This is a genomic window from Lapidilactobacillus salsurivasis (assembly GCF_054785215.1).
In genome coordinates this window covers 1-56413 of sequence record NZ_BAAABI010000014.1, presented here as the reverse complement: position 1 = coordinate 56413, position 56413 = coordinate 1, and the positions used below count along the sequence as shown (strand labels likewise).

Below are 56413 nucleotides of genomic sequence, written 5' to 3'. Positions count from 1 at the left end.
CGACCTGGGTAGCTCCTGAGCATTAGCCTAGCAACTATTTTGGAGGCCGGTCTATGCCTCCAGAATAGTTGCGTAGCTAAGCGGAAGAAGCTAGGTCGGCGAACACGTTTCAACGCCACGCTCCGCTTCAGCCGCTCAACGTTTTAACAGCCGTTTGAGCACTCCCGCCGACTGGTAAGCTATGGTCAATTAATGGGGAACCACGCAGTTGACGACCGTGGTTAGTGGTCACAAGCTTTAAGTTGGTGACACCAGCATAGTTTGTCTGATGAACTAAGGCAAGTTCTTGATGAATCGGCTGAATCGGTCGGTTGCCAACCTAAACCCACTTAGGTGCGTGAGATAAAATTGGCGGCACTATCCGAAATGTGCCGACCTACTAATCCAAATCCGTTGACATTGCCGTACCACCAAAACAGTTGGCGATTGTTTGACCGCTCGCTTGCAAAATCACTTCGTCAAATCCTTCGCTTCAATTGCAGATAGGCGCAATTCTGCCTAGCAACCGCCTCAGGACGTGTGGCTCAGCGGTGAGATTATTCTTAGCGATTTATCGCTTAGAATAAGGCCTGATTTTGAGACAAGCCGCCGGGCTTGCGGATTGGCTCAAAACAGTGCCCACCGCGTTCCAGCCACGACAAACGTCCTGAGGCGGTTGCGTCCCCAACCAAACCCACCAGTTCTGCAATCAAGCGCGAAAACAAAAAAAGCCATTATTTTCCCGCCAGAAAATAATGACCCGCAAAAACCTCAATCTTCAGAATGACGCCAAAAATCATCAAAAACCGTGACCGGCAAATGCCGCTTGTGCTGCGTTTTCAAGAACCACTGCTCAATTTTCTCAGCAGCGGCAACCGGCACCTCGCGACCTTCGAGATAATCATCGATCTGATCATAGGTCACACCCAAGGCCACCTCATCAGGTAAAGCTGGCCGGTTCTCTTCCAAATCGGCGGTGGGGATTTTCTCATAAAGATGACGTGGCGCCTGCAAGTAGGCCAGCATTTGCTTGCCCTGCCGCTTATTCAGCCGATATAACGGCGTGACATCGGCGCCACCATCACCAAATTTGGTGTAGAAACCGGTAATGTTTTCCGCGGCGTGATCGGTGCCAACAACGACACCGGCATGGGCGCCGGCGATCGCATATTGCGCCAACATCCGTTGCCGCGCCTTGATATTACCCTTGTTGAAATCAGAAATCGTTTGGCCCGCCGTGGTTAATTCAACCAGCATCGCCTCGGTCGCCGGCTGAATATCGATTCGCACGACCTGATCCGCCTGCATCCACGCGATCGCCGCCATCGCGTCACTTTCGTCGGCCTGCACGCCAAACGGCAAACGCACCGCGTAGAATTGATAAGCCGCATCCCCGGTTTCCGCGCGCAATTCAGTGATGGCGATTTGCGCCAACTTGCCGGCCAAGGTGGAGTCTTGACCACCTGAAATACCTAAAACATAACTCTTCAAGAAAGGCTGTTCGCGCAAGTAATCTTTCAAAAACTCAACGGAACGGCGAATTTCAAACGCTGGATCGATCTCAGGTTCCGTCCGCTCGATCGCAATGATTTTCTTTTGTAGGGGCCGCATGCGCCCACTCCCTTTCTAACTTAACCTGCTTAACTTACTCAAGCTCCTTTAACCGGTCGCCCAGTCTACAGATGCTTCTGGTCACCCTGCGGATTCAAATTTTTGACCATTTGCCGCATCCGTTCGATGTGATTCATTTTATGATCGTAAAGCTTCTGGGATAAATCGACTGGATATTCCTGCGGGTTCAGATCCCGTTTATATTCTTCCCACAAGGAATCCAGATTCTTGCCCGTCCGCGCCTTGATCGTCTCCAAGCTAGGCAAATCGTAAACCAAATGACCGTCCACGAAAATATCTTTCAAAATCGGCACCGCGTCAAAATCGGCGATGGTTTTATTGATGTAAGTATATTTCGGATGGAACATGAATAATTCTTCATGAGCCAACGGACTTTCATCCCACAATGTAATGTAGTCGCCCTCGGACTTATCGTGCTTTTGCCGGTTCGTGATCCGCCACACCTGCTTCTTACCTGGTGTGCTGACCTTCTCGGCATTACTGGACAACTTGATCGTATCGACCATGTTTCCTTGCGTATCCTCGATGGAAACCAACTTGTAAACCGCGCCCAACGCTGGCTGATCAAAAGCGGTGATCACTTTGGTCCCCACGCCCCAAACGTCGATCTTAGCGCCTTGCATTTTCAAGTTCTGAATGGTTTTCTCATCTAAGTCGTTGGAGGCATAAATCTTCGCCGCGGTGAAGCCGGCCGCGTCCAATTGTTGGCGCACCCGCTTGGAAATATAAGCCATATCCCCCGAATCGATTCGCACGCCTAAAAAGTTGATTTGGTCGCCCATTTCTTTGGCAACCCGAATCGCGCTAGGAACACCGGATTTCAAGGTGTCATAAGTATCCACCAGAAAAACGCAATCATGATGAGTTTCAGCGTAAGTTTTGAAAGCTTGATAATCGTTTTGATAGACCTGAACCAGTGAATGCGCGTGCGTCCCGCTGATCGGGATCCCGAAAATTTTCCCGGCGCGGACATTGCTGGTCGCGTCAAAACCGCCGATATAGGCAGCCCGCGTGCCCCACAAGGCCGCGTCCATTTCCTGCGCTCGCCGAGTACCAAATTCCATGACCGGATCGCCATTGGCCGCCGACTTGACCCGAGCCGCTTTGGTCGCGACCAAAATCTGGAAGTTGATGATATTCAGCAACGCCGTTTCCACCAATTGGCACTGATCCAATGGGCCTTCCACTTGAATCACCGGTTCTTCATTGAAGACCAAATCGCCTTCCTGAGCGGAACGAATCGTGCATTCAAACTTCATGTCTTTCAGATAAGCCAAGTACGCCTCTGGAAAATTCGTTTGTTCGCGCAAATAGTCCAAATCCGTTTCTGAAAAACGGAAGCCTTGTAAGTAGCGGACCATGCGCTCCAGCCCGGCGAAAATCGCGTAGCCATTTTCAAACGGGATCTTGCGGAAATAGCCTTCAAAAACGGCGTGGCGCTTGTGGATGCCCTTCTTCCAATATGAATACATCATGTTGATTTCGTAGAAATCGGTATGGAGCATTAAGCTATCATCAGGATATGTTTTTTGCATTTCTGCACCTCGAAAATTGTTTATGGGTCTAATGATACCACATTTAAGTACAAATGGACTTTTAATCACTTTCCGCAGTTGCTTGGCCCGGCGTTTTAATCCTGACCGCGGCTTGCGCTACACGGCACTGGCCAGATGAAAGTATGTTGGCCGCAGCTTGCGCTGCGAAATTCGGGGTGAGCTCGCTGTGGGCGTCACTTTGAGCTTCGCAAAGTGCGCGAATCTCAAAGCTGAGCCTTATTCTAAGCGGCAAAGCCGCTAAGAATAACGACACGGCGATCTCACCCCGAATTTCTCCGCTCCAGCCGCTTAACGTTTTAACAGCCGTTTGAGCACTCACGCCATCTGGCAAGCTATCGCCAGTTGATGTGGAACCACGCAATTGACGACCGTGGTTAGTGGTTGCCAGTTTTGAATTGGTGACACCAGGACAGTCTACCTGATGAACAGCGGCAAGGTCTTGATGAATCAGCCGAATCGGTCGGTTTTCAACCAAGGATTGTCTAGTAAGTAGATAAAGACGTCCAACCAAAGCAAAATATCCCAACCTCCTAATCCAAATCCGTTGGCATTGCTGTACCACCTCAAAAACGGCGATTGGTTGACCTCTGGCTCGCAAAAGTACTTCGTCGAATCCTTAGCTTCAATTGCAGATAAGCTCGATTCTGTTCAGCAACCGGCTGGGACTGCGCGGCTCAGTGGTGAAATTGTCCTTGGCGGCTTTGCCGCTTAGGACAAGGCTCGATTTGAAGACAATTCCCGCTTTTGGAATTGGCTTCAAACGATGCCCACCACGTTCCAGTCCGCAACAGCAGTCCCAGCCGGTTGCGCTTACGCGCAACACCCACCCACACCTGCAATCAAATACAGGTTCAAAAATAGGAACCAATCATTTCCAAGCAATTCAAACCGATGCCCAGCAACCAACAAAATCAGCGCTGCTCACGGGCAACCCGTTTGACGACGCGCAAGAACTTCGGCAAGACCAGCATCCGGCGCCAGCGCGAAGGTTCTTTCAATAAACGGTAGAACCATTCCAAATGTAAATTTTGCATCCACTGAGGCGCTCGCTTGCTCTTGCCGGAGAAGACATCAAAGCTCCCTCCAATGCCCATCAAATAGGCAGCTGGTAAACTTTGCTTCAATTCAACGAGAAATCGTTCTTGTTTTTTGGCACCGAGGCCGGCGAAGACCATTTGTGGTGCGGCGGCGATAATGTCGGCTTGAACGGCGGCAGTGTCGGTGAAGTAACCATTGCGGCACCCAACCAGCTCAATGTTGGGGAAATCAGCTCGCAAACGCTTTTGGGCTTGTTGGATCACGTCTGCCTGCGCGCCAATCAAATAGACACGGTAATGTTGCTGGTTAGCTAACGTTAGCAGGGCCATAAATAAATCAAACCCCGTGACCCGTTCTTTCAACGGTGTTCCCAGGATCTGGGCGCCTTTGACCACACCGATCCCGTCGGCGGTAATGAAGTCAGCCTGCGCTAAATAGCCTTGAAACTCAGCATCGTCGCGGGCGGCCATGACGATTTCCGGGTTGGCTGTGACCACGAAAGTTCCTTGTTGCTGGGCTAGCCGTTGGGCAAAGAGCGCCATAAATTCAGTTTGGGTATAGTTATCAAATCCAACCCCTAATACATCGACTTTTGTCACTTTTTCATCCTCCATTTACGCTGAATCAACGCGCGCGCCGCTTCGCCACGAACTGGTGGACGCGGCCAGTCAGGTCTTTGATCATCTGATCTTTCAAAACAATCAGCAGAAGCAGATAAACAAGACTGCCCATGATCGTTTGTAACACCAAGTTAACAAATAGCGAGCCCCAATTGATCGGTACGAGCAGCCCCAGCGCCAGCGTCACCCCGGCCGCCAACAAGGGGCGCCATTGGTTTTGGAAAACTTGACGCAAAGGGAGCTCCCGGCGAATCAGCCAGATGCGCAAGAAACAGACCAAGCCCTCGGTGGCCACGATCGTCAGCGCCCCACCGATTGCTTTCAGGTTAGGGACCAACAAGAGGTTCAACGTCACGGAGAAAATCGCGCCGGCATAATAAGGAATCGAGAACTCGCGATAAAGTCCGCGGGACAAGGTGTACTGATTGGCGTAAACACCGCCGTAACTGACGAGGACAATGATCAAGCTGGTGATCAACATCACGGGGCCCATGGGTTCGTACTTGCTTCCCCAATACCAAACAACGAATTTATTGGCATTGATCATAAACATGATGGTGAAATACAAGCTGATGACCAAAGTATAATCCAGAACTGTTTTAAGCAGCTTGACGACCTGTTGCTGCCCGTTTTTCTGGAGTAACATTTGGGCCATCTTGGGCATCAGAATCGTGCTGATCGAGCCGACCATGGTGATGATCGCCCGGGAAAGCTGTTGCGACTGGGAATAGAAGGCCAGCTGGGTGCTGCTGGTCAACCACTTCATGATCGTTTGATCGAAACTAACGTAAAATTGGACCGCGATCGAAGGTAAGACAATCTTCAGCGCGTCGAAAAAGTACTGGCGTTGAAAGCCGAAATCGACTTTGGTCAGCTTGCGGCCCAATTGCTTGCGCATGCCAAACCAGAAGACGATATTGGCCAAATAAGTGATGGAATTGATCAACAAGTATTTCCATAGATCATCCGTGCTATGAACAAAAATAAAAATGCTGGCGAAAATTGCCAATTTAATGATCGAATTTCGGGTGACCACGGTTTTGATTTGACCTAAACCGATGTAAAACCAAGAAATATCCAGCACATAGCCAATCAGAAAGGGGATTTCCAGCAAAAAGAAGAACTTATAATCTAAGAAAAAGAACACGGCAACCAAGTAAACCAGGATAGTGGCTAACCCCACCATCAATTGGATTTGCCACAACCGGGCAAACCGTTGCGGTAAGTCCTTCTCTTCGGTCTGGGCGATCACTTTGGCGCCATATTGGTTCATCCCAAACAGAATGATCACACTGAGGAATACCGGAATCGAATTGACGTATGCGTTGATCCCCAAGGATTTCTGACTCAGGGTCCGCGCCAAATACGGCACGGAGAACAGCGGTAGCACTAAGATCAGCAGCTGGTACAACCCGTTATAAACAATGTTAACAAAAGTTTTGCGCACGTTTGATTCCTCCTGTGCCTATGATTGAATGTGCTTAGGTTGGCGCGCGGAGGCTGGCGGTGGCGTCATGTAATCCCCGTACATCCGCGTGAGGATCGCGTCGTAGCCTTGGGCAATCGGAAAGTCTTCCTGTTCAAAAACAGCCGGCACCGCCGCCGCAACCTCATCGCGGCGATACATCTCCCGATCCCACGCGTAGGGACTGCCAAAGTTATAAAATAAATAACCGTGACGCAACCCGGCAAACTTCGCGATATCGTGGCAATAACGCGCCGCTAATTGTGTTGGCGTGTGCCGGGCGGCCTGGCGCACGGACCAGCGGCGGAACGGTCCCAAGTGGTTGCCAGTCGCTTCATCGCCGCGAGCAATGTCTAACGCGACTTGATCCAGCCGAACTTGCAACTGATGGACCCGCCGCAGCGGTTTCCAAGCAAATGTCTTATCCAGCGGGAAAATGTCGATGAAAGCGCCGCGCAAGCCGGTCCCCGCATCCACATTATCTGCCAAGGGGCCCCGCTGATCCAAGACTTTATAGGTAGGAAAGTAATAATCTGGTTCTTGGCCGGGAATGACCAGATGATACGGTCGCGCCAAGGGTGACGCGGCGAACGCGGCGACAAAGGCGGGGATCTGTTCCCGTTTGATGCCCACATCGATATCATCATCCCACGGAATCATGCCTTGATGCCGCACCGCACCAATAGCTGAACCCCCGATCAAGAAAAATTGGATCTCCGCGGCCTCAAGAATTTTCTTCAAATCTTGACACATTGCGATCAACGCTTGGTGATTATCTGGTTCCATCTGTTTCCCCTTGCCTTCGATTTAACGAATCATTATATTGCGGATGTTATTTTGATATACTATACTTAGAACTGATTGTTGGTCGCCGGCACTATTGGTGGCAACCATGTACCTACTATTTTAGCATAACTTGAACGTAACTAAATAGGGCAAATATACAATCAAAATAACGGGCAAGACCGCTTGGGTCCTTTCCTTAATTAGCGTTGGAGGTTCCACGTTTGGATTCGAAATTTAAAACATATTTAAAGAAAAGTATCTTACTCTTTGTGATCTTACAGCCATTTCTAGATATTTTCTGGCTCTATCAACCACCGATCGCCGATTTCTTAGGGATGTCGCCGGCAACGATCATTCGTTTGTTATTCATCGCCGCAATCGGGATTTTATATTTGATTGCCAGTTCGAACAAGAAGACCAACCTCTTTTTGGCTGGTTACGGCGTTTTACTGATTGTTTACTTCGTCTTTCATCAAATGAACGCTAGCAAATTCACGTCCTACTCGCCCACCAATTTCGCTTATTCCACGATGGGCGAGCTCTTCTATCTTGTCCGGATGGTCATTCCTATTTTCTTGATCATCGTGACCGAACAAACTACTTTCTCCAACTCCCAAATCGAACGCGTTGTCGACTGGCTGGTTGGTTTGGTTGCCGGTTCGATCGTGGTGAGCAACTTACTGGTCATCAGTTTGGGTTCTTACCTGCATCAATGGGGCAAAGGCAATCTGATCCAACAATACTCACACCAGAGGATCACCGGCAACATTTTCATGTGGTTTGTGCCCAATCAAAGCGCGGGCACTTACTATGGCCTAGCTTCGAAAGGCTTCTTCAATCATGCCAACACAACCGGTGTGGTTCTGGCCATGTTGACGCCGCTGATCTGCTACTACTTGGTCAAGAAACTCAACGCTAAGAACATTATTTTGGTGACCGTCCAGATTCTGGCTTGTTTCGAGATCGGCACAAAAGTCGCAGCTTATGGCGCCTTAGCCACGGTTTTCATCTATTTGGGCTTGTATTTATTCTTCGCGCTGGCCAAACACGAACTGCACTTCAATTGGAAAGTTCTCATGGTCTTGGGCATCTTCTTGGTGGGCAGCCTGGGTCTGCGCCAATTTGCGCCAGGAGTCAACCGCCAATTCTCCGAAGAAGAGGTGGTCGAGCAACGCAAGGAACAGAAGAAAGAGAAGAAAATCAACTGGAAGAAAGAACTGAAGCGCTTAGAAACCGCCTCTAAGAAAGAAAAAGTTGCCTTTATCACCAAGCACAAAGATAGTTTGGCGGTTACTTCAGACTTTGTTTTCAAATATTATCCGGTCAAATATGATCCGGATTTCTGGTTGGATGTTTTCAGTTGGCCAATCAGCCAGCAGATGAACTATCGTCTGTTGCACAAGTCGATCTGGGCGCATGTCAGTGCCATCAACAATAATCCTAAGGACAAGTGGTTGGGCTTTGGTTACACCCGTTTGAGCAACCTGGGGCTGATCGAGACCGATTTCGTCTCCCATTTCTATTCATTAGGGATTTTGGGCATGTTGCTTCTGGTTGTCCCTTACGTTGGCTGTCTCCTTTACGCGATCATTTACATGCTGTTCCATTTCAAGCGCACGGTCACCTTGTTCAATACCAGTCTGGTCTTGAGCATCGCCCTGTGCCTGGGTGCCTCGCTCGTTTCAGGGTATGTGATGGATTATCTGACTGCCACGATTATTCTATCCTTCTTGGTGGGGTTGCTCTTCAATCGCATCAAGCCCACCAAGCCTAAGGTGATCTACTATGCCACAAATTAGCGTTGTCATGGCTGTTTACAATGAACAGCCCCGGGAATTACACGCGGCTCTTGATTCGATTCGCCAGCAAACTTTCCCAGATTTCGAACTGATCGTGATTCTGGATAATCCGACCAACACGACCTTGAAACAGTTGCTGGTGACTACGCAACAAGCAGAACCGCGACTTCGTTTATTGATCAATCCTCATAATTTAGGTCTGGCCCCTAGCCTGCAAAAGGGGTGCGCACAGGCCCAAGGGACTTGGATCGCGCGCATGGACGCCGATGACATTGCCCTGCCCGACCGTTTGGCGACCCAGCTTCAAGCAATCCAAGCCCAGGACTTGGATGTGCTATCGGGAAATGCCGCGTTGATCGATGAAACGGACCAAGTGATCGGTCAACACGCACCGATTCCTGCCACAGCCGCGCAACAAGCGCAACTTCTGCCCCTGGCCTCGACTTTGATCCACCCAGCGGTCCTGATGAAACGAGCCAGTTATCTTGCCGTGGGCGGCTATCAGAATATTCCCACTTCGGAAGATTACGAATTGTGGTTGCGTTTCTTGAGTCACGGCTATCGCCTGGGCGCCTTGAATCAGAACGTGCTCCACTATCGAATTCGTCCCAATAGCATGACTCAAGGAGATTTCTACAAAATTTTCCTAACCAGTCAGTTTCTCCGGCAACGCTACCGCCTGGATCCCCGGCAGTTCCAACAGCCGTTCGATCGGGCTGCCTTAGATGCCTACTATCAAGCGCACCATTTGGACGATCAGCAGCTCAAGGCCCGCTTCCGCCAACGGACGCAACGATTGAGCCAGACACTGCAACGTCTACCCCGCGCCAATCCGGTGCACCTGAGTCAAGTGGCTTGGTATTATCTAACTGACCCAGAGATCCGCCAATACGCGCAACACTCCCTGCGCGTCAAGAAACTGGTCAAATCCTTTGGGCCCCTGACCTGATTTGAATGAGAATCAAGAATTGTTGAGACTGATCAAGCTTGATCGGTCTTATTTTTTAGAGAAGAGGTTGCTTTGCAATGACAACGAAACCGAAGATCCTGTTTGTCAACGCCGGTCTAGAAGATGGCGGTGGTTTGACCCATATCATTCTCCTGCTGACCAAACTGCGGTCGCTGGGCTACCAAGCAGACCTGCTGGTTTTCAGTGACGGTCCAGTGGCGGCAGCGGCCCGCCAAGCGAACATTCCCGTCCAATCCTTAGCCAGCACCGGGCGACTAGACCTACACTTGAAAAATCGCCTGTACCAGGCAATCCAGCAAGGTGGCTACACCATCGTTCATACCCACGGACCACGAGCGAATTTGTACGCCTCACTACTGGCCAAGCGGCTTAAGCGTGCGCAAATCACTTGGGCGATCACGGTCCACAGCGACCCTTATCTGGACTTCATGAATCGCGGTCTTGCCGGCAAATTGTTCACCACGCTGAACCTCCACGCCTTGAAAAAGGCCCCGGGCATCTTCGCTGTTTCTGATCGATTCACCCAGATCATCCATGACCGCGTCGGTGTTCCCACCACGCGGATCCAAACCATTTACAATGGTCTGGATTTCCGGCCGACCACTACTTTTGCGACCCAACCCCACCAAACCTTCAATTTGATCGACGTGGCCCGACTGACCCCGGTCAAGGACCATGCCCTCTTGCTGAACGCGTTTAAGGCGGCCCAATTAGAGAACGCCCATCTCTACGTGGTTGGTGATGGTGAATTGCGCGCCACGATCACGCAGCAAATCCAGGACTTGGGATTGAGCCAGCAAGTGACCTTGACCGGTTTTTACGACCATCAAGAACTGGATCACCTTTACCAGCGCATGGATCTGGCTGTCCTCTCCTCCCGATCAGAAAGTTTCCCCTTGGTCATTTTAGAGGCAGCCGAGCATAGTCTGCCCGTTCTAACCACCGCCGTTGGTGATGTTGCCAAAATGGTCACTCCAGAACAAACTGGTTGGATCGTCCCGGTGGGTGATGTGGCGGCTTTCAGCACGAAATTGCAACTGGCGGCGCAGAAATTTGCTGACGGTGAGCTGGCTGTGATGGGGGCGGCAATGCGGCGAGATGCCAGTGCGCATTTTTCCCTCGATCGGCAAGCTCAGCAGGTTCTTCAGGGTTATCATAATTTCCAGCAACACGTCTGAGCGGCACTCGCCAGATAACAGTAGATTGGCCGCGGCTTGCGCTGCGAAATTCGGGGTGAGCTCGCTGTGGGCGCTGTTTTGAGCCAATCCGCAAAGTGCGCGGCTTGTCTCAAAATCAGGCCTTGGTCTAAGTGGCAGAGCCACTAAGACCAATTTCACGGCGATCTCACCCCGAATTTCTCCGCTCCAGCCGCTCAACGTTTTAACAGACGTTTGAGCGCTCACGCCGACTGATAAGCTATCGTCAATTGATGGGGAACCACGCAGTTGACGGCTGTGGTTAGTGGTCACAATCCTTGAATTGGCGACACCAGCGCAGTCTGTCTGATGAACTGGGTCAAGTTCTGGATGGATCAGCCGAATCAGTTGGTTTCCATCCATGAATTATGACGAAAACACGCAGAGATGTTCGACCTACACAAAATGGTCCCGACCTTCTAATCCAAATCCGTTGGTATTGCCGTACCACCCAACAAAAGTAGGATGGCCGCGGCTTGCGCTGCAAAATTCGGGGTGAGCTCGCTGTGGGCGCTGTTTTGAGCCAATCCGCAAAGTGCGCGGCTTGTCTCAAAATCAGGCCTTGGTCTAAGTGGCAGAGCCACTAAGACCAATTTCACGGCGATCTCACCCCGAATTTCTCCGCTCCAGCCGCTCAACGTTATAACAACCGTTTGAGCAATCACGCCATTTTGCAAGCTATTGTCAATTGATTGGGAACCACGCAATTGACGGCCGTGGTTAGTGGTTACCAGCTTTAAGTTGGTGACACCAGTACAGCCGGTCTGATGAACTGGGGCAAGTTCTCAGTGAAGCAACTGAATCGGTCGGTTTTCAACCAAAGATTGTTGAGTGAGCAGGTAAAGATGTTCAACCAAAGCAAACTGTACCAACCTACTGATCCGCATCCGTTGACATTGTCGTACCACCACAAAAGGGCGATTGGTTGACCGCTCGCTTGCAAAAGCACTTCGTCAGATTCATCGACTCGATTGCAGATAGGCTCAATTCTGCCTAGCAACCGGCTGGGACTGCGCGGCTCTATCCAGAGTGAGAGCCGACCTGGTCAGCTTCTGAGCATTAGCCTAGCAACTATTTTGGAGGCCGGTTTGTGCCTCCGGAATAGTTGCGTAGCTAAGCGGAAGAAGCTAGGTCGGCGAACACGTTTCAGTGGTGAAATTGTCCTTGGCGGCTTTGCCGCTTAGGACAAGGCTCGATTTGAAGACAAGCCGCTGGGCTTGCGGATTGGCTTCAAACGATGCCCACCACGTTCCAGTCCGCATCAGCAGTCCCAGCCGGTTGCGCTTACGCGCCACACCCACCCATACCTGCAATTATGCGAAAAACCAAAAGCAGGAACTGGTCGTTCCTAGTCGATCCAAAAAAGCAGCTAACCGTGAATAGTAATTCACGTTAGCTGCTTTTTGAATGATCCGAACTAGAATTTGTCCAGTACGTTTAGATCGTATTTTCTGATTGTATCTTGAACACTGGTAACATATTTGGAAGCAGTTGCCCACTTGGTCAACCCTTCGGCTGCCGCGATGCCATCGGCGGCATTGATCCGGAAAGTGCCAGTGTAGTATGAACTGTTGGCGATTTTCGCACCGTAGTCCGCAACTGATTCGCTTAAGCTGTTGTACTTCCGGAAGTTCGCGGTGGTATCAGTCATCTCACCATCGACTTCTTCTTGGGTCTTCGCGTTGAAAACAGCGCCGGTCCAATTCTTGTCGGCCTTGATGCCAAAGTAGTTATTGGCCTTTTGTGCCAAGACGCTTGTGCCCCAGCCTGTTTCGATCGCGGCCTGCGCCACGATCACAGATGGATACAACCCACGTTTAGCGGCGACGGTAATGGCTTCATTACTGACCTGCGCCAAGAATGAACGTTGAGCGGCGGAAAGTTTGCTGACATCCATCCCCGCGTAATTGTTCTCTGCGGAAACATGGGCAGCGATAAAGTTCCGGGCATTGGCGTAGAACCAGTACTTGCCATCAAGTGAGTAATGGTACCATGTTTCCCCATTAGCCAAGGTCAACTGTTGGTTCACAGTGGCCATCTTGTTGTTGTATGAGGATAAGGCGGAATTCTTATGGTTACCAGCAACGCCGGCCGGTTTGTAGTCATAAGCGTAATCGCCACTGACTGCGGTGATCTGCATGGTCAACCGGACGTTCTTCGAATCAGAGATCGAAGTGCCCGTGAAACCAGTTGCTAAGGCATAGAACCAGTACTTGTTATTGACCGAATAGTGATACCAAACCTCACCATTGGATAATTCGACGACTTGGTTGATTTTAGCAGTTTTACCATTGAACGCCTTTAAATTAGAATTCTTCCGCGCTTTAGCGGTGCCACCTGGTGCATTGTCATAAATGACCTCGCCATTATCGGCTTGGATCGACTTCGATAAGTTCGCCGAGGTGGTGGACTTGATTGTTGGCAACGTCTTAAAGTTCTCGGCCTTAGCAAAGAAGTAGTACTTCTTATCTAGGGAATAGCGAACCCAAGCTTCACCATTGGATAGCGTGATTTCTTGATCGACGTAAGCAGTCTTCCCATTGAAATGGCTCAACGCAGCATTGCGGCGATACTTAGCCGTGCCTGCCGGGCCGAAATCGTAAGCATAAGCAGAGTTGATTGCCTGAATCGTTCGAGCAACTGGGGTACCCAGTTTCTTCGTGGTACTCGTCAGCACAACATCGCTGAAACTACGAGAATTGCCATAGAACCAATATTTACCATTAACAGAATAATGGTACCAAACTTCACCATTGGATAACGTCAATTTCTGATCGATGGTCGCGCTCTTGCCTTCAAAAGCAGTCAGTGCCGCATTCTTATGGGCCTTAGCGACACCTGCAGGCGCATAGTCGTAGGCGTTATCGCCGGAAACGGCTTTGATCCGCATCGTCGCGCTGAATTTATCGGTCTTTTTGATGGTGACATTGGCCGTTGCTGGCTTGTCATCGCTGTCAGCATCCTTGACCCCGGCAAAATCGGTACTCTTCGCATAGAACCAGTACTTGCCATTGGTTGAATAATGGTACCAAACATCGCCATTATCCAAAGTCAGGCTCTGGTCGATCTGAGCGGACTTGCCATTATAGCCTTGGAGCTTACTATTGTAGCGGCTACCCGTGGTATTTGCTGGGCCGATATCATAGATGCCTGAGGCTGCATTGGCTGCGGAAACCGTTCCCGCTAGGCTAACGCTCTTATTGGAAACAATATTTCGAATCAGGGCATCATCGTTCTTGAACCCACTAGCCAGCGCATAGAAGAAATTCGTGCCATCGGTTGAATAACGATACCAGGTCTTGCCATCTTTGGTGATCAGGCGTTGATCGATCGTGACTGTCTTGCCATTGTAGCTGGACAACCGCGAATTGTAGCGTGACTTGTAGGTGCCATTAGGACCGTAATCATAGACATACTCATTGTTCTGAGCATTGATCGTCCCCGTCGTTTCATACTTCTCTTGTTGCGCAAAATCGTAGCCATAGTAATATTCAACTAATGCCAAAAAGTCAGGCATGCTGTAGCCCCAACGTGATAAATATTCGTCAGGATCACTATGGTTCGTCCCGCCAAGCATATTGGTTATATCACCATGTCCCCAAATGGTCCCACTATTACCGCTGACCCGCGCTAATGATGGTTTCAAGCCATATTGATGTAGTAAATATGCTGTATACCAAGCAGAATAGCTGGTTGTCTTGATGAAGTCAGCTTCTGTATTGGCTGTCACCATTTCAAACTGGGCGAAGCGGGCATTCCCGACCCCACCAGCACCCCAGCAAAGATAATCTGTTGGCGCGATGTTCAAAATCATGCTGGAATCAATAAAGGTGTGCACGAATACATAGTTTTTATCGATCATGCTTACCATATAGTCAGCTTCGCGCCGAGCACTAAAGTTATTTTCATTGGCGGTCCAATGAACCACGACCCCGTTAGGTTTCCCTGTTGACGTTGAATAATCATTCTTAGGGAAAACTGAATGCGACTCGATCGTGATCTTCGGCATGGTGTAATTGCCGTTGATGATCACATTATTCAGCGCCCGCCCCGTTGACGTCTGCGTCGTTGGCAAATCTTTGGCTGTTTCCTTCAACACGCCGGAACTCAACGCGTTACTGTTCAAAGCAACGACCCCACTACCCGAATTAGTGCTTGTTGCGGCCGTGGATTGTCCCGTCGGTAACATTTGGACTGCCAAAAGCGCAGCAAATCCAGTCAGATAAATCGTCCAATTCTTCTTCAAAAGCGAATTCCTCCACATAGTAATCATTACATTCATTCAGCATAACATGGAACTGCGCCTGATGAAATTTCTTTTTGATAACATTTTTGCTACGTTATTCACTAGCCATATCACGACTAGAGCCAAGATTGGTGTAGGTAAAAACAGCCCCGCTGGCCCCGTAAAGTGACCGCTAGGATGTCGGCGAAGTAGCTCTCATTTTATACAGCAACTTTATTAGAGGGCAACCCTGACAACTGACGACATAAAAAAAGCTTGCTTGCCAGCCGCAAACGACAATCAAGCTTATTTCTTAAAACATCTCTGTAGCTGTGTAACCGTGCCCGAACCGGTCCTCGTCTGAACATACGCTCTGTCAGCACAAGAACAACCAGGTTGACATCAGCGTTCCAAGAAGAATTCGAAGCGTTGACCAGCATATTGGGTGCGAACATACTCGAACGGTCGACCATCACTTAAATAAGTGATCTGACGCAGGCGCAAGATCGCGTCGCCGCGCTTCAGGTTCAAATAATCAGCGATACTTTCCGAAGCCAAGGTCGCGGTGATCGTCTGCTTGGCTTGGCCGATAATGTAACCACCCTTTTGCTCCATGGTTGCATAGAAGGACTCAGTGACCTCCGCCCGACTAAAATTCTTAACCATGTCGGCGGGGATCGTCGCAACCTCGAAACAAATCGGCAAACTGTCAGCTAACCGGATCCGCTCCATCCGAACGACCTTGTCATTTTCACCCAAGCTAAGCCGTTCCTGCTCGCTCAAAGAGGGGCTGACGGTTCGATAGGAGATGGTTTGGCTGGATGGAAACTTGCCTTGCGACCGCATCAGTTCCGTGAAACTGGTGGTTCCGGACATTTTCTCTTGGACCTTTTGCCGCGCGACAAAAGTGCCCGCGCCCACGCGACGTTCCAAGATGCCTTCTTCGACCAGCGTTTGTAAGGCTTGGCGCAAAGTCATCCGGCTAACTTGAAATTGAACGGAAAGCGCCCGCTCCGAAGGGATCCGGTCGCCAACTTTCCAAATCCCCGACTCGATATCTCTTTTTAATTGGTTGTGAATCTTAATATAGACTGGAGAATCCACTGAGGCCACCTCGATCTTCTATTCAGGATGATATTCAGTGCCGTAACTGTAAGTTGCTTGCAAGTCTAGATTTTGATCGAGGAGGTTCAAGTCAGCGTCGCGACCTGCTGCCAACAAGCCTTTAGAATCCAAGTGGAATTCCTCGGCTTGATTGACACTACTCATCAAAACAGCTTCATACATGGAGCAACCGGTAAAGCGTTGAATATTCTTGAATGCGTCAATAAACTGCAAAACAGAACCAGCCAAGGTGCCGTCAGCCAAACGTGCTTGCTTGTCTTTAACGAAAACCTTCTGGCCACCTAATTCGCTTTCACCTTCTGGCATGCCTTTGGAACGCATGGAGTCGGTGACTAGTTCGATCCGTTCAGGACCTTTTTGATCGAAAGCTAAGCGAATCATGTCCGGAACAATGTGGAACCCATCGCAAATCAATTCTGCGCGCATGTTATCTTCCAGCATCGCGTGTCCAGTCACCCCTGGTTGGCGATGTTTGAATTCCCGTTGCGCGTTGTACAAATGCGTCACGTGGGTCGCTTTGCTATTCAGCAATTGTTCCCGGGTCGCGTTACTATGACCAACTGATGGCACGATGCCATTAGCCAAGCAGTAATCTTCAAAGGCCGCCGCGCCCTCATCTTCTGGCGCGTAAGTGATCAATTTGACCAACCCGCCAGACAGTTCGTTCCATTCGCCTAACAATTCAGTGTTTGGATCTTTGATATATTGTTCTGGTTGCGCGCCTTTGTAAATCGCGGAAATAAACGGACCTTCCAAATGCACACCCTGAATGATCGGGTTCTTCGCCGCCGCCGCTTTGACACCGCGCATAGCGTGAGCGATATTATCATTGGATTGGGTCATGGTGGTCGCGAACAAAGTGGTGACCCCTTCATTGCGCATCATTTTCGTAGCCATGGTGTCGATTTGTTCAGGATCACCATCCATCGCGTCGTATCCGTAGCCGCCATGGGCATGAACGTCAATGAATCCCGGCACGATCGTCAAACCTTGAACATTCTTGACCTCATCGCCGGCTTGCGCCACATATTCGTAAACGGGACCGACTGCTAAGATCTGTTGATCGAAGCGAATGTAGCCATCATCGATGACTTGATCCCCTGTATAGATTTTTGCATGCTTTAAGACTTTTGCACCCATAAAGACATCTCCTTATTATTCTATCCATCCTTCAGTATAGGTGGTATAGACCAAAAAAGCAACCGTCTTCACCCTTTTTCTTACCTAACTTCTTGGGAAAAACAATCGCCCAACAATGAAAAGTCAAGAGAGAATCTCAGGGAAAACAGTTGCTCGCTGATGCCGATTTAAGGATGGAATCTTGGTACTGATCAAGCGATGCGGGTCAGTTGCGGCTTATTTCGCTACTTGATAAAATTGCTTCTTGTGTTTCAGCGTGTATTGCTTGCCAGCAGTAATATCGTATTGGATCAGTTGGTAATCATGGAGGAGCGCCTTTTGCTGCTTGGATAATTCGGCCTAGGTCAATTCCTTCTTCGTCGTCATAAACTTGCCCCGTTCGCCAGCTGGCAGCTCTTGCCAAACCTGCGTTAACATCGCGTTATACGGCGAAACTTTACTCTTCGTTTGCGCCAAGACCATCGGCGTGAAATTGACCGGACTGACCACGGCACTGGGGCTGACCTGCTTGCGCGTGAAATTACTGTAGATGAAATAATCGGAATTGTACATCGTCCGCTTATAACTACTAGGCAGCTGGTAACTGCTTTGGTAATCGTAAACGCTGGGGTTATGATCCCCATAAAAGACCACGGTGATTTTCCGGTCCATTTTGGAAATGGTCTTGATGAAATCTGCGGTGGCGTCATCCGTGAAGGAAAGGCCCTGAACATAGGTTTCCAGCGCTTTGTTGGCGGATTTCTTCAGCTTGCTCGTCGTGGTGTACGTGTTCTTATACTTGCTATCATAAGGCATATGATTTTGCATTGTGGATAACTGGATGAAGGTGGATTCCGGCGCCGTCTTCAAGTGCTTGAGCGTCTCCGCGTAGGCCGAAGCGTCAGAAATGTATTCGGAATCCTGGATCTTCTTCCGATAGGTCAGCCGATCGGTGGTACTTTCAGTGTTATAAAATTGGTCAAACCCTAGATCAGCAAAGGCCCGGGTCCGACTGTAAATATAAGGGGTGTAAGGGTGGATCGCGATCTTCTTCTCGAAGTCATTGAGCACCGAAGGGATGTAGGTCATCTTGGGCACGAGATAAACGTAAGGCACCGTCAAACTAGGGGCGAAATTATTCATGGACAAGCTGGTCAAGGCCTCAAACTCAATGTCAGCCGTGCCGCCGCCATAACCAAAGCTGTTGATCACCCCGCTGGCATTCTTCGCCATCAACCGCTGGATCTTCGGGATCGGATCGCGGTCGATCTCCACCGTCGGCATCCGTTCGGGATCGGCGAAGGTCTCACTGAGCACATAGATCACGGTTTGATCCTTCAGCTCATTTTTGCGCTGCTGATTCAATTGGTCTGCCTGCTTCTGATACTTGGTCAACAACTGATCGATGGCTTTCTCGGAGTAGCCTTCAGGTTCATCCATGACCTTGATCCGCGACATGCCTAAGAAGCTGAACGCCTCACCGTTGAAAAGGAAATAGGATAACGGCCGTTGCGGTGAGTTATGGTAGCCCAACGTGTCCAAGATTGTCTTGGCGGGACTGTCCTGGGCATGATAACTAAAGAAGTTGCCGTACTCTTGCGGTAAATAAACCGTGGCCGCACTCAAACCTAGGACTAAAACGCTGCTAACGATCCGCGCCGGTAATTTGAAGAGCCGTTGCTTCTTAAAGTACCGAATCAAAAAGACCAACAGCACCACAGACAGCGCGATCGCGACCACAGCGAGAACCAGGATCTTGCGATCGATCATTTTCATCAGGGCGGGCAAATTGGTCAAATTGACCAATTCGATCGGCAAAATCGGTTCCTTACGGTCGATCATCTTCAGGAAGTTAGCCAGCGTAAACGTGCCAAAAATCAACGTGTACACTGCCAAAGGGACCATTGGTCGGTTGATCAGCATCTGCAAGATCAAGAAGAAACCGAACAGTAGCACCCAATTCAACAGGATGATCAATGGTCGCTCACCGGCGCTGTACATCAGGTTGAAGGAACTCTTATCGATCCCCACATAATTCGAGAGGGTCATCAGCCCATTCAAGAGCCCGGCCATGAAGGCCCCCGCGGCCAGATTGACCCGCCGCGACTGCCACCCGCGAGCATGCCAACCTTGACTGACCTGCTCCACAAGAAATTGCACCAAGCCCCCGGCCAACAGGATAACGACCGCATAACCAGCCAGATTGCCCAGCAAATTGGCCCCCCCCTGCTTTGCCCGAGATCGGCCAATGGAAGGTGATGATATTTTGCAATAAGCCCAAATAATTGGTGGCAATGATCAACCCGCTTAGCCGCAATAAGCCCCGCAAGTCACAGGTCAGCTCGCCCCGTTCCATGATCAAGACCAGCCAAGCCAGCAAAACCATGATCAACGGTTGCGCGACAACATCGAGACTGCCATAAGCCAATTGGAACCGATTGACCCCGGTCAACAACAGCACCGCCGTGAACAGCCCGGTCCCCAACGTCAAATAGGCCAGTAGTCGATCAGGATGTGCTTGGCGCTTGAGCCAATCATAGAAGATCGCTGCATAAATAACCACAACCAACCAGTTTTGCCCCCAAGGCTGATTGGCCCAACCGATAAAATAATTGGCGTAAGTGGCCAGCATCACGAAGATCCCGCCACCGATGACCAACCCCGTTTCATTGGCCAAGCTCAAACGCCGCAAACCACGGAATAGCGTTGGTCCTAAGGCAAACAGCACTAGTAAAGCGAAGATGATCGGCAAACTATTATGAATAAATGGCAGATAATTAGCAAACAGCTTTTTCGACGGCACCGGTAAGAAGTTCATCCCAAAGGTCGCGGCGGTGATCAAACCGAAATAGAGATAACTTGAGCTTAGAAAGGCCGCGCCATGTTGTACCCGTTTTTCCGCCGATCGCCGCAAGAAACTCAAGGTCAGAAAAACCAACCCATAGAGAAATAGCGGCTGAAAACTGTGTAGTACCAACATGATCAGATTGCGCAATGAGAAAGTCCCTAAATATTCCCAACTGCGAAAGCGCTGCGCTTGTCCCAACGCATACACGAAAGCGGCCACCAACCAGACTGATTTATTCTTAAGAAACGACTTGATTGCACTCATCTTCCCGACTCCATCTATCCAAAATCAATTTTAATTAGAATCTCATTTAACTAAAGAGCAAGTATATCATAAAATTAGGCCTTTTTGCGGGGAAAGTGTCTTTTTCCACAAGTTCATCTGCGATTGATATCTAGTCCTTCGCATAAAATCACACGCAAATGCCCGAAAAATGACGGCATGAAAAAACAGGAGCCCAAGTCAATGACTTGAGATCCTGTACTCTGATTTGAAGGCGCACCCTTAACGGGGTAGCCGCGCAATTGGCTGGACATTGGCCTGATCAGCCCTAATAAGTTGAGGCTTGGGCCTTGATCAACCGCAGACCAGTGGCGGTCACGCGGAACAAACCAACGTTCACCTTTTGGCCATAGACCTCAGCCACTAATTTACTGAAGTCTGCGTGTGCTTTCGGCACCGCGATGTAATCATACTGCTGGATCATCGCCTTGAAGCCGGCGGGATCCATGGGAAATTTCTGTTTATTGACAACTTGATCAGTAAAATAATAATAGCGCCCGACATAACCGGCATAATAGTTGACCACCACCCAGGGATCCGGATAAATAAGCAGGAAATTATCCTTGGTCAGTTTCGTGCGCGGCTGTGCGATCTTCGTTAACTGAACAGGGATCGTGGACTGACCGGTTGCCTTGATGTGGTCAAGTTCATTGACCTCGCCCAGCATCATCATGACCGACAAAGCCAACAAACTAAAGCTCAGCGGTTTATACGCCCGCGCGGCTATTCCAGAATTGGTTGGCCGGGACCGTCGCCGCGGCGGCGTAGACGGTTCCTGGTCTGTTTCCCGGTTTCCCCGGTCGCACATCACATCATCGATGACCGCGGCTAGGCCCATTGCGGCCACGAAGAGACTCAAGACCACGGCACTGGCCAAATAACGGGCCAGGCCAGCCAGGTTGAGCGCCTCGATCGGTGGCATGGAAACGAGATACATGCCCAACACACTCAGCGCGTACAAGAAGTAGCCGAGATCGATCACGATCAATAATTTGAGTAAGGGATTCCGATGTTTCCCCAGGTAGCGGACCAAGATCCAAGCAAGCAAGAGACTGACACTGACCAAGATCATCCCCCGGGCGGCCAAAGTAGTCGGATCGGCCAAGACATGGAAGAACTTCGCGGCGATCTTGTTCAAAGTCCCGTCGTTTTCACGATGCAGCCGCTGGAGATAGGCTTGAAAATCAATCTGATGTTTGGTGGAACTGGTGAAAGTCAGCTTCACATGACGCTGCCACCACAGAAATGGCAATACCCCGGAAACAACAGCCGCGCCAAACGCCAACAAATCTAGCAGATGCTGCTGCCCACCTTGACCACGCAAACGTTTAAGATTGAGATACAGCCCATAACCGACCAAGACGACCACGAAAAAAGTGCCCGAGTTTTTGATCAGCAACAAGTTTGCGCTAAACAAGGCCAAGATCACCCATTGCCAGCGAGGCTGCTCCCGATGGGCATATAAAGCGGCCAGTCCAGCCGCCGTTACGATCGGCAAAACATAATCCACCAGCAGATTGTTGAACCGGATCGTGGTATTGAACACATTGGCCAACGAAATCGCAAAGCAGAGGACCATGGTCGTCAACGCCCGCGAGCGGTCACGCAAGACCGCAAATAATGCGTATGACGCACTCCAGATCATGCTGAACTGCGCCACTAAGATCACGCCATCGTGATAGCCGATCAGCGTCGCCCATTCCGTCATCCACAAAGCGGTCGCCGGCGGATATGAGGTGAACGCAATGATTTTATCAGTCGCGCCTGGTAAATGCCCGGTGTAAGTCAGGAACTTGGCGATCAAGGCCCAGTGCGAATAATTATCATAATGAAGCACAGGACTGTGCAACAAAATAACCGCGATCACCACGCCGAAGACGACCATCCACAAGTCAAACAAATGAACATCTTTCGAAAAGAGCTTGATCTTGTGCAGCAAGGCCAACGGAAGTAAGACCACCGTCGCCAAAACCCCCAAGCCCACTACCAGATAAATGCCCAAACGCAAATGATCCAGCATGGCAAAGATGTAAATCGTCACCACTTGCGCCAACAGCGCCACGATCCATGATGCATAGAAATCAACGCCGCCCAAGCGGAACAGCCATTGATAACCGACCCAAGCCCCTAGGATCGCCACCAGTCCTAACCAATTCAACACGCTCACCTCATCTTCTTGATACCTATCAGTGCCCCAGATCTTTGCTCAGCGCCATTGGCTCTGCCCCCACCAAACTGGTGCGTGCCCGGAAGATCCAACCGTCCAACCAAAGAATGCCCACGATCAGATCGTGGGAAACGAGCCGCCAACAGACTGACCCGGTTCAATCACGTTGCCGCTCTTTAAAAATATAGTTCTTCTGCAAATAGTAACTTAAGAGGAACAACCCCAGATCGACGATCATTTTTGCTAAGACAGAGGTAAACTCGCCATGACCTGGGAGCAGGGTGGTAAAACCACTGGTCAGGATCCCTGAGAGCAACATCTGCCCCAGAAACAGCGCCCCATATTTGAGCAGGGTCTGCTGGCCCGCGTTATCGAAGACGATCCGATGATTCAGCGCGTAATTGACCACCGCCGACAATAAGCGGGCGCCGATCGTGGCAACCATGATGCCCCTGAAGCTCCGATTGCCCAGCCACGCGGAGATCAGCGCAAAAAGACTAATATCCACCACGAAGGAAATCAACCCACTGGCGGAGAATTTCAGAAAACGAGAATAAATCGAGATCGAGTCCCGGATCACCCGGAAATGGGAAGAAGCGTTGCCGTCCAAATAAATCGTAGGAATGGGTTGTTCCCGCAGCACGATCCCAAATTCACGCGCCCGTAACAACATATCGAATTCAAACTCAAAGCGTTGTCCCGGAAAATCAACCAGCTCCCGAACATAATCGATGGGAATGACCCGTAACCCCGTTTGCGTATCGGAGACCGGGATCCGAGTCAGTAGCCGCACGATCCCATTGGTCAAGACATTGCCAAAGCGGCTGCGGAACGGGATCTCTTGCGTGAATTGGCGGGTACCCAAGATCAAATCATGGGGAAACTGCCCAAACATTTTCAAGCAATCCAGTAAGGCTGTCACGGTATGTTGACCATCCGCGTCCAAAGTCGCAATGCCCTGTGGTTGCGGTTTTTGGGCCAGAAAATATTGAAAGGCCGTTTTTAAAGCCGCACCCTTGCCCTGATTCTGTTCGTGATGTAACACAACGACCTGACGTTCAGCCATTGCCTCGATTTGATCGAAAATCGCTGAACTGGCACTGCCATCATCGACGACAACGATTCTTTTCGTTAATTGATCTAACTGTAATAATTGCTGAAGTAACGTCAACAAACGCTGATCCGGATCCAGTGCCGGGATCACGATGCCCACAAAAGGTAATGTGCGTAGCTCGGTTTGCTCAACATCAAATTGTGTGGTGGTCTTCTCCATGTTATGAACTCCTCCAATATGCTTAACGCAGGCTAATCTTAGCCGACTTTGCCAAACGTGCACATTGTCCTATTATACGCATAAACCAGCTAAAAAGGAACAGGAATAAAAGGCGCCTTCTCCCCGATCCAATGTTAAAAAAATCAAATAAACTTAGCAACCGCTGCCCCAGCTCGCCCTATTTTGCCGCCTGATCCTTGGCAATGACCGCATCAACCGCCTGGGTCAGGGCCGTTTCGAACCCACCAGCTTGTAACGCCAACACCCCCGCGATCGTTGTGCCGCCAGGTGAAGCGACCGCATCGATCAACGACCAAGGTGCCTGGTCCGCTTGCTGGATCATCTGGGCGCTACCAACGGTCATTTGACTAACGATCGCCAGTGCCTGCGCCTTCGTCAAGCCATATTTGACCCCAGCGTGGGCCAAAGCGTCCATGAACAAATACGCAAAAGCCGGTGCACTTCCTGCCAGCGCCACAAACGTACTGAAATCGGCCTCGGGTAGAGCCAGCGTTGTCCCGATCCCCGCAAAGAGTTGCGTGACCGCAGGCAAAACCGTCGCCTGCGCAGCCTGGTTTGCGGCCAATGCGGTCAGTCCAGCGCCGATCTGCACGTTCAAATTGGGCATCACCCGGACCAATGGGATCTGGTCGCCCACTATAGCCGCCAGATCCGCCAAACTAACGCCGGATAACAGGGACAAGACGGGCCGTTGTTGCTGCTGCAATCGTGGTACTAGCGGCGCCAGCACCGCCGAGGCCTGACTCGGCTTGACTGCCAAGATCACCAAGTCGGCCGCCGCAACCACCGCCTTGATTATCTGCTTTGTCCTGCAGCCCGTGTGCTTGCGCGAAAGGCTGATAATGTTCCGGATGAGCGCTGTGGATCAGAATTTCGTCTGGCGTCAAGATGCCTTGACCGAGCAAACCTAAAATAATCGCTTGAGCCATGTGTCCAGCCCCAATAAATCCAAGTTTCAAAAACGAGCCCGCCTTTCTGGGTCGACTTGAACGATCGCCGGTTAGTTCTTCGCCGACTTGACCAATTTCAGGCTATACTGTTTTCCTGCCGTAATGTCATATTGCAATAGCTGGTAATCATGGAAAATCTCGCGTTGTTTCTTCGTTAATTCGGGATAACCTAAGAGGTTGCCCATTTGGTCGACAAATTGGGTGCCGTAAACCGCGCTGGTATCCGAATTGGCCGTCTTCTCCCATTGGGCAGGTAACTGCTGCTGCACATCCGTCAATAAAGCGATGATCGGATCGACTTTCGCATTGGCCTGTTCAAAAGCCAGGGCGATGAAGTCGTTGGTGCCGACATAATTGGTGTGCTTGGTCAATTTGCTGACCGCGCCATGCTCGCGAGCGTACTTATTAGCATAAACGAAATAATCAGTCGCGTGCATCTGAACTTGATTGGAACTGTTATACAATCCGGCCAAATGATCGCCATAGAACACCCAGATCACGGGCTTGGCCAACTGATCCAGTTGCTTTTGGAATTTTTTCACGGCGGCGTCGGTATAGGCCAGCCCTTGCGTATAATGCTCGATCGCCGTCTTGTTCGCTTTGGTGAAGCCGGTGCCTGAGACCACGTAATCGTGATCGGGGTAATAATCCGGGGTAAAAGGCATGTGATTCTGGATACTGATCAAATTGATGAACTGCCCGTTTTGCTGCGCTTTGATTTGCCGCAGGGCATTATCATAGGCAGTCTCGTCAGATAAGTATGGTGAGGTGCCGATCTTCTTCTGGTCGTAGATCTGATATTGACTGCCGAGAAAAGCGAACTTGTTGAAGCCGAATTTCTGATAGACAGCCTTGCGATTGTAGAATCCACCTTGGTAAGGATGCAGGGCCGAGGCATAACCGAAATAGTCGCCGATCGAAGGCGCACTAGGCAACCCAGTCACCAGTTGGGTGAAGGGCGTGCGCATGGTCGCGTCGAAATTACCCATGGAGATCCCGGTCAAGGACATGTACTCCATATCAGCCGTGCCGCCGCCATAACCAAAGCTCATCATTTGACCACCTGTAGCGGTCTGCTTCAAGCGCTCAATCGTTGGGATCGGGTCGCGATTCAACTTCAGGCCAGTGATCCGCCGCGGATCGGAGAAACTTTCCGAGAGATTGAAGAGGAAGGTTTGATCGCTGACATTGTTGGTCCGGGTCTGATTGAGTGCCGCCGCGCGCTGCTGGTACTTCTTGATCAGGGCCTTGATCGTCGCCTGTGAGTAATCTTTCGGCGTGGTCATCACCTTGATATCCATTTGATTCAAATAGGTCAAAAGGGGGCCATTGTTTTGGGCGTGCATCAGAAGATTCATCGACTGCGTATCCCCACCCATGGTTTGGACCAAGGCCAGCCCTAACGAATTGGGATGATGCAATTGCGTCAGCGAGAACAAGAAGCTGCCGGCCACCACCAATTTCACCACGCGCACACGCCAGTTCTGGTGGGCGCTAGTGGAGCGATGTTCGATCAGGATCATCACCCCGATCAGACCCACGATTACCAAAATAATGGCGATAAATGTCCCTTGTCCGATCATTTCGATCAAAGACGAGAACGACTTCAACTCCGCCAGGTCCGCCGGAATGATCGGTTCATTGCGGCTTTTGATTTTCAGAACATTGGCGATCGTGAACAAAATGTCGCAACTGGCAACTGTTAAAAGGGACAACCAATAACGGTTGGTCAGGCTTAAGAGCACCCAATAAACCGCCAGCAACAAAACCGTGCCCATGACCATTTGGGGGAAATTGCTGATCAACGTTTTGGCTAGGACACTGTCATTGGGACGGACAATGTTCTCGACGGTCCGCCAAGAACGGTTCATCGCCAAAGTCGAACCCGTTTGGACCACGTACAAAATCACCCCAGCCAACACCGGCCGCTGGAGTTTGTGCCAAAGTTGGGGCAACCACTGCCGGTAATGATGGGTCAACGCAGTCAACCCTGAAGCGAGATCGACCAAGCCATGCGTTTCGCTCCACTGCCACAGCTGATGCCGCTGCAGTAACCAAGCCAACACGAAACAACCCAGCAAGAGGGCCAATGTAATGATCAGCGCCGCCACCGGGACCCAAAGCGCGTGAAACAACGGACTGAGCCAGTCCCGCATGCCCGTGAATAACTGCCAGGAAAATTTCGCATAGGCAGAACTTCCCAGGCCCAACATGGCGATCAAGACCGCCAGTTTGCCAGTGCGGTGCCATAGACGTGCCCCGAACCCGGCCGCGCCTGGTTGGGCAGCCACTGCCGGGCGCAACCGGAACCACTGTTGCAGCACCTGCGCCAGAACTAAAGCCGTGATCAGCGTCAGCGGCGACAAGGGGGCCAGCCAACGTTTGGTCACCAAGTTAGGGTCAAAGCCCCGTGTTGGATTGATCCAAGCAGCGACTAACACCAACAAGTAAGCCACTCCGACGCCGCCTAGCCACCACCATAGTTTGGTGAACAGCCGCGGCCGTTGTCGCAACACCTCGCTTAAAAGGCCCAGCACCAGAATGGCCGTCCACGACGTCAAAATCGTGCCGAACCCCCAAAGATCGCGCCCAGCGACAACCGGCAAACAAAGTACGGCGCCTAGGATCCAAGTGACCTGCAGTGAGCCGGCGATTTTTCGAAAATAGGGTTGGACTAGGCTGTACAGCAACAACCCCGTGATAAACGGAAATTGGTTGCGACTGATCAGAAATAGCTGGTCGTACAAGTTGGTCCACGTGAAGCTGACCTGACTGGCTACCGCGCCAAACAGCAGAAGCAGGCCACCTGCCCAAAGGAGCCACCAACCTCGCAGACTATCCCGTAAGTAAAGTGACGGTCCCGTGGTCAAGACCCACAGCAGTGCCCAGATCCAGCCGATCGTCAAGGCGTATTTCAAGGTCGTGCCTGCCAACCACCCCAAGGTTATCGTGGTTTGATTCAAATGATAAACATAAACACCAGACGGACCAAAGCCGATAAAATAAAACACCGTCAGTCCGACCAAGATCAAGCTGGTCCAAATCGCTCGTGAAATTTTTTTGCTTTGCAAAGTGATCCCTACCTATATTTTCTTCATGATAAATTGCAGCGACTAATGGCCTAGCAGATTACGGTGCGCGGTTTGACGACTACGCCAGTACCGCCAACCCCACCAAGCTAAGACCAGCAACAGACTGAGCAGTGATACCCAAAGTCCCCGCCGTAATCCTGGCACCTGATAAGTCAAAGTGATTCGGTGTCGGCCGGGCTTGAGCTTCAAGGCGATGAAGGTCCCCAAGCCTGTTTGTAACGGCACCGTTTGACCATCCACCTGTGCCTGCCAGCCCTTGACAGTGGGAATCGTAGTCAAGAAGTTCGGCTGGGCCGCCGTGGTCGTGATCGTTCCTACTACCTTGGTATCCGAGAACTCACTGAGTTGCCACTGCCGTTGTTGCAGCCGTTGCCAACCCTGGGCGAAAACGTTCGCTTCAAAGCGCGCCAAGTCCAGCGCCCGATAATTCAACTGATCGGTTTTCAACTTGATTTTGATCGTGATCCGCCCGTTGACCGGTTTGACGCCTAAAACCAGTGGCTGCACCGCCACCGGGAAGAAATCAATTTTCTTCCCATTAACGTAAAAATCACTGACACTAGGTCGGAAATGCTGGTCGACGGACAAATAATAACTCGTTTCGGCCGGCAGCCCCTGATAACTGGTGGTCAAACTGGCAGCCGCCCCTGCCCGCTCCTTGGTCAAGGTGGTCACCCCAGACGCCGTGGTCGCGGTCAGATTCCGCAGCCGCAACGAACTACGCTTGAGCAGACTTAAAGGCTGCTCCTGACTCCCCGTCAATTCTTGGAACAAGCGATTCTGATTGGCCAAAGGGGCACTGGCTGTCGTTGTGGGTAAGGCAGCGATGCCCGCCGCCGCAAAGCCTAAGCCCAAGGCCTGGTCGTTGCGATAAGTGACCCGGGTGCCGTTCTTGGCGATGATCGGCTCACTGGTCAAATCAGTCCGCACCCCATAATAATCCACACCTGTTTTTGACTGTGACTGAGTTTGCGGATCGTCAATGAAATAACGGATCCCCAAGAGCGCGTCTGTCAGCTTGGTCCCATTGGTGTAGGCCACGGTATAGCCGAAGCCAGGTAGCCCTAATTTTTGATAAAATTCCGGGACGACAGCCGCAATATTCGAGGTGTACAACGACGCGCCATGATAGCTATGTTGATAGGCATCGCCGCGGTCGTGGGCCCGCATGAAATTCTTGTCGATCCGATAAAACTGGGTCTGATTGCCAGCGTCGGCCTTGATCTGGTCGATCTCATCGCCCAACTCGGTCGCGTACTGGCGATAAACCGTGCCACTATCCGTGTGCACCGTCCGTTGGATCAGCACCATATTCAGGCCCAGATCCAGACAGGTCAACACCAGTATCCCCGCGTAGGCCCAAGTTGGTTGGCGTTTTTGGAGCCAGAACAACAATGCGACCCCGGCCAAGAGCACGCATAAGCCCCAGGCCAAGCGTGTGGCCGAAATGGCGCTAAAGTTGTGCCGCCGCCAGAAGAAATACCCAGTGTAAACGACCCCAAGCCCCACCAACGTGAATCCTTGCCAGCGTGTCAGTGGCTCTAGACCCGCCTGCCAAGCCCGAGCCGCGACGAAAAGGAGCCAAAATGATAAGAGATAAGCAAACCGATACGGGAAACTGATCGGCGGTTGGAACCCATGCCAAAGCAAATAGATCGGTTCAAACATCAAGCCGCTGCCTAGCAGCAAGGTCAGCCCCAAGGTGATCAGCTTCTCCCGCCACCCGATCCGCTGATTCAAGAAGAATAGAATAAACAGCAACAACGCAAAAGTCCCGATAAATAAGTTGGGATAATGATTGGAATTATTTCCCACCACAAACTTCGAGAAGAATTGCCATGAGCCCAATCGCTCCGTGGACAAATGCGTCTCGGTCAGCTTAAACTTACCACCGGTCAAATTCTGCCACGTGGGAATCAGCACAAAGGCGGCCAATCCGCCAGCTAGGATCGAGGCGCCCACGAAATTAACGATCACCCGCAATTTTCGCTGGATTTTAGCCCAATCCAACAAGCCGAAATACAGGAACATCAACACCGAGAAAATACACAGCATGAAGCCCATGTAATAGTTGGTGATCAGTGCGGCTGCCAGCCAGAACAGGTAAGTCAGCGGCGAACCGTCCCACGTCAGCCGCCGCAACCCCCAAACGATCAGCGGCAAGCAGATCAACGCATCCAACCAGAGCAAATGCAGATAGTAGACCACCACAAAGCCCATCAAGCTGTATGCCACCGCTAAGGACCACAATTGCAGCGCCTGCAATTGCGGGTAACAACGCCGTGCCATGTAAGTGAAGGCCAGACTAGCACTCCCCAATTTCAGCATGATCACCACGTATAACCCCAAGGGCAACTGCGCCTGGGGGAACAGCAATAAGATCAAATTAAAGGGACTCAGCAAATAGTAAGCCCAATCGCCGGCCATGCTGCCACCTAACCCGCTGGAAAACGAATAGCCGATCGTCGCCTGCCCTTGCCAAACCTTCCGATAATAGGCAAACAGCGATAAATATTGCTGACTCAGATCATTTGATAGAATCGAACCACCGAGAAAGGCATTTTGCCCACTGAGTGCCGTCGCAATGAAGTAAAGCAACATCGTCAAGCCAAAAGCGCCGAACATCAGCCGAGTCGTTTGCCGCCGCTCGCCTGCTGACTGCCGTTGTTGAAACTGATTTGTTCGTAACATCCGATCTACTCCCAACTTCTCTTCTTTCTCAAGATTAGCACAACTTCCGCCAACAACCAACGCTTTTTGCTACTGAGAGACTGGCAAAAGGGAAAAATACCAACGAAATTCAGATCACCGGCTCAACGCCACCAAAAAAACGCCGACTTGCGCAGTCGGCGTTTTGACTAGTTCTGGGTTTCCACTCATTTCTGATCGAGCGTGGGCTTGGTTGGTGTTTCTTTAGTCGCGGCTGGCTCGTCTTGTGGGACTTGGGTCGCCGCGTGCTGCCGCGCGTAAAGACGTTCATCTTCACGGACGATATACTGTGGGCGCTTCTTGGTTTCGAGGAAAATTTTGCCAATATACTTGCCAATAATGCCCAGACACAGCAGTTGCGTGCCCCCGACCAGCAGCAGGATCGAAACCATTGACGGCCAACCAGTGGTAGGGTCGCCGTAAGCCAGCGTGCGGATCACGATCACGATCAAGGCGATCAACGCCCCCAAACAACTAGCAGCGCCAACAAACGAAGCAATATTCAGCGGCGCATCGGAGAAATTCACGATGCCATCGATCGAATAGGAAAACAACTTCCAAAAGTTCCAGCTCGTTTGCCCAGCGACGCGTTGCACATTCTCATACTCCAAATATTCCGTGCGAAAGCCGACCCAAGAGAACAACCCTTTAGAGAAGCGATTATACTCGGTCAACTCCAAGATCGCGTCAACCATTTGCCGGGTCATCAAGCGATAATCCCGCGCACCATCAACGATCGGCGTTTGCCCGATCCGATTCATTAACCGATAGAACGCCCGGGCAAAGAAACTACGGATCGGCGGCTCACCTGCCCGCGTCACCCGACGCGTTCCCACACAGTCGATCTCCGGATCCTGAATTTTGCGGTACATTTCCAGTAATAATTCCGGTGGATCCTGCAGATCCGCATCCATGATCGTCACATAATCCCCTGTGGCGCGCTGTAACCCCGCGTACAAGCCCGCCTCTTTCCCGAAATTACGCGAGAAAGACACGTAATGGACCGTTTCCGGATTTTGGACCGCCAACTGGCGCAAATACAGCAAGGTGCCGTCACGCGAACCATCATTGACGAAAATATATTCGAAACTCAAGGGCAATTGGGGCCGCAACTTTTCCATTGCCGCGAAGTAATAAGGCAAGGCCTCTTCCTCATTATAACAAGGCACAATGATCGATAATTTCATCTCTGACGAAAACTCCCTGGGAGCCTCCGCGCTTCACATCCTTAAGTTATTCAGATTATTTTACTAAGTTCACTGCTCCCATTATCCCATGAACCGCCGCAAAATCAAACCGAATTTACCCTGACCACCACTCAGCCCCCGCGCCGACAGCACCGCCTAAAGCACCGCCCGAAGCGTAGCCCAAAGCATAACCCGAAGCACCGCCTGAAGCATAGCCCGAAGCATAACCCGAAAATCCCCCACCCCATTTGACCAAGAGAAATCAAAAAAGCGATTCCCCAGAGGAATCGCCTTGATCAAATCATGATAGATTGGGTTAGCTGGATTCGAACCAGCGCATAACGGAGTCAAAGTCCGTTGCCTTACCGCTTGGCTATAACCCAATAAAAATATGGAGGAGAGTGGATTCGAACCACCGAACCCGAAGGAGCGGATTTACAGTCCGCCGCGTTTAGCCACTTCGCTACTCCTCCATCGTGACTATCGTTCAACAGCCAACTTTAATATCTTACCTAAAAACCAATCATTTTTCAAGACTTTCGCCATATCTTTTTTTCAGGACTTTCCGGATCGCTGGGACAAGCCGGCGTCATTGCCATCGCACAAGTTTGATACCCGCCATTTCCGGCCCCTCCAGCGGTTGCTTCGCTGGTTCTTCCGGCTGATTTCTCATAAAGAGACTTTGCGATGATTCTTTGAGATGATTCTTTAGGATGATTTCTCAAAATGATTCTTCAAGATGATCCTTTAAGATGATTCTTCAAAATGATTCTTCAAAATGATTCTTCAAAGTGAGCCTCCAAAATGATTCTTCAAACCGATTCTTCAAGGTGAGACTCCAAGTCGATCCGTCAAACCGACCCTTCAAATCGAGCCTCCAAGTCGATTTTTTAAACGACAAGGCCCGAATAACCGCGACTCGAACACAATTTGGCCGCAGCACCTCGCTTGCTAACGCGTTTTTGCTCATCCTTGAAATTCGCGCCATTTTTCGTCGGACCAGGGGGCTTCGGCAATAAGCACCGATATCATGACCAGTCACCCAGGCGATTTGCTGGTAACGCTTAATTTTTGCTTAATGGATCACTTCTGCAATTGTTGCCCGGTCCGAAAGCATGGTATAATCAAGCTAATCAAAGTATAAAATAATCGTGGTGGAGGGAGTACTATGATGAAGAAAAGAAATTGGCGGGTCCTGTTAGTCTTACCGATCGCGTTGCTAACATTGGCGGCCTGCAACAAGCAACAAGATGCAGTTAGCGACCAAGAACAGGCCCAGAGCTTGACGAAAAAGGGCAAGCAAGCACTGAGCGATGAGGAATACGAGCAAGCTGTTGCTTACTTTAACTCCGCGGCCACCGTCAAAAGTACCGCAACCAGCCAGAAGTACCAGCAACAGGCGCAGGATTTGGCCAAGGCCGACCGCAAGATCAAAGCTTTCAAATTCTCCGCAGCTAAAACGGCCTTAGACAAAATCAAGACTGAGAAAACCTTGGACGAGATCAAAACAGCTAAAAGCGATCTGCAAGCTGAGTTGAAGAGCGTCAAGAGCACCTACAATGACCTTGACAAAGCCAAGGTCGAGATTGCCAAAGAAATTAACGACAAGGATTACGACAAGGCTTTGGCCGCGATCGATAAACTGCTCGGTCAAAGTGCTCTAAGCCAGAGCCCCTTTGAACAAGAGACCATTGGCCTGTTGAAATCCAAGGTTTCGATCCTGACCAGCGCCGACGATGATAGCGACGACGATCAAGACAGCGACGGCTCATCCAGTTCCAGTAGCTCCAGCCAACCCGACGGCAAAGGAGCCATCGCTGACGGCAAGGTCACCAGCGCCGACATCGCCGCTGCCCGGAAGCAATTAGAAAGCCAAGGCGTCAATGCCGGCAGCTGGAGCAACGTTGACATCGCCAACGCCATCCTTAACGCCCGCGCTGATGGCCGGAGCACCATCAAAGAATCTGACATGGAAAACTACAAAGATCCCAGCACCAACAGCTAAATAATCCACTTGATTTGCTGAAAAACGCCAATCGGCCCACCGTTATAAAACGGTGTAGCGCCGGTTGGCGTTTTCTCGTTGACTGGCTGGTTTTGAAGCAACTGCCTAGCCGTGCATGACCCTTTTTCGCTGCTGGCCGCCGATCGCTCTCACGACCAATCCTGCCAAGCCAACCGTAGCACGGGACCCAGAACACCGTGTTAGCAGATTGATGGATGACCAGCTCACCGCGATCATAACGTTATAACGGCCAAATCTCGACACCATTCTTGCCAAAAGTTAGCTTCACGCCATTCATTCAAGCGGCGCAATCCGTAACCAACTGGCGCATGATAATAGGTCGTTCCTGCTAAGGTCACCGGTAAATGACGCGTATGTAAATGACCAAACGCGACCCGCTCCACCTGTTCATCCGCCAAAAGCTGACCTAATTTCTGACTACCCAACATCCCATTGACATTTTGCCAACGCGGATGGTCCAACTGATCGAAAATAAAATCCCGCCGGGGCACGAAATGAGTCAGAAAAAGCAGCTGATCCCCGCCAACCCGCGCTCGCGCTAGATCGGCTTGCGTCTGCGTCAACACGGTGGCCATGCGCTCCTGATCTGACAGGGGCATTTTGATCCGGCGATCGATCCAATAAGCCGACTTCCAACGTGCGAACTCCGCTGGCGTCCGCGCCGTGGCCAACGAATCCGCCAATGAATAGTCATACCAGCCGTTATTCCCCACCAAACTGACGCGCGTCCCGGGCAAATGGATCACCCGGCGATGCAAATAATTCGGCCCGATCAATTCCGGCTGCTCCAACTCCTCATAAGTGACCCCCGCCAGCATATCATGATTCCCCGCCACAAAATAAACCTGCGTCCGTGGCGCCAATTCACGCTGCAACCGCTCCACATAGGCCAAGCTATGAGTAAAATCATTAAACAAATCGCCCGTCATCAAATAGTAGTCGACCCCCGCCGCCTGCAAAAACTCGGCCTGCCGCGGAACCAGCTCCGTGACATCCTGCCGATTGATATCCAAGTGTTCATCACTAGAGATGGCGATTTTCATGGGTGAACCTCCTTTTTAATGGCATTTGAGAAGTTGAGCGAGCCCTCCAATCGACATTCATCAGGATCTCGAGCATGAATCCTCAATTTTTAAAGAATTACAATCTATGGTCCATGCACCCGGCTCACTTCGGTCACAAAATCTGAAGAGCGCTACCCTAGCTCCGACAGGCACAGGGGCTTCGTGACAAATCTCGACGCTAACTGCTCTAAGGAAGCGCGACCGGATTTCGATTAGCACCATGCCAACACTAAGGGGGTTCAGCATAGACGAAGCGCAGACGAGACGGAGAGGTGTAGCAAGTAACTTTATTAATAGTATCATTTCGTTTCAATCCACGCACCTCAAACGAGGTGCAGGTAATACCAAGTCGTATCGTTGCAAAATTTGGCTGCTTCAGGATCAACCCCCGCATACGCGGGGAATACTGAGTTTATAAAATAAATTTGCAAATAAAAAACCGACATTTCTGTCGGCTGTAAGGTAGTCCAAGAGTTGAAAAGGACTTCCCTTAGTATACACCACGATCGGGTTGCCTACAACCTATCCTGGTTTGTAGGAGGTGCGACCACTGGCCGAGATTGGCTCCTTTAGTGCATCCGATTTCAATCCACGCACCTCAAACGAGGTGCGACTTCGCTTGCGGCTAACGACAGTGCGGCTCGAGTATTTCAATCCACGCACCTCAAACGAGGTGCGACGTAATCAGTGGGCGGATGATGAGCGGTGGTAGATTTCAATCCACGCACCTCAAACGAGGTGCGACTGCCGAGCAGCAGACGATTCTGGCACGCAACGGTATTTCAATCCACGCACCTCAAACGAGGTGCGACTCAGGGTGCCGATCACTGCCGACGGTCGTGCGATTTCAATCCACGCACCTCAAACGAGGTGCGACTTTGATTTTGTAATTTAGTTAACACACCGGCGATTTCAATCCACGCACCTCAAACGAGGTGCGACATTATACAAGAATAATGCATTCAATGACCAGCAAATTTCAATCCACGCACCTCAAACGAGGTGCGACTGGCTACAAAGGTTATATTCAGCTAGCTCAACATTTCAATCCACGCACCTCAAACGAGGTGCGACTGTGATAAGCCTTGATAGCCAGAGTATGGTCTATTTCAATCCACGCACCTCAAACGAGGTGCGACGGTGACCGCCTGGCCGTTTTCGCTGACTGCCTATTTCAATCCACGCACCTCAAACGAGGTGCGACCATATAGTTTTACGAGGATTTCAAGATATTTAGAATTTCAATCCACGCACCTCAAACGAGGTGCGACTAATATTAAGTTTAATTGCCAATTCTCTGATTATTTCAATCCACGCACCTCAAACGAGGTGCGACCTGATTTTTTTGTATTGGCTGTAATGCCTTTACTATTTCAATCCACGCACCTCAAACGAGGTGCGACGACCCCTTTGCCGGCAAAACGCGGATGGAGAATATTTCAATCCACGCACCTCAAACGAGGTGCGACTCGACAAAGTTAAACCATATGACAAGAACCCAAATTTCAATCCACGCACCTCAAACGAGGTGCGACACTAGCCGTTATCGCTTTAATCATCATAGTTTTATTTCAATCCACGCACCTCAAACGAGGTGCGACTGCGGAAGTGACCTGCGAGACTTTTTGCCAGGTTATTTCAATCCACGCACCTCAAACGAGGTGCGACGCATTTCGTCGTCAAAGTCAACGTTTTTTCCCCATTTCAATCCACGCACCTCAAACGAGGTGCGACCTTCTCCGCTAGTTAGCGCCATTACTCGTGTTAAATTTCAATCCACGCACCTCAAACGAGGTGCGACCTTTCATACGGTTACACGCCACTGGCGAGCAACTATTTCAATCCACGCACCTCAAACGAGGTGCGACGTCCTCCAATTTCATTGTTGTTGGTCTCATTTATTTCAATCCACGCACCTCAAACGAGGTGCGACACGTTGCCAATGTTCATCACTTTGCGTGCTTTATTTCAATCCACGCACCTCAAACGAGGTGCGACACAGATTAAAATTGCATCAGCTAATCCGTTTTAATTTCAATCCACGCACCTCAAACGAGGTGCGACAAGGCTACCACGGCGGCAACGACGGCAACGGCAGATTTCAATCCACGCACCTCAAACGAGGTGCGACATCAAGTCCCTGGCGACTGGTGGCCAAGGGAAATTTCAATCCACGCACCTCAAACGAGGTGCGACAAAGTAGTAACCTGGCAATACGATGCTTTAGCCATTTCAATCCACGCACCTCAAACGAGGTGCGACTGTTCACCGACCGATTAATGCAGCCATTAGGGAATTTCAATCCACGCACCTCAAACGAGGTGCGACGTAAACGCTTGATGCAGACTAGGCTGGATTCTGATTTCAATCCACGCACCTCAAACGAGGTGCGACTCGATGCGCTGCGCATGATCACCCGCGCCGATCGATTTCAATCCACGCACCTCAAACGAGGTGCGACGGGCGACGTCATGAACGTAACTGCCTCCGTTATTATTTCAATCCACGCACCTCAAACGAGGTGCGACTTTCGCCACAAATTGCTAGATCACCAGTTTTTTTATTTCAATCCACGCACCTCAAACGAGGTGCGACGGTACCGGTAACTCGTCCAGCATCTACATGGGTGATTTCAATCCACGCACCTCAAACGAGGTGCGACCATTCCCTTGACTGTCAACCGTCACCACAGTAGTCATTTCAATCCACGCACCTCAAACGAGGTGCGACGGTCAAGTTCAGCCAACGTTGTGCTGCGTGTTTATTTCAATCCACGCACCTCAAACGAGGTGCGACCGTGCAGCTTGAGCTGACGATTGATTGTTTCTATTTCAATCCACGCACCTCAAACGAGGTGCGACCAAAAGAACCCAGCTCACGTTGTCATTCCTGACATTTCAATCCACGCACCTCAAACGAGGTGCGACTAAAATAATGGTGGTTTCGGTGATCAGTTCGCAATTTCAATCCACGCACCTCAAACGAGGTGCGACTTAATGGTGTTAGTCTTGATGAGTCGGCCAGTATTTCAATCCACGCACCTCAAACGAGGTGCGACCAAGGGTAATCGAATATTATTCGTTGTTCACCATTTCAATCCACGCACCTCAAACGAGGTGCGACAAAAGAGGTTTTATTAAATGAGTATTCTACCAATTTCAATCCACGCACCTCAAACGAGGTGCGACGCATCTTTTTCATCAGTCTGTGTTTTGTTGTAATTTCAATCCACGCACCTCAAACGAGGTGCGACGACGGTTGACAGCCAAGGGAATGTTTATTTTGATTTCAATCCACGCACCTCAAACGAGGTGCGACCATATGATTCACCGTCTTCTCCTGTGACTCTCAATTTCAATCCACGCACCTCAAACGAGGTGCGACAAAGATTAGCAAGAATGGGGAAATATTATGGCAATTTCAATCCACGCACCTCAAACGAGGTGCGACGTTTTGTTATTTGCTACCTCTCATTATTGTGGATTTCAATCCACGCACCTCAAACGAGGTGCGACGTGGGTATTATGATTGATGGGGAACGGGCCATATTTCAATCCACGCACCTCAAACGAGGTGCGACTAAACTGGAGCAGATTGAAAAATGACAGCAGTATTTCAATCCACGCACCTCAAACGAGGTGCGACTGTACAGCGCCTACAACGCAATAGAAACATCGATTTCAATCCACGCACCTCAAACGAGGTGCGACCATTCTAGCCCGTGGGAAGCCGTTTGCCTGAAGATTTCAATCCACGCACCTCAAACGAGGTGCGACTTAGTTGTTTACTTAGGTTGCTGAACTGCTGAATATTTCAATCCACGCACCTCAAACGAGGTGCGACAGCAAGCAACAAGGCTTTATCTCTCGCTACAAAAATTTCAATCCACGCACCTCAAACGAGGTGCGACTTAAAGGAGGGGTGCTACGTGATATGGCAAAAGATTTCAATCCACGCACCTCAAACGAGGTGCGACATGTTGAAGGCACGGTGGTTCATGTCGCGCCAGATTTCAATCCACGCACCTCAAACGAGGTGCGACCAGAGCGTTGTGAATGCACGTGAAGCCGGCTATAAATTTCAATCCACGCACCTCAAACGAGGTGCGACAGCTACGCTACCAAATTCAGCTTTAAGATGATATTTCAATCCACGCACCTCAAACGAGGTGCGACATGCCGGACGTCTTGGCAAAAAGTGCTAAAGCGATTTCAATCCACGCACCTCAAACGAGGTGCGACTAAATGCCATCCTTGCTCGCGTGCCTTCTTGCATTTCAATCCACGCACCTCAAACGAGGTGCGACTGAAGCCATTCCGAATGCCATTCACAACATTTATTTCAATCCACGCACCTCAAACGAGGTGCGACCACTGGTTTTCAGGGAAACGCCTCACTTGCGCTTATTTCAATCCACGCACCTCAAACGAGGTGCGACAAGTTGGTGACCAGATTACTGTGTCTGCCGATGATTTCAATCCACGCACCTCAAACGAGGTGCGACGAGCTTCAAGAGCTTTACGAGGAGCGCAAAAAAATTTCAATCCACGCACCTCAAACGAGGTGCGACTCGAAAGAGATGTCTCAACCTATGATTTGGACATTTCAATCCACGCACCTCAAACGAGGTGCGACCCTTGGGAACCGCTTAGGTCGGCAATATAGGTATTTCAATCCACGCACCTCAAACGAGGTGCGACAGTGTTGCCAATGCGTCTAGTCCGGTACAAATCATTTCAATCCACGCACCTCAAACGAGGTGCGACTCCCCCGGCTGTCCTGAGTCTGAGTCGTCATCTATTTCAATCCACGCACCTCAAACGAGGTGCGACGCCTGTAATTGGGGTACGCTGTCCGCAATAAATATTTCAATCCACGCACCTCAAACGAGGTGCGACAGTGTTGCCAATGCGTCTAGTCCGGTACAAGTCATTTCAATCCACGCACCTCAAACGAGGTGCGACCCGCTGACCGTGTACTACATTATCTCAAACTATATTTCAATCCACGCACCTCAAACGAGGTGCGACGTTGTCGGCGATTGTCACGTCCTTCCATTCTTATTTCAATCCACGCACCTCAAACGAGGTGCGACGGGCTCCATCGAGTGTCCCTTGGCCCGGAGATAATTTCAATCCACGCACCTCAAACGAGGTGCGACGATCTTGCGGTGTGTAGGACTGCCCAATTAGTTATTTCAATCCACGCACCTCAAACGAGGTGCGACTTGGTGGGCCATTTCCTTATAGGATTTTGCCGATTTCAATCCACGCACCTCAAACGAGGTGCGACTGCCAATGGTCAATCACAAGGACTGTGATAGAACATTTCAATCCACGCACCTCAAACGAGGTGCGACCACTCGCGAGAATGGAAACAGTTACGATCGTTATTTCAATCCACGCACCTCAAACGAGGTGCGACGAGCTCCACGAGCTTTACGAGGAGCGAAAGAAAATTTCAATCCACGCACCTCAAACGAGGTGCGACAATTTTCATGGTTTGGAAGTGATGGGGATTGTATATTTCAATCCACGCACCTCAAACGAGGTGCGACGCTCATAGTGCACACCTCCAGCCGGTAGTTTCATTTCAATCCACGCACCTCAAACGAGGTGCGACATAACCTCTGGCAATCCTATTGATCCTTTTCGATTTCAATCCACGCACCTCAAACGAGGTGCGACTTAGACTCTAGATCCAGGATTTTCCACTGACCATTTCAATCCACGCACCTCAAACGAGGTGCGACCTTCGTCTATTGACGCTGCCTCAGTACGGATACATTTCAATCCACGCACCTCAAACGAGGTGCGACAGTTTGCGATACCGCGTTGTGATTCCGGGAATCATTTCAATCCACGCACCTCAAACGAGGTGCGACTTGATTCTTGGCTTGGTAAACTCGCCACGAATAATTTCAATCCACGCACCTCAAACGAGGTGCGACAGCAATCAAAGCTATCCCTAAGAGCAAAAAGCCATTTCAATCCACGCACCTCAAACGAGGTGCGACTCTTGATGTTGACGAGTCCAAGCTTAAATCGCTATTTCAATCCACGCACCTCAAACGAGGTGCGACTAAACCAATTCCTGATTCAGTTATCGATACTCATTTCAATCCACGCACCTCAAACGAGGTGCGACAGTCATAAATCTCAAAGACTTGATAGCCGCCAGATTTCAATCCACGCACCTCAAACGAGGTGCGACTGTTTTGTTATTTGCTACCTCTCATTATTGTGGATTTCAATCCACGCACCTCAAACGAGGTGCGACCAAACAGCATTAAGAACATTGGCTTAATCCTTATTTCAATCCACGCACCTCAAACGAGGTGCGACGGTTGCCTTATCTGCCAACGATTGTACGGTGTTTAATTTCAATCCACGCACCTCAAACGAGGTGCGACGGCTACGCTACCAAATTCAGCTTTAAGACGATATTTCAATCCACGCACCTCAAACGAGGTGCGACAAACTACCTAACTAAATTTTTACAATTAAAGGAATTTCAATCCACGCACCTCAAACGAGGTGCGACGAGGAGCGCAAAAAAGAAGTGGTGGAGCTCAAATTTCAATCCACGCACCTCAAACGAGGTGCGACCTTGTCTTTAACGACAGTCCAAGCATTAATCAAATTTCAATCCACGCACCTCAAACGAGGTGCGACCGCGTCTGATCCCACTCAGATGCATCCGCTGGATTTCAATCCACGCACCTCAAACGAGGTGCGACCCGGTGACACAGGTAAAAAAGGCGACCCTGGCATTTCAATCCACGCACCTCAAACGAGGTGCGACCCGTGGACGATTTTGTAGCCATTATCCACGCCTATTTCAATCCACGCACCTCAAACGAGGTGCGACAAGTCTGTCAGTGTTTCCATCCCGGCCGACTGATTTCAATCCACGCACCTCAAACGAGGTGCGACCATCCGCTAAGCCTCAACCATCCGGCCAACTTATTTCAATCCACGCACCTCAAACGAGGTGCGACTTCGTTACTAAACCGGATATCAGGACTATCGACATTTCAATCCACGCACCTCAAACGAGGTGCGACTTCATCGTGTCGTGTTTTACGCTTGCTTTCTCTATTTCAATCCACGCACCTCAAACGAGGTGCGACGAGCTGAATTTTGTCAGGTAGTTTGCATTATCGCCTATTTCAATCCACGCACCTCAAACGAGGTGCGACACAACGTCTGCGATGATTACCGAAACAGTACAAATTTCAATCCACGCACCTCAAACGAGGTGCGACATTTATCTAACCGCACCGATTCCCCTGTTCCAATTTCAATCCACGCACCTCAAACGAGGTGCGACGCGTCTTTTGCCAAATTTGAGTACCATCTGAGCTATTTCAATCCACGCACCTCAAACGAGGTGCGACAGACCAATTTAAATATTTCCAGTATGTTCGGGATTTCAATCCACGCACCTCAAACGAGGTGCGACTTTCCTGTCCTAGGGTGGGGATTGTACCACGATTATTTCAATCCACGCACCTCAAACGAGGTGCGACGCCTACCAGAAGTAAACCACAAGGACAATGATAATTTCAATCCACGCACCTCAAACGAGGTGCGACTTATTTGAGTAGTAGCCTAACCCATTGGCATTATTTCAATCCACGCACCTCAAACGAGGTGCGACCCTGACCAAGTCGGTCGTGACGCTTTATCTGGAATTTCAATCCACGCACCTCAAACGAGGTGCGACCGAATCAGCTATTTTCCATTTGTTGGCGGCGGTATTTCAATCCACGCACCTCAAACGAGGTGCGACTCCGTTTGTGAGCCTTTATAACCATTAATGACTATTTCAATCCACGCACCTCAAACGAGGTGCGACTGGGACACGATTATCCCGTTTGCCCCATTGTGGATTTCAATCCACGCACCTCAAACGAGGTGCGACAAGCGCCAGCGCATGCACCAGCAGCGCCGGTTATTTCAATCCACGCACCTCAAACGAGGTGCGACTCTGTTGGATTAGGGCACCAATAAGTAACGTGAATTTCAATCCACGCACCTCAAACGAGGTGCGACCGGGTACCCGGTGCCTAGGCTGTCGGCTGATTGATTTCAATCCACGCACCTCAAACGAGGTGCGACTACGATTATATTGTTCCCATAACTTGTCAGCCGATTTCAATCCACGCACCTCAAACGAGGTGCGACTGGTGGCGCGGATCTTGCAGGCCGCCTTTATATATTTCAATCCACGCACCTCAAACGAGGTGCGACTTCAAGTTATTACCAATGCCGAACTATTTACTATTTCAATCCACGCACCTCAAACGAGGTGCGACGACAATAGTAGGGTTGTAAAATTAAGCTTCAATATTTCAATCCACGCACCTCAAACGAGGTGCGACTTGTGGATCTAAGTGGCCATTATTGTATGCAGTATTTCAATCCACGCACCTCAAACGAGGTGCGACGACGAAATGACTGCAACTCACAATAGCAGCTTTATTTCAATCCACGCACCTCAAACGAGGTGCGACAAACTGTTCGACAATATACCGATCATTATCCAAATTTCAATCCACGCACCTCAAACGAGGTGCGACCGGTGTATGAATACAGGTATACTTCATGTTCTGATTTCAATCCACGCACCTCAAACGAGGTGCGACCGCAATGGTTTGACCTAGACAGCGATATTGAGGATTTCAATCCACGCACCTCAAACGAGGTGCGACAAGGCGCCCACAATATAAGTCTGCTTCGTACTGAATTTCAATCCACGCACCTCAAACGAGGTGCGACGTTGATAAGCACAATCAACATCAACATTTCTATTTCAATCCACGCACCTCAAACGAGGTGCGACTGTTACTGCTTTACAAAATGATAAACATACCTATATTTCAATCCACGCACCTCAAACGAGGTGCGACACGGCATCGCAAGGTCACCAGAGCAAGCTGTGATTTCAATCCACGCACCTCAAACGAGGTGCGACACCTGGTAACCAACCAATTCGCTGTGTGATTGATTTCAATCCACGCACCTCAAACGAGGTGCGACCAACGTCTGCGATGATTACCGAAACAGTACAAATTTCAATCCACGCACCTCAAACGAGGTGCGACGTCATCGGCGTCGTCTCCCAGCCGGCAGACTGATTTCAATCCACGCACCTCAAACGAGGTGCGACGATTACCAACAGGTGAGTATCACGTTGTATTAATTTCAATCCACGCACCTCAAACGAGGTGCGACTAAATCTACAACGCTTTTTACTTCGTGTTCTGATTTCAATCCACGCACCTCAAACGAGGTGCGACCGGAGATTGGCGTGAACCTGAAGTAAAAAGGAGTATTTCAATCCACGCACCTCAAACGAGGTGCGACATACTAGCGTATCGAGCATTTACAGATATAGAAAATTTCAATCCACGCACCTCAAACGAGGTGCGACACGGCGTCAAGCCACTTTTTCAGGCGGTCAGCATTTCAATCCACGCACCTCAAACGAGGTGCGACGTTTCAACAACGCGATTTGCAGTTCCGTGTGCATTTCAATCCACGCACCTCAAACGAGGTGCGACCTACTAAGGTGCTTTATATAAAAGATATATATATTTCAATCCACGCACCTCAAACGAGGTGCGACGACGAAATGACGGCAACTCACAATAGTAGCTTCATTTCAATCCACGCACCTCAAACGAGGTGCGACACGAAATGACGGCAACTCACAATAGTAGCTTCATTTCAATCCACGCACCTCAAACGAGGTGCGACGATTGAATTGACTAAATTTGCCAACAGTAACAATATTTCAATCCACGCACCTCAAACGAGGTGCGACGATGGTTTCAGATTTGGCCTAACTCGTCAACAAATTTCAATCCACGCACCTCAAACGAGGTGCGACGATCAAGCCGAGATTGTGGAGGGCTAAAATAATATTTCAATCCACGCACCTCAAACGAGGTGCGACCATGCCGATAATTAAACTAAACAAATCAACTGATTTCAATCCACGCACCTCAAACGAGGTGCGACATATAACTATTTCCATCTTCGATGATAATTTGTATTTCAATCCACGCACCTCAAACGAGGTGCGACCTTGAGACCGTGGTCAACAATCAACACGAAGAGAGATTTCAATCCACGCACCTCAAACGAGGTGCGACAATTTGCTTCGTATCGGGAACTCGTGTCACCTTATTTCAATCCACGCACCTCAAACGAGGTGCGACATAGTCAGGGCAATGTGTATTCAGGCGATTATATTTCAATCCACGCACCTCAAACGAGGTGCGACGACGAAATGACGGCAACTCACAATAGTAGCTTCATTTCAATCCACGCACCTCAAACGAGGTGCGACTGTGGTCAACGTAAAATATAACCAAGACATGATCATTTCAATCCACGCACCTCAAACGAGGTGCGACATCGGTCAGCTGGCAAGTGACAGCGCCGAAAAAATTTCAATCCACGCACCTCAAACGAGGTGCGACTTTCAAAAGATAGTAATAGATACTCACGAACCAAATTTCAATCCACGCACCTCAAACGAGGTGCGACTCATTTTTCACCTCATAACGCTCAATCACTGGTAATTTCAATCCACGCACCTCAAACGAGGTGCGACAAAGTAGTAACCTGGCAATACGATGCTTTAGCCATTTCAATCCACGCACCTCAAACGAGGTGCGACGCTGTCAATCTAAACAGAGCGTTCATTGGTATGATTTCAATCCACGCACCTCAAACGAGGTGCGACGGACCAACGAGAGATACAAGCCATTCAGTTCGTATTTCAATCCACGCACCTCAAACGAGGTGCGACTTCATTTTTAAAAAGCGTGTAAATCTTGTTGCATTTCAATCCACGCACCTCAAACGAGGTGCGACAAAGAAATCTTAGGTGCTAGTTTGGAACAATCAATTTCAATCCACGCACCTCAAACGAGGTGCGACTTAATAATCACATTGTTGATACCGTAGCGAAGATTTCAATCCACGCACCTCAAACGAGGTGCGACACGAGTAACGGCTAATTGTAAATTATTCTGCGATTTCAATCCACGCACCTCAAACGAGGTGCGACGCGACTGCTGACAAGGAAACCTTCATGACGTCAATTTCAATCCACGCACCTCAAACGAGGTGCGACATTCCATATTTTCTTGAGTCAACGCCGTCAAAAAAATTTCAATCCACGCACCTCAAACGAGGTGCGACACTTTACCAGCCAAGAAACCGCGGCCATCTATATTTCAATCCACGCACCTCAAACGAGGTGCGACGTCGTTATTTAAGGCTACCGCGTTTTTGTTGCTATTTCAATCCACGCACCTCAAACGAGGTGCGACCTTCTAACTTTTTGATATACTTGGCTTCATTGAATTTCAATCCACGCACCTCAAACGAGGTGCGACTCGTTCAGCCATTCAATACGTGAGCCGCAAAAATTTCAATCCACGCACCTCAAACGAGGTGCGACCTGGGCTTGATATTCATTATTCTCAACATCTGTATTTCAATCCACGCACCTCAAACGAGGTGCGACCGTTTTTGGTGGGACGGGCGTCAACTTACGCGCATTTCAATCCACGCACCTCAAACGAGGTGCGACACCTGCCATCAGGGCTTTTAACGTTTCTAACCTATTTCAATCCACGCACCTCAAACGAGGTGCGACGGTTGCCTTATCTGCCAACGATTGTACGGTGTTTAATTTCAATCCACGCACCTCAAACGAGGTGCGACCGCGATTTTATACAAAAATCGCCGAAAAATTCTGATAATAATAAAAAACAGGTAATTTGACGATACTCAACGATAAACGATGAGATGAAATTCTAATTATTAGGCACATTTATCATTATTTGTTGTGCGAACCCACTAGGCCGATTATGTTTGCCTCTAGCTCGCACCCGCAACTTAAAAGATCAGTGTATCTTTATGCAGATCAAATACTTGCTTAGCCCCAAAGGTCTCAATTTTATTCGCATAATTCTTACCCAGTTGATAAAACTTCAGGCTATCAACTTTCTGATCAATCAACGCTAATAATTCCACCTTTAGTTTAACATAATTGTCATAATCCAAGTAACATTCAAAGACTGAATTCTGCACCCGTTGACCGTAAGCCTCACACTTCTTGGCGACCCGTCTTAACCGGCGCACACCATTCTTATCGGCCAATGATACATCATAAGCAACAACAACTAACATCTATTCACTTCCACAGGAATGGTGGATATTGATCCAAATCGCCACGTAAATATCGACTTAATAACAAAGCCTGCGTGTATGGAATCAAGCCCCATTCAATTTTTTCACCCAAATACGGATGTGTGATGGTTTCATTCTTACGATTCTGCCAAAAAGTGAAAAATTGTCGGCGCGCGTCATCTGTTAGCAAAACCGCTCCATCCTGCTTGACCATGAAATCATTTGGTCGCATCATTTTCTGATTGATCAGGCGAAGCACAAAACGGTCAGCCAGCGGCGCCCGTAACTCTTCCATGAGATCCAGTGCTAATGATGCTCGGCCAGGGCGGTCTGTGTGCATGAACCCAACATAAGCATCTAACCCAACACTTTCCAACGCTGCTGTACACTCATGAGCCAACATCGTATATGTCAGCGACAATAAAGCATTGACCCGATCCAAAGGCGGCCTCTTGCTACGACCATAAAAACGGAAATCACTTTTTTGCTGCAAGATGAATTGATCAAACAACAGATCATAACGATTAGCTGTTTGTCCCTCGATTCCCCGAAGAGAATCGATATCGGTTGCGGCAAGACATTTGTCAATAGCAAGCTGTAACTCACTAGAAATTTGTTTAAAAGTCGCTTGATCGATTCGTTCAGCATGATCACGCGTCACCCGTTCAATTACCCAGCGTTGGTTATAAATCTTACCGATAATGAAATTCCTAGCGATTTCTAAGCAATCATCTGCTGATTCAGAAAGCGCATACTGTTTTTTTCGTAGCAGAACATTGCCATTATTCTCTCCAACTAAATGACAGGTCTCCCGACCCGTTGGTGAAACAAAGACCAAGCTGATACGATGTTCAACACAGAAGCGCATTAATCCCGGGCTAACACCTCGATAGCCCACGGAAACAATCGATTCAATGTTGATCAGTGGTACGCGACTTTTTTGTTCACCAATAAGGACGACTAGGTTTCCTCCGTCTAAAGCTAAATAAGCTTCTGGGGAACTAACGTAAATCGTATTTAGCAATTTCCTCATGAGGACAGCCTCCGCTTTAGGTAAGTACTAACGGTCTCTTTTTCGGTTAATTGCGGTAAACACAACTCTTGTAAAGAGCAACGTTGACATTTCTTGGATGGTCGAACTTTCGGTGTGTACTGCCGTTGCCACAACTGATGCATCGCCGTACAAATCTCACTAAACTGTTGGCGCAATGCCGGATCAAACTCAACTTTCACCCGAGCATGAGTCTCGTTGAAATAAAGATAGCCATAATCGATCTGGCATACTAGCATTTCTTCCAAACAAACTGCCTCTGCCAATAACTGCATTTGATCACTCTGATCTGTTTTAAGATGACCGTGCTTATACTCAACTGGACAAGGTAACCAAGAACCGGAGTAACCAAAAATGGCTACTCCGGCTTCTTTATCGCGATGGAACTCAACCGCATCACAAACACCATAAATACCAAATTGACGCGATTGGACCGGCATACCTCGGGTGATCAGCAAATTTCCACGTTTCTCTTTCACGGCAGCATCATGAACATGTTCATGGATCGCATGTCCTTCAGTGGTCAAGTAATTCTCACGCCACTGGTGTTCAATATGATCCAGTGCCCATTGACGCGGGCAGAACTGATAATGCTGGATCCCAGAAATCATTAAAAAATCCTGCTCATCATATTCCATCAAAACTTCCCACTAATCTTCTGGATAAACATTCCTAGTCACACCTGGCAATTCATCAACCACTTCTAGTCGATAATCATCAGCCTTGGTTGGCACGATGTCACTGTCAACTGGCACAACCTGTACCGAACGATGAACCCGTGCTGCGGGGTACTTACCTAATTTAGAGGGGTGCGTCCACCAGAATAATTTAACAACTTCCATACTGCCTTCTGGCCGAGCTGATGAGGCATCATTTTCAAATAATGTCAGTAAAGCTTGTTTGATTTGCTCGGCGTCCTCTTCGCTGAACCCCGTCTTTTCAGCCAACTGCGTATTGATGCTGCCATTGACTACATAATAACCAAAATCGACAAAGTGCTTGGTTCCCATAGTATCAGATCCACGGCCACCACCTGGCTCAGAATTGACGCTCTTAGTAATTTGCATATCATTGATGGTAATTGGATTGACAGACTCAGCAATTTGGATTGAAACCGGGCCTCGGACCGGTACAGAAACGCCTTTGCTAGCATCGCCCTTAAAAGCAAAGACTTGACCAAACGCCCGAACATCTAACCAGGTCGCGCAAGCAATCCGAGCATAGTCATCCGCATCCTTATTCTTCTTAAGTTCAGGAATTGATTCTACTCGAGCGCGTAAACTATCCAGTCCATCGTCATTGCGATCATTAGACTGGACAAAAATTGGATTGCCTAAATCCTGCAAACGATTTCGGATTTTACGCTTGATTGCCACATCGGATACTTCACCATAGCCAGCGAAATTTTGACGTGGGCGATTTCCATTAAGTGGATCACCATTGGGGTTGGCATTGTGTGCCGCAAAGACCAGTTTAAAGTCAATTTTATGTTGGAATTCAGTCATTCTTAGCTACCTCCGCATCTTGTTGTTTTTTCTGATTTAATTCTTGCCGCTGTGAATAAAAGCCGAGTAAATATGTGCCGTTGAGTGGACGATCATTATAGTCATCGCCCTTGAATTGGTCCATGATTTGGCCAATCTCCTTTTGGTAAAATCCACGATTATTTAGGGTTTCCAAATACGGAACCAGCGCTTCATGAATCGTTTTCATCGTACTTTCGGGGCGTACACTGAAAGTCTGCATGTACCGAAGCGCATTGGTCGCACGAGTGCTAGAGCCCCCACCTTGATTATTCGACTTTGCCCAGAGCGCACGCGATTCAACCACGTCCATCACTCCAAGCAATCGGCCAAATAGATAACTACGATTATCTGAATTCTTGTCTAAACTCACTGTATATTCCTCCTTTTCATAGAACTTACGGTTAACCGCACAGGCAACGTTTAATGTGTCTTGCCACATAAACATTGAATCAAAAGAATTGAGACGGCAAACCCGATTATTGATGCTTTGAACGACCGAATAAGGAATCGGACGTTGGTTCACAACACATGGCACTAGGGTCGAAACAATATTCTTGATCAAGGCATCAGAAGCATTCTCCCCTAGGGCTGCCCGCGCGATTCTTTTCAGGGATGGTGCGCCAAAACTTAACTTCGTTTTATTATTAATTTTGGCGAAAGCATGCCAACTGGCTGACTGATACCAATATTCCAGATTGCCAAAGAACCTCTCCAAATCGATTGTTTGATAGTCAAGGACCGCTAAACGACCAGGTACAGCAGCGTCTAATTGTAATACATGAGCCTGCTTTATCTGGTTACTACGGCTTAATTTTGTTTTATAACCATGGATAGCCTTACCCAATTCTTGACCAAACATAACATTCGATTCCAAGGGTAGCTCGTCGCTTCCCTCATTGATAGCCAAGAAGTTCGAAGAACCGCCTGTGATGTCAAGTGTCGGACTGAGTTTGCGATCTAGCCACGTCAAGTAAACTCGACCATCAATTTGAGAACCTTGCAATGTGATCAACCAAGTCAATGCATTATGAGCCTTTTGTGAGGTAACATAGCCGATCTGAGCAACCTCTTTCTTATCAGAGAAACGACCACGGAAAGTAAAACCAGAAGAGTCATTTCCAGAGATTAATTTCGCACCATCACTTGAATAGCGAATAAATCTTGGGTTTTTCTCGGTCAAAATGGTATTCTCACCAGTAACATAATCTAGCCCAGAGGCATTGCTAAAGGTCGCCATAAAGAACTTGAAAAAGGACTCAAACACAGTTTCATCTTCCCACAGAGGTGTTAAAGCAATGGTATCAAAGCGAACAAAGCTACTAAGTTGATCATTGCCAGTCACTACCGAAAGAATTGCGGGCTTATTTTCCTTATCCTCCTTTGGCCAGGTCTTCACCATCTGCATCTGATCGTTAACAACAAGAACGCCTGAACGAACCAGGTCATGAATTAACGTGCCCTTTTTCAAGTATTCGTAAACCATTGCAACCCTAGGATGAGCATATTCCGAACTCACCCAGGCTTCCAGCGCATTCATATAGTCTTGGTGGTAATCTATTTTGGATTTCTTACCACCATACTCTAAATAGTCACCAGCAACATATTTCAGTTTGTCATGAATCGGATGTGGGGCGCTTTGTGTTGAAGTTCTATTGGCGGACTCAATCGTCATTGGAACAATGGTTGGAGCATCTTCCTTAGGAATAACCTCCGCACGTTTAAATCCGCCCTCTTGATCAATGACTACTTGTATCTGAGCCTGCTGTGTTCCAGTTCCCAGCGGAAATAATTTCGCCCTTCTGTTACCAAGCACGACCGTTTGTCCAACCTGTTCCTCGTTAGAATCATAAACTTGTAGTAAATCGCCAAACAATGTCATGACTCATCCCCCATTTCGCGATCAACATAAGTAAAGTTATGATCATTGAAATCCTTTGCTGACATCTTTCGGACATTTGAGCGAACAAACTCACACGCATCCGGACGAGGGTAATCAATAACACCATGTTTCATTGATGCCTTCCAAAAACGGGCATCCAGTTGATCATTTCCAGTCTGATCCGGATAATTAAACCCGTGAAACATCAAGCCGAAATTCATTTCTGGAATATCGTCATAAGCACTGGGATTTTCACCAAAACCAGTCAATGGCTCAACATATGCTTGACATTCTCTTGTTCCCAAGAAAATATCTCGTCGGCCGCCAGCTCTAATGCTTCGTTTCATTAACTCGTAATGCTTATTTTCATTCCAGTCAGCGGATAAATCTGGCCTGAATTTATTGAACTCAAAATGTGCTTTGACCTCATAAGAAACGTCGCGCAAATAGCTAACGTAGCTCAGATTTGATTTAAAACTATTGTTATAATCCATTGGGCGTGTTCCTTTGGACTCCATCTGAATTGGTTTAATCACACGAGCTTGATCAATGACCCAAATTAGAGTTGGCTTCCAGTAAATACTCGAAGTAACGCCCACGAGTGACTCATAGGTAGGAATTTGATATGATTCCTTTTCACCACCCATTCGCGTCAAAGGATCAGTAAACAACGCGTATTTTCCATGAACAAGAAATACTATCTGATTCCGCAATATAGCAACCTCCTATCTAAAAAATAATAGATTTGACAATCTAATGATATAATTAAATTGTCATCAATGAAAGGGCTTTCCGGATTTTTTACCTTGATTCGTATCAACCACCTCTTATTTTCTTTGATGATCACATTGTAAGCTACAATTATCCCGCTGTCAACACTAATCTAATTTTTCAAATAATATGAAGTATATATATTGTAAAACAAATTTGCCTGTAGTAAACTAGCCTTAACTAATTCAACCTCTGAAAGTGAGTGATCTTTATGGATTCAATTTCAACCTTCATCGCCCATACCCGGCTAACAAAAAGTTCTGACGGTTCAATCATTGACGCCCAAGACCAGCTACTGAGCGACCATCTCAACCAGGCGGCCGAGCTTGCCACCGGGTACGGTCAATCATTTGGGTTGTCCACTGCTTGCTATTTGGCCGGACTACTTCATGACTGTGGTAAGTTCTCCGACGGATTCCAAAATTATCTACGCAAGGCTGTAGCCGATCCGCAGCATGTTCGGCGAGGTGAAATCGACCATAGTTATGCTGGAGGTTTGTTACTACTAGAAATCGCCCAATCGATGCCCCCTCAAACTCAACAAATTGCAGAAATGATTGCCAATGCCATTGTTTCACATCATTCTCGTTCTATTCGAGACTTCTTGACTCCCGGGGTCACAGCTGAATTACCTTCTTTCATTACGCGTCTGGAGCTTAATGACCTAGCCGCACAAAAAGCTCGTTTTACCGAGTTTGAGCCGACCAAAGAACGTTTCTTTAAGCTAATCAAGTCCGAAACAGAAATCAAAGAATTGCTAACCCAAGCGACCGCTGAGTTCAGATTACTGCGGCCAACTGATCCTAATGCTGATCTGGACGACCTATATTTCATGAATCAAAATATTTACAGCGCGTTGATTGATGCAGATCGCACCAATACAATGTTATTTGAAATGAACCGGAATGCGTATCAACAAGACAATATTAATATTCTAAAAAGGTATCAAGAAATCCTTGATCAAAACAATCAAGCAATGCGACAAGGACCAAGCGCGCAAACAAAGATCAATCAGCTACGCGCTCAGCTTTCCGATGAAGCCTTTGAAGCAGCTGAACGGCCAACTGGTATTTATCGCTTGATGATTCCCACTGGCGGCGGCAAGACACTCACTGGAATGCGATTTGCCCTAAAACATGCTCTCAGAACTGGGAAAAAACGGATTATTTTTATTGAACCTTTTACAACGATCATCGAACAAAATGCGCAAGTATTTCGGAAGATGTTTGGTGCGGTTTGCCCAGAACTGGCCGATTACGTGGTGGAACACCATTCAAACGTTCTCGACGATCCCGCTGCAGAGACGAATCCTACTTACGCTGAGTTAAAAAGACGCGAAAGAGTGGATCTGATCCACGATACTTGGGATGGTCCCGTCCTATTCACCACCACAGTTGCCTTTCTAAACACGATTTTCGGTTCAGGAACGCGGAATATTCGTCGTTTTCATAATCTTGCGGATGCCGTCATTATTTTCGATGAGGTTCAGGCCCTTCCACCAAAAACATTACAGATGTTCAACGCTGCCTTGAATTATCTAAGTCGCTTGGCTAATACCACAGCAGTTTTATGTACAGCCACACAGCCAGCATTGGACGCACTTCCCAACGCGCTGACTTTTTCGGCTGACAAAGATCTTATTACTAACTATGATGCGGTGGAACCAAAGTTTCAACGTGTCCAAGTAATGAACGAATGCAAATCAAGCAGTTATTCCGTCCAAGACATTGTTGACTTCAGTCAGAAAACCCTAGAGCACCATCATAATTTATTGATTGTCCTAAATACGAAAAAAATTGTCCGCGAGGTTTATCAAGAACTTAGCCAGGTTTGTTCTGAAGACACCTTAATCTACCACCTAAGCACCAACATGTGCCCCCAACATCGGCTCGACCTACTTAACGGTTCCTCAGACCGGACCACGATTTTTGGCGATCAACCGATCATTGGGATCAAGGACCGTCTGATCGACGCACAAGGTAAAAAAATCATCGTCGTTACAACGCCGTTAATCGAGGCCGGCGTTGATATTAGCTTCGAAGCCGTTATCCGCTCAGTTACTGGACTAGATTCAATTGCGCAAGCGGCGGGCCGCTGCAACCGAAATGGCGAACGAGAGTTGGGTGATGTGTATCTAATCAACCCCGATCCCCGTAAGGAAAATATTTCAAAAATGGAAGAACTTACCGACGCTCGGCAAACAACAATGCGGCTCCTGGATATGCTCGACAGGAATTGTTCAGAGGTTTTGACCGCAAATACGCAAGAGTGCTATTTTCAAACTTACTACCGACGAATTATCAAAAAAGCTACCACACGGTATCCGTTAAACAGTGGACTCACACTCTACCCCTTATTAGGGGAAAACCAAGCCGGTGGCACAAATCTCCCGCGCGATTTGCGCTGGCGACCACACTTGACCTTTAGTGGGCAAACTATCGCCAAGAATTTTCAAGTAATCGCAGACAACGGCCATGCGATTATCGTGCCATACAATGATGATGCCAAGAAAATCATTAATGAACTACTCAGCCAGAGTAAACTAGATTTTCGCGAATTAAATCGGTTGATGAAGAGGAGTCAACGCTATTTGCTCTCTATCAGTAATAGCGACTACCGCAAACTTAAAGATGATCAGAAAATCATCCCCTTCTTCACACCGTCTGGCGAAACTTTGGGGCGTGAAACACTGGATCAGGCTTATCAAAACTACAACAAGGACTTTGGATTGGATATCAGCAATCCAGAATTAACCTTTAGCTTTTTCTAACTAGACACACAAACGACAAAAAACTATCCCCTGTCATAAGGACAAGAGATAGTTTTATTGTACGAAATCAAATCTTTCAAAAAATATATTTCAATCCGCATATTCCGAATTTAACTACGAAATACGACTAAATAAGTATATGGTAAAACCTCGAAATTGGCAAACTTATTCTTCGTTTGGTATGGTGTTAATGGCAGTTGAACAAGGAGGTCAAAAAATAATGGACGAAATCGTTGATAAATGGGATGTTGGTGGTCTATCTTTGCTAACCTTAGATAAATATACGCCATCAGTAACTCTCAAGGATTATAAGAAGGTAGAAATTGACGGCATTGTTTATCAACCAGAAACGGTCTATGATCTGCCTAATACGATTGCAATACCTATGGTTAAGGCTGATTTGGTTGGCAAAAGTGTTAAATATCTTTAAGTAACACCCAATCCTGATGAAGTACTATTTTTGTATGCAAAAATGAATTGATAAATCGAACGTGCTCCGTAAATACAAAGAAGAAACAGTGGTCAAATCAGTGCTTTACGGTCTATCTAAACGTAGGATTCACTTTAATTCACCATCCAAAAAAAGAGATTGAAAGTTGATAGCACCAACTTTCAATCTCTTTTTATAATCGATAATAACGCTTAATGCCGGCTGCAGGATTTGAACCTGTGACCCTCGGTTTACGATACCGATGCTCTACCAGCTGAGCTAAGCCGGCGCTCATGACCCCTACGGGATTTGAACCCATGTTACCGCCGTGAAAGGGCGGTGTCTTAACCACTTGACCAAGGGGCCATTGGACTTCACTGAAATCCGAAATACTTTAAATAAAAAAGCGATCTGGCCTTCAGCCAGACCGTTTCCTTACTCCGGTTGTCAGACTCGAACTGACGACATCTTGATTAACAGTCAAGCGCTCTACCAACTGAGCTAAACCGGAATCGAGCGTGGCAACGCCCTATCCTCGCAGGCAGTCTCCCACCAACTACTTTCGGCGCTAAGAAGCTTAACTTCTGTGTTCGGCAAGGGAACAGGTGTATCCTTCTTGCTATCGCCACCACACTCTTTACT

At 48.9% G+C, this 56413-nt stretch carries 32 protein-coding genes, 5 tRNA genes, 1 rRNA gene, 2 pseudogenes and 1 CRISPR repeat array; of the genes and pseudogenes, 7 read left to right on the top strand and 33 right to left on the bottom strand.

Going from position 1 to position 56413, the window contains the following annotated elements:
* Window positions 1-517: 517 nt before the first annotated feature.
* The gene (locus ACYVSB_RS12160; protein ID WP_461219593.1) at window positions 518-766 is read left to right on the top strand and encodes a hypothetical protein; all 249 of its coding nucleotides are present in this window, start codon (window positions 518-520) and stop codon (window positions 764-766) included.
* Here ACYVSB_RS12160 and nadE read toward each other — a convergent pair.
* The 7 genes from nadE to ACYVSB_RS12125 form a co-directional block, all read right to left on the bottom strand.
* Entirely contained in the window at window positions 751-1590 is an 840-nt protein-coding gene (gene nadE / locus ACYVSB_RS12155; RefSeq protein ID WP_461219592.1) for an ammonia-dependent NAD(+) synthetase, read from the bottom strand. The two genes, ACYVSB_RS12160 and nadE, sit on opposite strands and share 16 nt — an antisense overlap.
* 65 nt (window positions 1591-1655) lie before the next feature.
* Complete coding sequence (locus ACYVSB_RS12150; RefSeq protein WP_461219591.1) at window positions 1656-3146, bottom strand: nicotinate phosphoribosyltransferase; 1491 nt, start codon at window positions 3144-3146, stop codon at window positions 1656-1658.
* Window positions 3147-3207: 61 nt separating this feature from the next.
* The gene (locus ACYVSB_RS12145) at window positions 3208-3678 is read right to left on the bottom strand and encodes a hypothetical protein (RefSeq protein ID WP_164511066.1); all 471 of its coding nucleotides are present in this window, start codon (window positions 3676-3678) and stop codon (window positions 3208-3210) included.
* A 111-nt stretch (window positions 3679-3789) separates the two neighbouring features.
* Window positions 3790-3927 (bottom strand): hypothetical protein, encoded by a 138-nt coding sequence (locus ACYVSB_RS12140; RefSeq protein ID WP_164511067.1) that lies wholly within the window; start codon window positions 3925-3927, stop codon window positions 3790-3792.
* 151 nt (window positions 3928-4078) lie between these two features.
* A complete protein-coding gene (locus tag ACYVSB_RS12135; protein ID WP_125596908.1) occupies window positions 4079-4804 on the bottom strand; it encodes a WecB/TagA/CpsF family glycosyltransferase in 726 nt (241 codons plus the stop codon).
* A gap of 25 nt (window positions 4805-4829) precedes the next feature.
* Window positions 4830-6272, bottom strand: a complete 1443-nt coding sequence (locus tag ACYVSB_RS12130) for an oligosaccharide flippase family protein (RefSeq protein ID WP_461219590.1) — start codon at window positions 6270-6272, stop codon at window positions 4830-4832.
* An 18-nt stretch (window positions 6273-6290) separates the two neighbouring features.
* Complete coding sequence (locus tag ACYVSB_RS12125; RefSeq protein WP_461219589.1) at window positions 6291-7076, bottom strand: LicD family protein; 786 nt, start codon at window positions 7074-7076, stop codon at window positions 6291-6293.
* A 221-nt stretch (window positions 7077-7297) separates the two neighbouring features.
* Between ACYVSB_RS12125 and ACYVSB_RS12120 the strand changes: the two genes are divergently transcribed.
* The 3 genes from ACYVSB_RS12120 (at window position 7298) to ACYVSB_RS12110 (ending at window position 11023) form a co-directional block, all read left to right on the top strand.
* Entirely contained in the window at window positions 7298-8875 is a 1578-nt protein-coding gene (locus ACYVSB_RS12120) for an O-antigen ligase family protein (RefSeq protein ID WP_461219588.1), read from the top strand.
* Window positions 8862-9824 carry a glycosyltransferase gene (locus ACYVSB_RS12115; protein ID WP_461219587.1) on the top strand — a complete coding sequence of 321 codons (963 nt, stop codon included), beginning with the start codon at window positions 8862-8864 and terminating at the stop codon, window positions 9822-9824. Before ACYVSB_RS12120 ends, ACYVSB_RS12115 begins: the two co-directional genes overlap by 14 nt.
* Before the next feature lie 77 nt (window positions 9825-9901).
* A complete protein-coding gene (locus tag ACYVSB_RS12110; protein WP_461219586.1) occupies window positions 9902-11023 on the top strand; it encodes a glycosyltransferase family 4 protein in 1122 nt (373 codons plus the stop codon).
* Window positions 11024-11460: 437 nt separating this feature from the next.
* Here ACYVSB_RS12110 and ACYVSB_RS12105 read toward each other — a convergent pair whose 3' ends face one another.
* The 15 genes and pseudogenes from ACYVSB_RS12105 to ACYVSB_RS12035 all read right to left on the bottom strand — a co-directional run bounded on the left by ACYVSB_RS12105 (window position 11461) and on the right by ACYVSB_RS12035 (window position 32512).
* Window positions 11461-11748 carry a hypothetical protein gene (locus ACYVSB_RS12105; RefSeq protein ID WP_379861033.1) on the bottom strand — a complete coding sequence of 96 codons (288 nt, stop codon included), beginning with the start codon at window positions 11746-11748 and terminating at the stop codon, window positions 11461-11463.
* A gap of 420 nt (window positions 11749-12168) precedes the next feature.
* The gene (locus ACYVSB_RS12100; protein WP_461219585.1) at window positions 12169-12342 is read right to left on the bottom strand and encodes a hypothetical protein; all 174 of its coding nucleotides are present in this window, start codon (window positions 12340-12342) and stop codon (window positions 12169-12171) included.
* A 116-nt stretch (window positions 12343-12458) separates the two neighbouring features.
* The gene (locus tag ACYVSB_RS12095; RefSeq protein WP_461219584.1) at window positions 12459-15287 is read right to left on the bottom strand and encodes a GW dipeptide domain-containing protein; all 2829 of its coding nucleotides are present in this window, start codon (window positions 15285-15287) and stop codon (window positions 12459-12461) included.
* Window positions 15288-15668: 381 nt separating this feature from the next.
* Window positions 15669-16370 (bottom strand): GntR family transcriptional regulator, encoded by a 702-nt coding sequence (locus ACYVSB_RS12090; protein WP_461219583.1) that lies wholly within the window; start codon window positions 16368-16370, stop codon window positions 15669-15671.
* Window positions 16371-16388: 18 nt separating this feature from the next.
* Window positions 16389-17531: an N-acetylglucosamine-6-phosphate deacetylase gene (gene nagA / locus ACYVSB_RS12085; protein ID WP_125596937.1), complete on the bottom strand. Its 1143-nt coding sequence runs from the start codon at window positions 17529-17531 to the stop codon at window positions 16389-16391.
* A 339-nt stretch (window positions 17532-17870) separates the two neighbouring features.
* Window positions 17871-18950, bottom strand: a complete 1080-nt coding sequence (locus tag ACYVSB_RS12080; protein WP_461219594.1) for an LTA synthase family protein — start codon at window positions 18948-18950, stop codon at window positions 17871-17873.
* A 577-nt stretch (window positions 18951-19527) separates the two neighbouring features.
* Window positions 19528-20622, bottom strand: a complete 1095-nt coding sequence (locus ACYVSB_RS12075) for a hypothetical protein (RefSeq protein ID WP_461219582.1) — start codon at window positions 20620-20622, stop codon at window positions 19528-19530.
* Between the two features lie 286 nt (window positions 20623-20908).
* Entirely contained in the window at window positions 20909-22801 is a 1893-nt protein-coding gene (locus ACYVSB_RS12070; protein WP_461219581.1) for an ABC transporter permease, read from the bottom strand.
* A gap of 163 nt (window positions 22802-22964) precedes the next feature.
* Window positions 22965-24080 (bottom strand): glycosyltransferase, encoded by a 1116-nt coding sequence (locus ACYVSB_RS12065; RefSeq protein WP_461219580.1) that lies wholly within the window; start codon window positions 24078-24080, stop codon window positions 22965-22967.
* 178 nt (window positions 24081-24258) lie between these two features.
* Window positions 24259-25060 (bottom strand): annotated as a pseudogene (gene proC / locus ACYVSB_RS12060) (pyrroline-5-carboxylate reductase).
* Window positions 25061-25101: 41 nt separating this feature from the next.
* Window positions 25102-28122, bottom strand: a complete 3021-nt coding sequence (locus ACYVSB_RS12055) for an LTA synthase family protein (RefSeq protein WP_461219579.1) — start codon at window positions 28120-28122, stop codon at window positions 25102-25104.
* A 42-nt stretch (window positions 28123-28164) separates the two neighbouring features.
* Window positions 28165-30834 (bottom strand): YfhO family protein, encoded by a 2670-nt coding sequence (locus ACYVSB_RS12050; protein WP_461219578.1) that lies wholly within the window; start codon window positions 30832-30834, stop codon window positions 28165-28167.
* Window positions 30835-31115: 281 nt separating this feature from the next.
* A pseudogene (locus ACYVSB_RS12045) lies at window positions 31116-32039 on the bottom strand (glycosyltransferase family 2 protein); the annotation flags it as partial.
* A 311-nt stretch (window positions 32040-32350) separates the two neighbouring features.
* Window positions 32351-32422 (bottom strand) — tRNA-Gln (locus tag ACYVSB_RS12040).
* A gap of 9 nt (window positions 32423-32431) precedes the next feature.
* Window positions 32432-32512, bottom strand: a tRNA-Tyr gene (locus tag ACYVSB_RS12035).
* Window positions 32513-33210: 698 nt separating this feature from the next.
* On the opposite strand from ACYVSB_RS12035, the gene ACYVSB_RS12030 reads away from it, so the two are divergent.
* Entirely contained in the window at window positions 33211-34044 is an 834-nt protein-coding gene (locus ACYVSB_RS12030) for a hypothetical protein (protein WP_461219577.1), read from the top strand.
* 233 nt (window positions 34045-34277) lie between these two features.
* Here ACYVSB_RS12030 and ACYVSB_RS12025 read toward each other — a convergent pair whose 3' ends face one another.
* The 7 genes from ACYVSB_RS12025 to cas5c form a co-directional block, all read right to left on the bottom strand.
* Window positions 34278-35108 (bottom strand): metallophosphoesterase, encoded by an 831-nt coding sequence (locus ACYVSB_RS12025; protein ID WP_125596963.1) that lies wholly within the window; start codon window positions 35106-35108, stop codon window positions 34278-34280.
* A gap of 602 nt (window positions 35109-35710) precedes the next feature.
* A CRISPR array of direct repeats spans window positions 35711-46876; the repeat unit is 33 nt; unit sequence ATTTCAATCCACGCACCTCAAACGAGGTGCGAC.
* Window positions 46877-47050: 174 nt separating this feature from the next.
* On the bottom strand, window positions 47051-47344 hold the full coding sequence (gene cas2 / locus ACYVSB_RS12020) for a CRISPR-associated endonuclease Cas2 (RefSeq protein WP_125602075.1): 294 nt from the start codon (window positions 47342-47344) through the stop codon (window positions 47051-47053).
* A 4-nt stretch (window positions 47345-47348) separates the two neighbouring features.
* Window positions 47349-48377: a type I-C CRISPR-associated endonuclease Cas1c gene (cas1c, locus tag ACYVSB_RS12015; RefSeq protein WP_125602078.1), complete on the bottom strand. Its 1029-nt coding sequence runs from the start codon at window positions 48375-48377 to the stop codon at window positions 47349-47351.
* The gene (gene cas4 / locus ACYVSB_RS12010; protein ID WP_125602081.1) at window positions 48374-49033 is read right to left on the bottom strand and encodes a CRISPR-associated protein Cas4; all 660 of its coding nucleotides are present in this window, start codon (window positions 49031-49033) and stop codon (window positions 48374-48376) included. Before cas4 ends, cas1c begins: the two co-directional genes overlap by 4 nt.
* A 12-nt stretch (window positions 49034-49045) precedes the next feature.
* Window positions 49046-49900 carry a type I-C CRISPR-associated protein Cas7/Csd2 gene (gene cas7c, locus ACYVSB_RS12005; protein WP_125602084.1) on the bottom strand — a complete coding sequence of 285 codons (855 nt, stop codon included), beginning with the start codon at window positions 49898-49900 and terminating at the stop codon, window positions 49046-49048.
* Entirely contained in the window at window positions 49893-51800 is a 1908-nt protein-coding gene (gene cas8c, locus ACYVSB_RS12000) for a type I-C CRISPR-associated protein Cas8c/Csd1 (RefSeq protein ID WP_125602088.1), read from the bottom strand. Before cas8c ends, cas7c begins: the two co-directional genes overlap by 8 nt.
* Window positions 51797-52513 carry a type I-C CRISPR-associated protein Cas5c gene (gene cas5c / locus ACYVSB_RS11995; RefSeq protein WP_125602091.1) on the bottom strand — a complete coding sequence of 239 codons (717 nt, stop codon included), beginning with the start codon at window positions 52511-52513 and terminating at the stop codon, window positions 51797-51799. Before cas5c ends, cas8c begins: the two co-directional genes overlap by 4 nt.
* Before the next feature lie 269 nt (window positions 52514-52782).
* Here cas5c and cas3 point away from each other — a divergent pair, with 269 nt between their 5' ends.
* Both cas3 and ACYVSB_RS11985 read left to right on the top strand, forming a co-directional pair.
* Window positions 52783-55341: a CRISPR-associated helicase Cas3' gene (gene cas3, locus ACYVSB_RS11990; RefSeq protein WP_125602094.1), complete on the top strand. Its 2559-nt coding sequence runs from the start codon at window positions 52783-52785 to the stop codon at window positions 55339-55341.
* A gap of 190 nt (window positions 55342-55531) precedes the next feature.
* Window positions 55532-55771 (top strand): hypothetical protein, encoded by a 240-nt coding sequence (locus ACYVSB_RS11985; RefSeq protein ID WP_125602097.1) that lies wholly within the window; start codon window positions 55532-55534, stop codon window positions 55769-55771.
* 216 nt (window positions 55772-55987) lie between these two features.
* Here the strand turns inward: ACYVSB_RS11985 and ACYVSB_RS11980 are convergent.
* From ACYVSB_RS11980 to rrf, 4 genes are all read right to left on the bottom strand, one after another.
* Window positions 55988-56060: transfer RNA gene (locus ACYVSB_RS11980), tRNA-Thr, on the bottom strand.
* 5 nt (window positions 56061-56065) lie between these two features.
* Window positions 56066-56137: transfer RNA gene (locus ACYVSB_RS11975), tRNA-Glu, on the bottom strand.
* Window positions 56138-56209: 72 nt separating this feature from the next.
* Window positions 56210-56282: transfer RNA gene (locus ACYVSB_RS11970), tRNA-Asn, on the bottom strand.
* Between the two features lie 5 nt (window positions 56283-56287).
* Window positions 56288-56404 (bottom strand): 5S ribosomal RNA (rrf, locus tag ACYVSB_RS11965).
* Window positions 56405-56413 lie beyond the last annotated feature (9 nt).

Excerpts from the sequence above, each read along its gene's own strand:
- cas8c (WP_125602088.1), bottom strand. The coding sequence starts at position 51,800 with ATGACATTGTTTGGCGATTTACTACAAGTTTATGATTCTAACGAGGAA.
- nadE (WP_461219592.1), bottom strand. The coding sequence starts at position 1,590 with ATGCGGCCCCTACAAAAGAAAATCATTGCGATCGAGCGGACGGAACCT.
- ACYVSB_RS12030 (WP_461219577.1), top strand. The coding sequence starts at position 33,211 with ATGAAGAAAAGAAATTGGCGGGTCCTGTTAGTCTTACCGATCGCGTTG.
- ACYVSB_RS12115 (WP_461219587.1), top strand. The coding sequence starts at position 8,862 with ATGCCACAAATTAGCGTTGTCATGGCTGTTTACAATGAACAGCCCCGG.
- ACYVSB_RS12125 (WP_461219589.1), bottom strand. The coding sequence starts at position 7,076 with ATGGAACCAGATAATCACCAAGCGTTGATCGCAATGTGTCAAGATTTG.
- ACYVSB_RS11985 (WP_125602097.1), top strand. The coding sequence starts at position 55,532 with ATGGCAGTTGAACAAGGAGGTCAAAAAATAATGGACGAAATCGTTGAT.
- ACYVSB_RS12075 (WP_461219582.1), bottom strand. The coding sequence starts at position 20,622 with ATGAGTGCAATCAAGTCGTTTCTTAAGAATAAATCAGTCTGGTTGGTG.
- ACYVSB_RS12050 (WP_461219578.1), bottom strand. The coding sequence starts at position 30,834 with ATGTTACGAACAAATCAGTTTCAACAACGGCAGTCAGCAGGCGAGCGG.
- cas7c (WP_125602084.1), bottom strand. The coding sequence starts at position 49,900 with ATGACTGAATTCCAACATAAAATTGACTTTAAACTGGTCTTTGCGGCA.
- nagA (WP_125596937.1), bottom strand. The coding sequence starts at position 17,531 with ATGGGTGCAAAAGTCTTAAAGCATGCAAAAATCTATACAGGGGATCAA.
- ACYVSB_RS12065 (WP_461219580.1), bottom strand. The coding sequence starts at position 24,080 with ATGGAGAAGACCACCACACAATTTGATGTTGAGCAAACCGAGCTACGC.
- ACYVSB_RS12150 (WP_461219591.1), bottom strand. The coding sequence starts at position 3,146 with ATGCAAAAAACATATCCTGATGATAGCTTAATGCTCCATACCGATTTC.
- ACYVSB_RS12110 (WP_461219586.1), top strand. The coding sequence starts at position 9,902 with ATGACAACGAAACCGAAGATCCTGTTTGTCAACGCCGGTCTAGAAGAT.
- cas2 (WP_125602075.1), bottom strand. The coding sequence starts at position 47,344 with ATGTTAGTTGTTGTTGCTTATGATGTATCATTGGCCGATAAGAATGGT.
- ACYVSB_RS12080 (WP_461219594.1), bottom strand. The coding sequence starts at position 18,950 with ATGGATGAACCTGAAGGCTACTCCGAGAAAGCCATCGATCAGTTGTTG.
- ACYVSB_RS12025 (WP_125596963.1), bottom strand. The coding sequence starts at position 35,108 with ATGAAAATCGCCATCTCTAGTGATGAACACTTGGATATCAATCGGCAG.
- cas4 (WP_125602081.1), bottom strand. The coding sequence starts at position 49,033 with ATGGAATATGATGAGCAGGATTTTTTAATGATTTCTGGGATCCAGCAT.
- cas3 (WP_125602094.1), top strand. The coding sequence starts at position 52,783 with ATGGATTCAATTTCAACCTTCATCGCCCATACCCGGCTAACAAAAAGT.
- cas1c (WP_125602078.1), bottom strand. The coding sequence starts at position 48,377 with ATGAGGAAATTGCTAAATACGATTTACGTTAGTTCCCCAGAAGCTTAT.